Origin of the sequence: Promicromonospora iranensis (genome assembly GCF_028994775.1) — a bacterium.
In the GTDB taxonomy this organism is placed as follows: Bacteria; Actinomycetota; Actinomycetes; order Actinomycetales; family Cellulomonadaceae; genus Promicromonospora; species Promicromonospora iranensis_A.
Genome location: NZ_JAJQMN010000005.1, coordinates 336,837 through 393,619, shown reverse-complemented (window position 1 = coordinate 393,619; position 56,783 = coordinate 336,837). Strand labels below are relative to the sequence as shown.

General features: G+C 72.2%; 51 protein-coding genes. 26 read left to right on the top strand and 25 right to left on the bottom strand.

The window, feature by feature from the left end; translation table 11 throughout:
* Window positions 1–85: 85 nt before the first annotated feature.
* The gene (locus LUU90_RS11700; RefSeq protein ID WP_275003600.1) at window positions 86–1,156 is read right to left on the bottom strand and encodes a glycosyltransferase family 2 protein; all 1,071 of its coding nucleotides are present in this window, start codon (window positions 1,154–1,156) and stop codon (window positions 86–88) included.
* A 329-nt stretch (window positions 1,157–1,485) separates the two neighbouring features.
* Window positions 1,486–2,508 carry a UDP-glucose 4-epimerase GalE gene (gene galE, locus LUU90_RS11695; RefSeq protein ID WP_275003599.1) on the bottom strand — a complete coding sequence of 341 codons (1,023 nt, stop codon included), beginning with the start codon at window positions 2,506–2,508 and terminating at the stop codon, window positions 1,486–1,488.
* 95 nt (window positions 2,509–2,603) lie between these two features.
* Here galE and LUU90_RS11690 point away from each other — a divergent pair, with 95 nt between their 5' ends.
* Window positions 2,604–3,308, top strand: a complete 705-nt coding sequence (locus tag LUU90_RS11690) for a LysE family translocator (protein ID WP_275003598.1) — start codon at window positions 2,604–2,606, stop codon at window positions 3,306–3,308.
* 32 nt (window positions 3,309–3,340) lie between these two features.
* Here the strand turns inward: LUU90_RS11690 and LUU90_RS11685 are convergent, their stop codons facing one another.
* Window positions 3,341–4,228, bottom strand: a complete 888-nt coding sequence (locus tag LUU90_RS11685) for a winged helix-turn-helix transcriptional regulator (RefSeq protein WP_275003597.1) — start codon at window positions 4,226–4,228, stop codon at window positions 3,341–3,343.
* 115 nt (window positions 4,229–4,343) lie between these two features.
* Here LUU90_RS11685 and LUU90_RS11680 point away from each other — a divergent pair, with 115 nt between their 5' ends.
* The 4 genes from LUU90_RS11680 (at window position 4,344) to LUU90_RS11665 (ending at window position 8,896) form a co-directional block, all read left to right on the top strand.
* Window positions 4,344–5,603, top strand: a complete 1,260-nt coding sequence (locus tag LUU90_RS11680) for an MFS transporter (RefSeq protein ID WP_275003596.1) — start codon at window positions 4,344–4,346, stop codon at window positions 5,601–5,603.
* Window positions 5,604–5,634: 31 nt separating this feature from the next.
* Window positions 5,635–7,098, top strand: coding sequence for a tyrosine-type recombinase/integrase (locus LUU90_RS11675; protein WP_275003595.1), 1,464 nt, complete (start codon window positions 5,635–5,637; stop codon window positions 7,096–7,098).
* Between the two features lie 146 nt (window positions 7,099–7,244).
* Complete coding sequence (locus LUU90_RS11670; RefSeq protein ID WP_275003594.1) at window positions 7,245–7,661, top strand: YciI family protein; 417 nt, start codon at window positions 7,245–7,247, stop codon at window positions 7,659–7,661.
* 14 nt (window positions 7,662–7,675) lie between these two features.
* Window positions 7,676–8,896, top strand: coding sequence for an RNA polymerase sigma factor (locus tag LUU90_RS11665; RefSeq protein WP_275003593.1), 1,221 nt, complete (start codon window positions 7,676–7,678; stop codon window positions 8,894–8,896).
* On the opposite strand, the gene LUU90_RS11660 is transcribed toward LUU90_RS11665, so the two are convergent.
* On the bottom strand, window positions 8,887–9,951 hold the full coding sequence (locus tag LUU90_RS11660; protein WP_275003592.1) for a hypothetical protein: 1,065 nt from the start codon (window positions 9,949–9,951) through the stop codon (window positions 8,887–8,889). The two genes, LUU90_RS11665 and LUU90_RS11660, sit on opposite strands and share 10 nt — an antisense overlap.
* Window positions 9,952–10,087: 136 nt before the next feature.
* Here LUU90_RS11660 and LUU90_RS11655 point away from each other — a divergent pair, with 136 nt between their 5' ends.
* Complete coding sequence (locus LUU90_RS11655; protein WP_275003591.1) at window positions 10,088–11,062, top strand: phosphotransferase family protein; 975 nt, start codon at window positions 10,088–10,090, stop codon at window positions 11,060–11,062.
* On the opposite strand, the gene LUU90_RS11650 is transcribed toward LUU90_RS11655, so the two are convergent.
* Entirely contained in the window at window positions 11,059–11,808 is a 750-nt protein-coding gene (locus tag LUU90_RS11650; RefSeq protein WP_275003590.1) for a TioE family transcriptional regulator, read from the bottom strand. The two genes, LUU90_RS11655 and LUU90_RS11650, sit on opposite strands and share 4 nt — an antisense overlap.
* 58 nt (window positions 11,809–11,866) lie before the next feature.
* On the opposite strand from LUU90_RS11650, the gene LUU90_RS11645 reads away from it, so the two are divergent.
* The 5 genes from LUU90_RS11645 to LUU90_RS11625 all read left to right on the top strand — a co-directional run bounded on the left by LUU90_RS11645 (window position 11,867) and on the right by LUU90_RS11625 (window position 18,176).
* A complete protein-coding gene (locus tag LUU90_RS11645; protein WP_275003589.1) occupies window positions 11,867–13,072 on the top strand; it encodes an erythromycin esterase family protein in 1,206 nt (401 codons plus the stop codon).
* Window positions 13,073–13,332: 260 nt separating this feature from the next.
* Entirely contained in the window at window positions 13,333–14,289 is a 957-nt protein-coding gene (locus tag LUU90_RS11640) for a DNA-binding protein (RefSeq protein WP_275003588.1), read from the top strand.
* A 67-nt stretch (window positions 14,290–14,356) separates the two neighbouring features.
* The gene (locus tag LUU90_RS11635) at window positions 14,357–14,773 is read left to right on the top strand and encodes a VOC family protein (protein ID WP_275003587.1); all 417 of its coding nucleotides are present in this window, start codon (window positions 14,357–14,359) and stop codon (window positions 14,771–14,773) included.
* A gap of 59 nt (window positions 14,774–14,832) precedes the next feature.
* Window positions 14,833–16,881, top strand: coding sequence for an alpha/beta fold hydrolase (locus LUU90_RS11630; RefSeq protein ID WP_275003586.1), 2,049 nt, complete (start codon window positions 14,833–14,835; stop codon window positions 16,879–16,881).
* Window positions 16,878–18,176, top strand: coding sequence for a CehA/McbA family metallohydrolase (locus LUU90_RS11625; protein ID WP_275003585.1), 1,299 nt, complete (start codon window positions 16,878–16,880; stop codon window positions 18,174–18,176). The genes LUU90_RS11630 and LUU90_RS11625 overlap by 4 nt, the downstream gene beginning before the upstream one ends.
* Here LUU90_RS11625 and LUU90_RS11620 read toward each other — a convergent pair.
* From LUU90_RS11620 to LUU90_RS11595, 6 genes are all read right to left on the bottom strand, one after another.
* The gene (locus LUU90_RS11620; protein ID WP_275003584.1) at window positions 18,166–19,683 is read right to left on the bottom strand and encodes an MFS transporter; all 1,518 of its coding nucleotides are present in this window, start codon (window positions 19,681–19,683) and stop codon (window positions 18,166–18,168) included. The genes LUU90_RS11625 and LUU90_RS11620 overlap by 11 nt on opposite strands.
* Before the next feature lie 14 nt (window positions 19,684–19,697).
* Window positions 19,698–20,504, bottom strand: a complete 807-nt coding sequence (locus LUU90_RS11615; protein WP_275003583.1) for a ChbG/HpnK family deacetylase — start codon at window positions 20,502–20,504, stop codon at window positions 19,698–19,700.
* A gap of 46 nt (window positions 20,505–20,550) precedes the next feature.
* Window positions 20,551–21,117 carry a hypothetical protein gene (locus tag LUU90_RS11610; RefSeq protein WP_275003582.1) on the bottom strand — a complete coding sequence of 189 codons (567 nt, stop codon included), beginning with the start codon at window positions 21,115–21,117 and terminating at the stop codon, window positions 20,551–20,553.
* A gap of 328 nt (window positions 21,118–21,445) precedes the next feature.
* Complete coding sequence (locus tag LUU90_RS11605) at window positions 21,446–22,240, bottom strand: hypothetical protein (RefSeq protein ID WP_275003581.1); 795 nt, start codon at window positions 22,238–22,240, stop codon at window positions 21,446–21,448.
* Window positions 22,241–22,383: 143 nt separating this feature from the next.
* The gene (locus tag LUU90_RS11600) at window positions 22,384–23,058 is read right to left on the bottom strand and encodes an FMN reductase (RefSeq protein WP_275003580.1); all 675 of its coding nucleotides are present in this window, start codon (window positions 23,056–23,058) and stop codon (window positions 22,384–22,386) included.
* The gene (locus LUU90_RS11595) at window positions 23,055–24,212 is read right to left on the bottom strand and encodes an LLM class flavin-dependent oxidoreductase (RefSeq protein WP_275003579.1); all 1,158 of its coding nucleotides are present in this window, start codon (window positions 24,210–24,212) and stop codon (window positions 23,055–23,057) included. Before LUU90_RS11595 ends, LUU90_RS11600 begins: the two co-directional genes overlap by 4 nt.
* 324 nt (window positions 24,213–24,536) lie before the next feature.
* Between LUU90_RS11595 and LUU90_RS11590 the strand changes: the two genes are divergently transcribed.
* On the top strand, window positions 24,537–24,881 hold the full coding sequence (locus LUU90_RS11590) for an RNA polymerase-binding protein RbpA (RefSeq protein ID WP_026365682.1): 345 nt from the start codon (window positions 24,537–24,539) through the stop codon (window positions 24,879–24,881).
* A 147-nt stretch (window positions 24,882–25,028) separates the two neighbouring features.
* Here the strand turns inward: LUU90_RS11590 and lnt are convergent, their stop codons facing one another.
* From lnt to LUU90_RS11550, 8 genes are all read right to left on the bottom strand, one after another.
* Window positions 25,029–26,783 carry an apolipoprotein N-acyltransferase gene (lnt, locus tag LUU90_RS11585; RefSeq protein ID WP_275003578.1) on the bottom strand — a complete coding sequence of 585 codons (1,755 nt, stop codon included), beginning with the start codon at window positions 26,781–26,783 and terminating at the stop codon, window positions 25,029–25,031.
* 135 nt (window positions 26,784–26,918) lie between these two features.
* Window positions 26,919–28,700 (bottom strand): amidohydrolase, encoded by a 1,782-nt coding sequence (locus LUU90_RS11580; RefSeq protein ID WP_275003577.1) that lies wholly within the window; start codon window positions 28,698–28,700, stop codon window positions 26,919–26,921.
* A gap of 102 nt (window positions 28,701–28,802) precedes the next feature.
* On the bottom strand, window positions 28,803–31,781 hold the full coding sequence (locus LUU90_RS11575; protein WP_275003576.1) for a DEAD/DEAH box helicase: 2,979 nt from the start codon (window positions 31,779–31,781) through the stop codon (window positions 28,803–28,805).
* Window positions 31,782–31,947: 166 nt separating this feature from the next.
* Window positions 31,948–32,688, bottom strand: coding sequence for a twin-arginine translocase subunit TatC (tatC, locus tag LUU90_RS11570; RefSeq protein ID WP_275003575.1), 741 nt, complete (start codon window positions 32,686–32,688; stop codon window positions 31,948–31,950).
* Between the two features lie 37 nt (window positions 32,689–32,725).
* On the bottom strand, window positions 32,726–33,028 hold the full coding sequence (gene tatA / locus LUU90_RS11565) for a Sec-independent protein translocase subunit TatA (protein WP_275003574.1): 303 nt from the start codon (window positions 33,026–33,028) through the stop codon (window positions 32,726–32,728).
* Between the two features lie 170 nt (window positions 33,029–33,198).
* A complete protein-coding gene (locus tag LUU90_RS11560; protein ID WP_275003573.1) occupies window positions 33,199–33,531 on the bottom strand; it encodes a hypothetical protein in 333 nt (110 codons plus the stop codon).
* An 11-nt stretch (window positions 33,532–33,542) separates the two neighbouring features.
* Window positions 33,543–34,595, bottom strand: coding sequence for a helix-turn-helix transcriptional regulator (locus tag LUU90_RS11555; protein ID WP_275003572.1), 1,053 nt, complete (start codon window positions 34,593–34,595; stop codon window positions 33,543–33,545).
* Entirely contained in the window at window positions 34,588–35,700 is a 1,113-nt protein-coding gene (locus LUU90_RS11550; RefSeq protein ID WP_275003571.1) for a helix-turn-helix transcriptional regulator, read from the bottom strand. Before LUU90_RS11550 ends, LUU90_RS11555 begins: the two co-directional genes overlap by 8 nt.
* A 34-nt stretch (window positions 35,701–35,734) precedes the next feature.
* On the opposite strand from LUU90_RS11550, the gene LUU90_RS11545 reads away from it, so the two are divergent.
* The 7 genes from LUU90_RS11545 (at window position 35,735) to LUU90_RS11515 (ending at window position 41,836) form a co-directional block, all read left to right on the top strand.
* A complete protein-coding gene (locus LUU90_RS11545) occupies window positions 35,735–36,952 on the top strand; it encodes a DUF3866 family protein (protein ID WP_275003570.1) in 1,218 nt (405 codons plus the stop codon).
* Entirely contained in the window at window positions 36,949–37,737 is a 789-nt protein-coding gene (locus tag LUU90_RS11540; RefSeq protein WP_275003569.1) for a DUF4129 domain-containing protein, read from the top strand. Before LUU90_RS11545 ends, LUU90_RS11540 begins: the two co-directional genes overlap by 4 nt.
* Window positions 37,734–38,243, top strand: a complete 510-nt coding sequence (locus tag LUU90_RS11535) for a hypothetical protein (RefSeq protein WP_275003568.1) — start codon at window positions 37,734–37,736, stop codon at window positions 38,241–38,243. The genes LUU90_RS11540 and LUU90_RS11535 overlap by 4 nt, the downstream gene beginning before the upstream one ends.
* The gene (locus LUU90_RS11530; RefSeq protein ID WP_275003567.1) at window positions 38,236–39,252 is read left to right on the top strand and encodes an AAA family ATPase; all 1,017 of its coding nucleotides are present in this window, start codon (window positions 38,236–38,238) and stop codon (window positions 39,250–39,252) included. The genes LUU90_RS11535 and LUU90_RS11530 overlap by 8 nt, the downstream gene beginning before the upstream one ends.
* Entirely contained in the window at window positions 39,249–40,652 is a 1,404-nt protein-coding gene (locus LUU90_RS11525) for a DUF58 domain-containing protein (protein ID WP_275003566.1), read from the top strand. Before LUU90_RS11530 ends, LUU90_RS11525 begins: the two co-directional genes overlap by 4 nt.
* The gene (locus LUU90_RS11520) at window positions 40,649–41,257 is read left to right on the top strand and encodes a hypothetical protein (RefSeq protein ID WP_275003565.1); all 609 of its coding nucleotides are present in this window, start codon (window positions 40,649–40,651) and stop codon (window positions 41,255–41,257) included. Before LUU90_RS11525 ends, LUU90_RS11520 begins: the two co-directional genes overlap by 4 nt.
* A 66-nt stretch (window positions 41,258–41,323) precedes the next feature.
* A complete protein-coding gene (locus LUU90_RS11515) occupies window positions 41,324–41,836 on the top strand; it encodes a Dps family protein (protein WP_275003564.1) in 513 nt (170 codons plus the stop codon).
* Window positions 41,837–41,946: 110 nt separating this feature from the next.
* On the opposite strand, the gene thpD is transcribed toward LUU90_RS11515, so the two are convergent.
* The 4 genes from thpD to ectA all read right to left on the bottom strand — a co-directional run bounded on the left by thpD (window position 41,947) and on the right by ectA (window position 45,326).
* Window positions 41,947–42,870, bottom strand: coding sequence for an ectoine hydroxylase (gene thpD, locus LUU90_RS11510; RefSeq protein WP_275003563.1), 924 nt, complete (start codon window positions 42,868–42,870; stop codon window positions 41,947–41,949).
* Window positions 42,867–43,268: an ectoine synthase gene (locus LUU90_RS11505; RefSeq protein WP_275003562.1), complete on the bottom strand. Its 402-nt coding sequence runs from the start codon at window positions 43,266–43,268 to the stop codon at window positions 42,867–42,869. The genes thpD and LUU90_RS11505 overlap by 4 nt, the downstream gene beginning before the upstream one ends.
* Before the next feature lie 121 nt (window positions 43,269–43,389).
* Entirely contained in the window at window positions 43,390–44,673 is a 1,284-nt protein-coding gene (gene ectB, locus LUU90_RS11500) for a diaminobutyrate--2-oxoglutarate transaminase (RefSeq protein ID WP_275003561.1), read from the bottom strand.
* Between the two features lie 134 nt (window positions 44,674–44,807).
* Window positions 44,808–45,326, bottom strand: a complete 519-nt coding sequence (ectA, locus tag LUU90_RS11495) for a diaminobutyrate acetyltransferase (protein WP_275003560.1) — start codon at window positions 45,324–45,326, stop codon at window positions 44,808–44,810.
* A gap of 220 nt (window positions 45,327–45,546) precedes the next feature.
* Here ectA and LUU90_RS11490 point away from each other — a divergent pair, with 220 nt between their 5' ends.
* Complete coding sequence (locus LUU90_RS11490; RefSeq protein WP_275003559.1) at window positions 45,547–46,179, top strand: GNAT family N-acetyltransferase; 633 nt, start codon at window positions 45,547–45,549, stop codon at window positions 46,177–46,179.
* 85 nt (window positions 46,180–46,264) lie between these two features.
* Here the strand turns inward: LUU90_RS11490 and LUU90_RS11485 are convergent, their stop codons facing one another.
* Window positions 46,265–46,870, bottom strand: a complete 606-nt coding sequence (locus tag LUU90_RS11485) for a tyrosine-type recombinase/integrase (protein WP_275003558.1) — start codon at window positions 46,868–46,870, stop codon at window positions 46,265–46,267.
* A 154-nt stretch (window positions 46,871–47,024) separates the two neighbouring features.
* On the opposite strand from LUU90_RS11485, the gene LUU90_RS11480 reads away from it, so the two are divergent.
* The 6 genes from LUU90_RS11480 (at window position 47,025) to LUU90_RS11455 (ending at window position 55,089) form a co-directional block, all read left to right on the top strand.
* Window positions 47,025–47,705 carry an IMPACT family protein gene (locus tag LUU90_RS11480; protein WP_275003557.1) on the top strand — a complete coding sequence of 227 codons (681 nt, stop codon included), beginning with the start codon at window positions 47,025–47,027 and terminating at the stop codon, window positions 47,703–47,705.
* A 187-nt stretch (window positions 47,706–47,892) separates the two neighbouring features.
* Window positions 47,893–49,293, top strand: coding sequence for an ABC transporter substrate-binding protein (locus LUU90_RS11475; RefSeq protein ID WP_275003556.1), 1,401 nt, complete (start codon window positions 47,893–47,895; stop codon window positions 49,291–49,293).
* Window positions 49,290–50,270 (top strand): carbohydrate ABC transporter permease, encoded by a 981-nt coding sequence (locus tag LUU90_RS11470; protein WP_275003555.1) that lies wholly within the window; start codon window positions 49,290–49,292, stop codon window positions 50,268–50,270. The genes LUU90_RS11475 and LUU90_RS11470 overlap by 4 nt, the downstream gene beginning before the upstream one ends.
* Window positions 50,271–50,291: 21 nt before the next feature.
* Window positions 50,292–51,176, top strand: a complete 885-nt coding sequence (locus LUU90_RS11465; protein ID WP_275003554.1) for a carbohydrate ABC transporter permease — start codon at window positions 50,292–50,294, stop codon at window positions 51,174–51,176.
* Window positions 51,173–52,690, top strand: coding sequence for a Gfo/Idh/MocA family protein (locus tag LUU90_RS11460; RefSeq protein WP_275003553.1), 1,518 nt, complete (start codon window positions 51,173–51,175; stop codon window positions 52,688–52,690). Before LUU90_RS11465 ends, LUU90_RS11460 begins: the two co-directional genes overlap by 4 nt.
* Window positions 52,687–55,089, top strand: a complete 2,403-nt coding sequence (locus LUU90_RS11455; RefSeq protein WP_275003552.1) for an alpha-N-acetylglucosaminidase TIM-barrel domain-containing protein — start codon at window positions 52,687–52,689, stop codon at window positions 55,087–55,089. The genes LUU90_RS11460 and LUU90_RS11455 overlap by 4 nt, the downstream gene beginning before the upstream one ends.
* 253 nt (window positions 55,090–55,342) lie before the next feature.
* On the opposite strand, the gene LUU90_RS11450 is transcribed toward LUU90_RS11455, so the two are convergent.
* A complete protein-coding gene (locus LUU90_RS11450; protein WP_275003551.1) occupies window positions 55,343–56,776 on the bottom strand; it encodes a UTP--glucose-1-phosphate uridylyltransferase in 1,434 nt (477 codons plus the stop codon).
* Between the last annotated feature and the right edge of the window lie 7 nt (window positions 56,777–56,783).

Below are 56,783 nucleotides of genomic sequence, written 5' to 3'. Positions count from 1 at the left end.
CCACAGCAGGTTCTCCGGTCCGGTGGCGGCCAGGGCTGCCGCGCCCCCACCTCCGAGTGTGCTCAGTGCTGCTCCGTTATACATGTCACCATCTCCTTTCTCGGTTCGTTGCAGAGTCCAGGTATGCCTTTCCATGGCACACCTGAAGAAATATGTCGAACGGCAGCTCGTAAAGGGTGGCTGCCATCATCTGTCTGGCCATTCCTCGGTCTCGCAGAGTGATGATGCGTTCTACGACAAAAACGCCGGTCAGTGCCATCCAGAACGGCTGGATGTTGAGTGTCCCCAGCGCAACGAGTGACCAGATGATCGTCACGAGGTACGCCACGGTCACCAGGATTCCGAGCATGGTCACCAGCTGTCGGGCCCAGTAGGGCGCGGTGACACGGGTGAGTCCGTACTGGACACAGTTCTCGATCGCACCGCGCTTCCAGCGGAGGCGTTGGTTCCAGAGCTCCCGCCAGGTCGGCATCACCTCCGTCGTCAGGGTGCACCCCTTGGGTGACAGGATCTTGTAGCCGAGGTGCATCAGGGCGAACGAGATCTCGTTGTCCTCCGTCAGCACCGTGGTGTCGTAGATGCCGCCGCGCCCGTCGCCGACGGGGATCTCGTGCGACATCCTCGCGGAGGACACATGCCGCAGCGTCGAGGCGCGGAACACCGCAGCGGTGCCGGTCACGACCAGGCACTTCCCCTTGAGGCGTCGCACGTCCCGGGCGTATCGCGCGTACTCGTTGCGCTGCAGATGACCGATGAACCCTCCGCCGTCCTGTCCACGAAACACGCCCCCGACGGCACCGAGCCGCTCGTCCGCGGCGAGGTGCGAGAGCGCGCTCTCGATGAACCCGGGGTCCAGCACGCTGTCGGCGTCCTGGACCAGCACGAAGTCGTCGTCCTGAAGTCGGGGAAGCACCGCGGACAGGGCCTGGTTGAGGGCTCCGGCCTTCTTGTACTCGTTCCCGACCGTCTCCGTGACGTCGGCGCCGGCTCCCTCGGCGAGGTCGGCCGTGTCGTCGCTCGAGTTGTCGGAGACGACAATGATCTCGTCGGGCAGCCGCGTCTGGCGGCTCAGTGCCGTGACGGTCTCGGTAATTCCTTCCGACTCATTGTGTGCCGGGATCAGGACCACGACGCGGTGACCGGTCGAAATACTCACCGAGGCATTGGCGACCACGGCCGAATCGTGCGCGGCACCGTATTCGCCGGAACGCTTCTCGGAGCGTTGTCTCTCCGCCATGGCGCTGCCTCTCGTGAGTGTCTGAATGACCACTTCCAGCGTGTGGTCCAGAACTCAACGCTCAGCAGAAGATCCTCAAGGAGTCCTCAAGATCGCCCTTCGGGATCTTGAGGTTCTTGAGGATCTTGAGGTTCTGCAGATAAAGCTGTCGATCGCTTTTACGGCCGAGAGATATTCATGACACCGGAACGAGCCGCAGCGGCACCGCAGCGGCTCGTTCCGGTCGTCTCCCCGCGGAGAGACCCGGGTCAGGCGTCCGGGAATCCCTGGGGGTTCTTGGACTGCCAGCGCCAGGTGTCGGCGCACATGTCGTCGATCGTCTTCGTCGCGCGCCAGCCCAGCTCCGTGTTGGCCCGCGACGGGTCGGCCCAGAACGCGGGCAGGTCACCGGCACGGCGCGGCCCGATCTCGTAGGGCAGCTCGCGGCCGACCGCCCGCTCGAACGCCTTCAGCAGCTCCAGCACCGACGTGCCGGTCCCCGTGCCCAGGTTGAACGCACGCGCCGGCTCGGCCATGTCGTCCAGGTGCTCCAGCGCCGCCACGTGCCCGGCCGCGAGGTCGGTGACGTGCAGGTAGTCACGCTCCGCGGTGCCGTCCGCCGTCGGGTAGTCGTTGCCGAACACGGTGAGCTTGTCCCGACGCCCCACGGCCACCTGCGCGATGAACGGCATCAGGTTGTTCGGGACGCCCTGCGGGTCCTCGCCGATCTCGCCGCTCTCGTGCGCACCCACCGGGTTGAAGTAACGCAGCAGCGCCACCTTCCAGCCCTCGGAGATCTGCGCGATGTCCGACAGGACCCGCTCGATCATCACCTTTGTCTGCCCGTACGGCGACGACGAGGACAGGTACTCGTAGTCCTCCCGGTACGGCACCGGAGCCTTCTCGCCGTACACGGTGGCCGACGACGAGAACACCAGCTTCGTCACGCCGTACTTCATCATCGACGTCGCCAGCGCGAACGTGGAGTCCAGGTTGTTGCGGTAGTACTCCAGCGGCTTCGACACCGACTCCCCCACCGCCTTGTACCCGGCGAAGTGGATCACGGCGTCGATCTGCTCGTGCGCGAAGAGCGCCTCGGTCTTGTCGACGTCGGTCAGGTTGAACGCATGGATCGGGATCGACCGGCCGGCGAGCGCCTCCAGGCGCCCTTGCACCGAGGGCTTCGAGTTGGAGAAGTCGTCGACCACCAGGACGTCGTGACCAGCGGCTACCAGGGCGAGCACGGTGTGCGAGCCGATGTAGCCGGCTCCACCCGAGACGAGAACGCGCATGGTCTCAAACTACCGGGTGGCCGCTGCCCGTTGACCACTCCTGTCGTCACCGTCCCGTCGTCACCATCCCGGTCGGCAGCGGTAGCCTCCCGCGCATGACTGTGCCCGAGGCCATGCTCCTGTTCGCCCTTGTCGCGATCCCCCTGACGATCATGCCCGGCCTGGACAGCGCGCTCGTGCTGCGCACCGCCGTCGTCCACGGCAACCGGCACGCCTACGCGACGGCCCTCGGCATCAACGCGGGCGTCCTCGCCTGGGGCGTGGCCGCCGCCGTCGGCGCGACGGCCGTGCTCGCGGCCTCCGAGACCGCCTACCGTGCGCTCACGCTGGCCGGTGCCGCCTACCTCGTGTGGCTCGGCGCTCGCATGCTGTGGTCGAGCTTCCGCCCGGGCCGCTACGACGCGCTGCCCGCCGCCGCCCTGCGGCGCGAGGCGCGGTCCGGCGCCGACATCCCTGGTGACGACCAGGCCGCGTCGCGGTCCGCGTGGCGCTCGTTCGCGGTAGGTGCCACGACGAACCTGCTCAACCCGAAGGTGGGCGTCTTCTACCTCGCGACCATCCCTCAGTTCCTGCCCGACGACGTGCCGCACCTACTCATGGGCCTGCTGCTCGCGATCGAGCACGACGTCCTCGGGTTCGTGTGGCTGGCTCTGCTGATCAACGTAGCCGCTCTGGCGAAGCGTTGGCTGTCCGGGCGCGCGATCGCGCGGGTCACCGACCGGGTGACGGGGGTGGTGCTGCTCGCGTTCGGTGGACGGCTCGGGTGGAACGTCCTGACCGGACAGGCTCGCGTGATCTGACGACGCGAGGCGATAGCCGGCCCTGGCCGTACTCAGCCGCGCCGGGCCGGGGTGCTCTCGGACACGAGTGCGGCGAGCATCTCCTCGACGGAACCTGCCGGATCCGTCACTGGTGACTGCACGCGGCGCACCGTGCCGTCGGGCGCGATCAGCAGCGTGGTCCGTTTGAGCCGGTCCGTGCCGCCGGCTCGGAACACCGGCAGGCGCAGGGCGGACGCGGCCAGGCCGTCCTGGTCGGAGGCCAGCCGGTAGGGGAGCTCGGCGTGCGCGGCGAAGGCGGCGAGCTGGTCGGGCCGCTGCGTGGAGACCCCGAGCACGCGCGCGCCGGCGTCGGCGAGTGCCGCGCTGCTGGCGGCGTAGGTACGGCACTCGAGCGTGCAGCCGCGCGTACCGGGTATGTCGCCCCAGCCGTCGGGGTAGCCGTTCGTCTCGGGGGCGTAGGCGCCGGGGAAGAAGAACAGCACGGTCCACCGGTCGGGGTCGGCGAGGGTGACCGTGCTCCCGTCGTGCGCCGTCAGCGCCACGTCCGGCACGCCCGTACCGAGCAGGCCGTGCACGCGGCGTGCCTCGGCGTCACCAACGGCCCCTGAGACGGTGCCGTCGCCCATCACGAAGCGTGTCCCCCACTCCTGCAACGCGACGAGCACCGGGACGAGGCCCTCGCCGCGCCGGGTGAGCCGGTAGTCGAACCGGGGTGGGTGCTCGGAGTACTGCACCCGCTCCAGGACCCCGTCCTCGACCAGCCGGCCCAGCCGCTCCGTCAGGGCGCGTCTGCTGAGCCCGAGCTCGTGCGTGAACGCCTCGAAGCGTGAGACGCCGGCGGCCGCCTCACGCACGATCAGCAGGCTCTGCCAGTCGCCCACGATGCCGAGCGACTGCGCGATGCCGCAGTCGGCGTCAGCCAGGTCTTCCTTGCGCATGCGGTCATCCTCTCGTACGCCGGTGCTCCGCCGCGTTGCTCCCGCGCCCCGTCGTCTGCCACTCTACCGCCAGTCAGTTCCAGTCTGGAACTGACTATTCCCGTGGAGGCACACCATGACGACGACGGCCCCGACCGCGACCCGCAGCTTCTGGACCTACTGGGCGGCCACGACCACCAGCAACATGGGTTCGGCGGTCACCACGATCGCCCTGCCCCTGACCGCCGTGCTCGTGCTCGACGCCGGACCGTTCGAGACCGGCCTCCTGGCCGCGGCCTCCTACCTGGCCTGGACAGTCATCGGGCTACCGGCCGGCGCCATCGTGCAGCGCTGGCCGCTGCGCGCCACCCAGGTCGTCACCGACCTCGTGCGGGCCGCGGCGATCCTGTCCGTCCCGCTGACGTGGTGGGCCGGACACCTGACCCTGGCGCAGCTGTTCCTGGTGGCCTTGACGCTGAACTTCGCCGAGGTGATCTTCTTCAGCGCCAACACGACGTTCATCACCTCCGTGGTGCCCCGCGACCAGCTCACCGGCCGCAACTCCCTCATGTCAGGGACCCACGCCGTCACCGAGCTCGGCGGCCCTTCGCTCGGCGGGCTGGTGGTCCAGCTCGCCGGCGCCGTGCCCGCACTGCTGCTCGACGCGGTGTCCTACGTCGCCTCCGCCGCCCTGCTGCGCACCCTGCCCGAACGGAGCCAGCCGGGCGCGGACGATCCGACACCCGTGCACCGCAGGATCGCCGAGGGCTGGCGGTTCGTCACCGCGCACCCCGTCATGGCGCCGTGCACCTGGTGGGCATGCGTCGTCAACACCGTCTGCGGCGCGCAGCACGCCCTCTTCGCGATCTACCTGGTCCGAGAGCTGCACGCGCCGGCAGCCGTCGTCGGGCTGCTGCTGGCGACGAGTGGGCTCGGCGCACTGCTCGCCGCCGGCGCCACACCCTGGCTCGTCCGGCGCGTCGGCTCCGCCCGAGTCGTGCTGCACGTGGGGTTCCTCGGATTCGCGGGAGCGCTGCTCCTGCCCGCAGGTACCGGCCACTGGGGCTGGGCCTGCTTCGCTGTCGGCAACGCCGTCTTCGCGGCCAGCGTGGTCCCAGGCAGTGTGGTCACCCGGACCTACCGGCAGGTGGCGAGCCCGCCCGAGCTCCTGTCCCGCGTCATGGGCACCGTGCGGTTCGTGTCCTGGGGCTGTATCCCGCTCGGCGGCCTGCTGGCCGGTGCGCTCGCCGAGGCCGCGGGAACCCGCGCCGTGCTCCTGGGCTCCGCCTTCGTGCTGCTCGCCGCCCCCGCGATCCTCATGGCCGGTCCCGTCCGACGGCTGCGGAACCTGGAGGACCACGACCTGGACGACCACACGGCAGCGCGGCAGCCGTGACCGCACCGGACGCCGCCACTACGCTTCCCCTGTGGCCTACACCGAGCAGCGCACCGACTCCCAGGGCCGCACCGGCTACGTCGGCCGCTTCCGGGTCGACGGACGCCTGCGCAGCACCCGCCGCTTCACCGTCAAGCGGGAGGCGCTCGCGGAGGCGCGGCGCCAGGAGGAGGCCGGCAAGCACGCCGAGTGGGTGGACCCCGCCGCGGGCCGGGCCACGGTCGCCGAGTGGTTCACGATCTGGCAGGAGTCTCGCGTCGATCGAGCGCCCCGCACCCTCGAGGCGGAGCGCGAGCGCTTCCGCTCCCTGGTCGCCCCCGCGTTCGGCGACCGGCCGCTGCGGCAGGTCAGCCATGAGGACGTCGCGCGCTGGGCCGCCACCATGACCTCCCCCACCACCGGGCAGACCGCCTCACCGGCCCGGCGCAGGGACGCCGCGCGCCTGCTGGTGGCCCTGCTCGACGCCGCCGTCGACGCCCGGCGCCTGCGCACCAACCCCGCACGGACGCCGTCGGGCAAGGTGCCCGCCCTACCGCGCGCGCCGAAGACCAAGCCGCACCGCTACCTCTCCCACGAGCAGCTGCGCCGGGTGGCGGACGCCGCCCGGTCGCCCCAGACCCGTACGCTCGTCCTGCTGACCGCCCTGACCGGGCTGCGGTGGGGCGAGGTCAGTGCCCTCACGGTGGGCGACGTCGACCCGCTGCGCCGCCGCGTGCACGTCACCAAGGCGTACACCCGCCTCGACGACGGCACCCTCCTGCTCGGCGACACCAAGACCCACGCCCGGCGCGAGGTCCCCCTGCCCGCGACCCTCGTCGAGGCCGTCGCCGCACAGGCCGCCGGCCGGGCGCCCACCGACCTGCTGTTCACCGGGACGCGCGGCGGTCCACTGCGCCGGGAGAGCTTCGACCGGTCGGCGTTCCGGCCCGCGGTCCTGGCGGCCGGGCGCGCCGTCCGCACGCTGCGTGAGGCCCTGGACCTGCCGGTCTCCGGGCTGTACGACGACGGCGTGGCCGCCGCGGTCCGACGCGCTCAGTCCGCCGGCGGGCTGGAGCCCACCGGCGTCTGCCACCCGGCGACCTGGACCCTCGTGGTCGCCGCCGACCGGGCACGCCGGGACGGGCACACGGACGGCACGACGCGCGGCGAGAAGGTGAGCCGCACCAGGCTGCTCACGGCGCTGTCGAACACGACTCTCGGGCCTGGTGCGGAGGACTTCGACACGCTCACCCTGCACGACCTGCGCCACACCGCCGCGTCGCTCGCCATCTCCGGCGGGGCCACGGTCAAGGCGGTGCAGCGCATGCTGGGGCACGAGTCGCCGGTGCTCACGCTCTCGACGTACGCGGGCCTGTTCGAGGACGACCTCGACGCGTTGGGCGACACGATGAGCGCGGCGTTCCAGGCGACCGCCGTCGTGCCCGAAACGCGCGCGGACACGGGCACCCCGGACGTCACCCCGATCGGGGTGGCGCGGGCACGGGCGGCCGGCTGACCTGGCACCGTTCTCGTGAACAGTTCCCGCGCATCCGGGATGCTGATGTCGAGAACACGCGGACGGCTCCGTCCCAGGGTCGAGGGCGCCCACCGCGCCCCCGACCGCACGGGTCCGGCGACGGGCCCATGACCAGGGAGAGAACCATGGCGAAGTACCTGCTGCTCAAGCACTACCGGCACAACGGCCCCAAGCCCGTGCCCGGTACCGAGGTGATGATGGACCAGTGGACGCCCGAGGAGATCACGGCGCACATCGATTACATGAGCCAGTTCGCCGAGAGGCTGAGGGAACGTGGCGAGTTCGTCAGCGAGGGCGCGCTCTCGCCGGAGGGCACGTTCGTCCGGTACGACGGCGAGGGCCGTCCGCCGGTGACGGACGGCCCGTTCGCGGAGACCAAGGACCTCATCGCGGGCTTCATGATCATCGACGTCGAGTCCCAGGAGCGGGCCTACGAGGCCGCCGCGGAGCTCTCCGCGGCGCCCGGCCAGGGCGGGCGTCCGATCTACGAGTGGCTCGAGGTGCGGCCGTTCTTCGCCGAGCTGCAGGGCACGACCGAGTAGATCAGGACACCAGCATGCACGAGGACCAGGTGAACGAGCTGATCCGTACGCTGGCGCCGCAGGTCCTGGGCGTCCTCGTCCGTCGCGGAGCAGACTTCGCGACGGCCGAGGACGCCGTGCAGGAGGCGCTGATCGAGGCGGTGCGCCACTGGCCCGACAGCCCTCCGGACGAGCCGAAGGCGTGGCTCCTGCGGGTCGCCGGCCGCAAGCTGATCGACGCGCAGCGCGCCGAGGCGGCCCGACGACGGCGCGAGGAACGGGTCCACGACGAACCCCCGCCCGGGCCCACCGAACAGGCGGACGACACGCTGCTCCTGCTGAGCCGGTGCTGCCATCCGGCCCTCAGCCCGGCGTCCGCCATCGCGCTGACGCTCCGGGCCGTCGGCGGGCTCACGACCGCGCAGATCGGGCGCGCCTTCATGGTGCCCGAGTCCACCATGGCGCAACGCATCTCCCGCGCCAAGCGCACGATCACCGGTGAGCGGTTCGACACGCCGGGTGACGTCCGCGCGGTGCTGCACGTTCTGTACCTGATCTTCAACGAGGGGTTCACCGGCGAGATCTCCCTCGCCGACGAGGCGATCCGGCTGACGCGCCAGCTCGCCGCGGCGACCACGCCACGCGCCGGCACGGAGACCGCAGGTGCCAGGTCTGTCTCCCCGGAGCCCGCAGGCTCAGGGGATCCGGAGATCGCCGGCCTGCTCGCCCTGATGCTGCTGCACCACGCCCGGCGGGACGCCCGGTACACCGCCTCGAACGAGCTGGTGCCCCTGGACGAGCAGGACCGCTCGCGGTGGGACACGTCGATGATCAGCGAGGGTGTCGAGGTCCTGCAGGCGGCGCTCGCCCGCGACGTGCTGGGGCAGTACCAGGCGCAGGCTGCGATCGCCGCGCTCCACGACGACGCACCCACCGCCGAGGAGACCGACTGGCCGCAGATCCTCGAGTGGTACGACGAGCTGACCCGGCTCACGGACAGCCCCGTCGTCGCGCTCAACCGCGCGGTCGCCGTCGGCCAGGTGGACGGTCCGCGAGCGGGTCTCGCCGTCCTGGCCGACCTCGACCCCAAGCTCGCGCGGTGGGACGCCGTGGCGGCCCACCTGTACGAGCGCGCCGGCGACGTCGCCCTGGCGATCGAGCACTACACGACGGCTGCGGGCCGGGCCACGAGCCTGCCGGAGCACACCCACCTCATCAAGCAGGCGGCACGGCTGCGGGCGGCTGCTCAGGCCTGAACGGGTTGCTGAGCGGATGCCCGACCGGATGCCCGACCGGCGACCGTCCCCGGCCGGTGCCGACGGCAGGTCTGCCGGGTCGCCCGCAGGTACAGGGCGGTGAGCGGGGCGAGGGACAGCCCCCACACGATGAAGCCGACATAGACCAGGGTGAAGATCCAGGGTGCGATCTCGCCGCCCGACGCCGGGGGCGCGACCACCATCATCACCACGCCGACCACGCTGACGGGCAGCAGCATGAGGGAGCCGATCGTCCCGAACGTCGCGCTGACCAGGTGCAGCACCTTCTGCCCGGCGGTCCTTGGCATGACGCCGGCGCCCATCACCACCGAGACGAAGACGGCCAAGGCACCCAGCAGCACCGTGTCGCCGTACCCGGGAGTGGCGAGCGTGACGCCGTCGAACGAGTCGCCGACCGCACCGATCCGGGAGCCGAGGCCCCAGGCGAGCTTCAGCGCGGTGTACGGCAGGGCTGCCGCGACGGCGACGACCGCCAGCCAGCGCAGTGCCCGCCGGGTCCGGACGCCGACGGCGGGTGGCTCGGCGTCCAGCCGCCCGCACCACGCGCACCGTCCGAGACGCACCCGGTGCTGCACCACTGCCCAGAGAGCCAGCAGGATCCCGGTGGCGGTGACCGCCAGGTGTGTGGCCACGGCGGCCCACGGGATCTCCGTCTCGAAGCCGCCCTCGGCCCCGGTCACCTGGCTGAGGGCGGTGACCACGAGCATCAGCACGGAGTGCGGGACGGCGGGCAGGCTCGCGCTCAGCATCCCGGCCCCCGTCACGGCGGCCACGGTCGTGCGCCGGCGCGAGGCAGGCCGTCCGGTGGGCAGCGTGAGTACCGCCGTGACAAGTGCCAGCACGGCGGCGAACCAGCGCGGCGCGACGGGGACCTCGACAGGGTCGGGGACGTCGGCGAGCCCGATGGCGGCCAGGGCGCCGCCGGCCAGGAGGCAGGCAGCGGGCAGAGCCCAGCGCAGCAGCGCGGACGTCGGCGGGTTCTCGGTCTGGTCCCGCGCCGGGGCGTGCTGGTGGAGGCTCGATCTCATGTCCATGTCAGCGAGCCTGACGCGCGGCCCACGTATGTTGCTCCCGTGCGCGGGGGAATCCGGTCCCCCGCGCGGGGGAGATCGTGCTGAGCCGTACCATGCTGTGCATGTGCTGCGCTCCCGCCGTCGCGACCGTGAGCCGATGACCCGCGAGCCGATGAACCAGGAGACCCGCCCCGAAGAGCTGCCGGCCGAGGTCCTGCGCGACGTGGCCAAGGTGGTCGGCGCGGAGGTCACTCATCTCGACCGCTTACCCGGAGGCGTCAACGGGGGTGCCGTGCGCGTCCAGCTGGACGGAAGGGCAGACGCGGTGCTCAAGGTGGCGCCCCGGGCACACCGCGGGCATCTGGACGAGACGTTGCGAGCTCAGCGCGTGGTCGAGCACATGCGTGGGCGCGGCTATCCCACTCCGGCCTGGCTCGGGGTGGGGGCCACCGCCGCTCACGTATGGCACCTCATGGACCTCGTCGACGCGGCTCCCGCCGCAGAGCTGACGCCGTCCCTCGTCGAGCAGCTGATGGAGATCATCGAGCTCCAGGCCGGCCAGGCCTCGGAGCCCTACGACCACTGGTCGTACGCCTGGCGGGTCGCCACCGGTCGGGAATCGGCCGTCGGCGGGCCGGACCCCGACGAGACACCGGAGCAGGCGCTCCTCCGCCAGTCCGTGGCGAGGCTCCCGGGGTACTCCTGTGACGTGTCGGCCCTGGTCGAGCGCCTGCGGCTCATGTGTGCCGACATCCCGCCGCCACCGGAGGCGCCGGACATGGTCCATGCCGATCTCGCGACCCCCGGCAACATCCTGGTCCGTGACGGAGCGGTGGTGGCGGTCGTGGACATCGGGAACGCGGGGAGCGGCACGCGGGCGACCGATCTCACCAACCTCCTGTGGTACGCCTTCCGGGACCCGCTGCTGGACGACGTCCGAGGGCGGCTGTGGACGAGGATCCTCGACCTGGTCGGCTGGGAAGGGGCGGCGGTGCTCGTAGCGGCGCACATCCTCCACATGCTCGAGATCCCCGTCCGTGACGGGCGGCACGATGCCGTTCCTGAGGTGGTCAGGCGCGGTGATCGCGCCCTCGACGAGCTGAACGCGCTTCGCCCGGGCGCACACATCTAGGAGACTCGGCCCTGGTCCCGGGCGCGGAGGTACATCTCCAGCGCGCCGGCGCCGGCCAGCATCGCCCGTCCGCGGGCCGCCAACCTGCCGTGCCAGTCGCGCAGCGTGGCCTCGAGGGGTTCCACTCCCCCGGCCGAGCGCACCTGAGCGATCAGCGGGGCGATCTGCTCCAGCAGGTAGCCGCCACGCCGGAGCTGGTGGGCGAGCTTCGCGTCGCGCACGGCCGCCTCGTCGTAGACGCGGTAGCCCGTCTGTGCGTCCCGGCGCGGACGCACGATCCCGGCACGCTCCCAGGCCCGCAGCGTCGCGGGCCGGATGCCGAGCTTCGCTGCGAGCGGCCCGATGAACGTGTCGGCGGGCGCGGACCTGCGGGGCGCGGACCCAGGATCGGGTGCGGGTTCGAGGCCGCGGAGCGCTGCCTCCACCGCATGGAGGGTGCGGCGGTCCTCGAGGAGCTGGGCGTGGCTCTCGTCGATGAGGCGGTAGGCGTCGGCCTCGGCGTCGTCGTGCAGTGCCCGCATGATCGCTGTCGCCGTCTGGTGGCCGTGGCCGGGTATCAGGGCGAGGAACGCGCGCAGGGCGCGCGCATGCGTCGTGCCGTACACGCGGTAGCCGTGCGGTGTCCGTGCCGCTGCCGGGAGGATGCCCGCGTCCTCGTAGTTCCGGACCGCCTGGGTGGACAGACCGTGCTCGCGCGCCAGATCGACCGGTCGTAGCCGCGTCCTGGTTTGAGGCTCTGGATCCATCTGTGCACCCATCTCAACAGCAAGTTTCAACCGGGCCTTCAACGATACCTTTGAGGGAATGGCGACAGGCATCCAGGAGATCAGGTATCCCGTCGACTCCGCGGCGGTCATGCGACTGCTGCCCACCCGGCCGCGCATTCTCGGGCTGGGTGAGCCGACCCACGGCGAGGAGACCCTGCTCGCGGTGCGCAACGAGCTGTTCCAGCAGCTCGTCGAGCAGGAGGGCTATCGGACGATCGCCCTCGAGAGCAGCTGTCTGGCGGGCCTGCTCGTGGACGACTACGTCGCCACGGGCGAGGGTGACCTCGACGAGGTCATGACGCACGGCTTCAGTCACGAGTGGGGCGCGTTCCCCGGCAACCGCGAGCTGGTGCGCTGGATGCGCGGCTACAACGAGGGCCGGCCGGCGTCCGACCGGCTCCGGTTCGCCGGCATCGACGGACCGCTGGAGATCACGGGTGCGGCAAGCCCCCGGGAGGCTCTCCTCGGGCTGCACGGCTACCTGGCGGCCCGGGTGGACAAGGATCTGCTCCCCTGCACCGGCGACGTCCTCGAGAGCTTGATCGGCGCCGACGACCGGTGGACCGAGCCCGCCGCGATGATGGATCCGAGCCGGTCCGTCGGGCAGTCCGCCGAGGCCAGGGAGCTGCGGCTGCTCGCCGGCGACCTCGTGGCACTGCTCGGCGCGCGGGCGCCCCAGCTGGTCGCGGAGTCCTCAACCACGGACTGGGAGCGGGCACGGTTGTACGGGCGCACCGCTACCGGGCTGCTGCGGTACCACTTCTGGATGGCCGACCCGGGTCCGGGCCGCATGACCTGGCTGCTCGGGGTGCGGGACGCGATGATGGCGGCCAACCTGCTCGCGGCCGCCGAGCGGGGCACGGTGCTGGTGAACGCCCACAACAGCCACCTGCAGCGGGGCCTGAGCACCATGCGCATGTGGGACCATCCGAGGCTGGAGTGGTGGGGCGCCGGGGCTCTTGTCGACGCCGAGCTCGGTGCGCAGTATGCGGTCGTGGCCACGGCGGTCGGCACCATCCGACACCAGGGGGTCGACACGCCGCCGTCGGACACCGTCGAAGGCATGCTGTACGCACTCCCCGGAGATCACCACCTCGTCGACGCCGGACGGCTGGCGTGCGCACTCGGGGAAGCCCGGCCGGAGGCCCGTGTGTCCCCCTGGTTCGGTTACGCCCCGCTCGACCCGGCACACCTCGCACGCACTGACGGCATCGTCTTCGTCAAGGATGCGGAGCAGCCGTAGCGGGGGGGTGTCGCGCGGCGTCGGCCGTCGTGGCTGGCGGCGTCACCAGCGCTCACTATCTGCTCACTGACGGAATGAGTAGTGCTACTCAGAGGCGGTCGGATCGGCGATATCTAGCGGCTCAGCCGGTGTGAAAGCAGTCGTGCGCACCCGCTTCAGGAAAGCGGGTGCGTACTTTGTGGGAGGCGAGTAGGAGTAGTATTGCCAAACTACTCGTACTACTACGGGTGGGCGCTACGGACGAATGATCGGGGAACGACGTGCGGGACAGGGAACGGGTCTTCCAGGCTGCCGAGGCACTGACTGCCGACGGCGTGGCGGTCACGGTGACGAACGTGCGCGAGCGCGCCGGCTGCTCCAACGCCGCGGCGACGAAGTACCTGCGGGAGTGGCGGGACACGAAGGCCGCGGAGGACGAGGCTCGTCAGGCGCTCCCTGACCTGCCCCCCGCGGTCACGGCGCTGGTGGACCGTGGGCTCGACGCCCTGTGGGGCGCTGCGGTCGAGGTGGCGCGCTCCGAGCACGAGGCGGCGGCCGCCGCACAGGACGAGGCCCTGACCGCCGTCGTCGGCGAGGCGGACGCCCTGGCCGCCCGTGTCGACGAGGCCGATGCGGAGCTCGCCCAGTTCCGTGCGGTCCTGGAGTCGGCCCGCGAGTACGCGCGGTCCGCCGAGGAGGAACGCGCCACCGCGGAGAAAGAGCGGGCGGACGCCGTGGCGGCATCCGCCCGGCTGGAGGGTGACCTGTCCACCGTGCGTCAGGCGCTCGACGCCGCGCGGGACGAGCTCGTGCGGGAGCGGTCCGCGACGGTGGCTGCCGAACGCGCCCGGTCCGACGCCGAGGCCGCCCGTGCGCAGGCGGAGGGCGCCGCCGTAGGACTGCGGGAGTCGCTGGCCGATGTTCGCGCGGCGCTCGAGGCCGCCCGGTCCGACGCCGCCCAGGCTCACCGGGATCGTGGGGCGGCAGAGGCCGCCCGCTCGGCCGCGGAAGCGTCGGTCGCCCGGCTCGAGGGCGAGCTCTCGGCGTCCCGGGAGGCGCTGGAGTCGGCGCGCGGGCAGGCCGCCGAGGCCGAGCAGGCCCGGATGGCGGCCATCGCCGCCCAGTCACGGGCCGAGGGCACGGCCGCGGGGCTGCGGGAGGCGCTGGAGTCGGCGGCTGCCGGTGCACGTGCGGGCTCCTCGGACGCCGGGGAGCACGCAGAGGTGTCGAGCCGCTGAGCGCTCGACCACCAGCCGGTTGCCGGCCGCGCGCCGCGGTGTCAGTGGCAGGTGCTGTGATGGCCTGATGAACCTTCGCGGATTTGCCACCATCAGCTACTGGGCCGACGACGTCGCGGCGGCCGCCGCCTGGTACACGCAGCTGCTCGGCGTCGAGCCGTACTTCGAGCGGTCCGGGCCGGACGGTGTGCTCGCCTACGCGGAGTTCCGGATCGGTGACAAGCAGGCCGAGCTCGGGATCGTGAGCCGCGCCTACGCACCGCCGGGCTTCCCCGCGGAGCCAGGCGGTGCGGTCATGTACTGGCACGTCGACGACCTGGAGGGCACGCTGGTGCGGCTCCATGAGCTGGGCGCCACCGAGTACCAGCCCGTCACGCCCCGTGAGGCGGGGTTCGTCACCGCGTCCGTCGTGGACCCGTTCGGGAACGTCCTCGGCGTCATGTACAACCCGCACTACATGGAGCAGCACCCGGCCGCCGGCTGACCACCCGCGACCGGACCAACCCCGGGACAACCGCGGCGCACTGCCGCTAGGTTGCCTGCGTGACTTCCGCACCGCCGACCTCCACGCCAGAGATCATCAACGCCCTGCTGGACCTGACCGCCTGGGCCGTCTTCGACGTCGACCCGGAGGGCCGTATCCTCGCCGGGAACGACGAGTCAGGCAGCATGCAGCTCGTCGAGATCGCACCGGACGGCAGCCGGACACAGCTCACCGCGCTGCCGTCCCGCTGCTCCGGCCGCTACGTCCCCGGCACGCGTCGCGTGGTGGTGCAGCACGACAACGGCGGCGACGAGAAGACCCAGCTCAGCCTGCTCGACCTGGCGCCCTGGGACGCATCGGCCGCCGCCCTGCCCGCCGGGCCGTCCCTGCCCGAGTCCAGGCCCGCGGCCGCCGCCCTCCCCAAGCACCTGCCCGCGACGCTGGAGACGCTCGCACCCCTGGTGCACGACCCCGAGCACAAGCACGACCTCGCCGACATCTCGGCCGACTCCGTGGTGTTCCTGACCAACCGTCGCGACGGCGTCGACTTCGACCTCGTCGTCCACGACCTGGCGACCGGCACCGAGACCACCCTGTATGACGGCGGCGGGTACCTCGCGGCCGCGGTCGCCTCCCATGACCGCCGCTCCGTGGCGATCACGGTGCTCAGCAGCCAGCCCCGGTCCACGCAGATCCTCCTCGCACGGGACGCCGGCACGGGAGACGGCGCAGCCCCGCGGACCATCGCTCTCACCGCACCCGACGAGCACGCCCACCACTCGCAGGTCGCCTGGACCGCCGACGACACCGGCCTCGTCATGGCGTCGGACCACGACCGGGAGTTCGCCGCCGTCGTCCGGGTGCGCCCCGCCACCCCCGGCACCCCCACCGGACCCAGCACACCGACCAACCCCAGCCACACCGACTGGCAGACGCTCGTCGAGGCCGACGACCACGACCTCGAGGTGGTCCTCTCCCCCGACGGCACAGCGATGGTCGTCGGCCACCACCAGGACGGCGTCACCACCCTCGCCGTGCACGAACCCGACGGCACCCACCGCTGCGACGTCACCCTGCCCGACGCCGGAGTCCCCACCGTCGTCTGGGCACCGGACTCCTCACGCTTCGCCGTGCACCTCACCACCTCCGGCGACCCCGGCTCCGTCCACCTCGTCGACGCCGCCACCGGCGCCGCCACCACAGTGGTCGACGGACGCGCCCAGATCCCCGCCGGCCTACCCGTCTCGCTGCCCACCGTGCACCGCGTCCCCACCCCGGACGGCGAACAGGTGCCCTGCTTCGTGCACCGCCCCGTGCCCGGCCCCACCACCCCAGGCACGCACACCGCCCTCACCGGCGCCTCCGTGCTCGTCATCCACGGCGGCCCCGAGGGCGAGGCCACCCGCCTCTTCTCCCCCGTCATCCAGGCACTCGCCGCCACCGGCTTCACCGTCCTCGTCCCCAACGTCCGCGGCTCCGCCGGCTACGGCAAACGCTGGGTCAGCCTCGACGACGTCCACAAGCGCCTCGACTCCGTCGCCGACCTCGCCGCCCTGCGCGCCTGGCTCCCCGAGCTCGGCCTCGACCCCGAACGCAGCGCCCTCTGGGGCGGCTCCTACGGCGGCTACATGGTCCTGGCCGGCACCACCATGCAACCCGACCTGTGGGCCGCCGGCGTCGACATCGTCGGTATGTCGTCCCTCGTCACCTTCCTCGAGAACACCTCCGAGTACCGCCGCGCCGCCCGCGAACGCGAGTACGGCAGCCTCGAGCACGACCGCGACTTCCTCGCCACCGCCTCCCCCATCACCTACCTCCACCAGCTCCGCGCACCACTCTTCGTCATCCACGGCGCCAACGACCCCCGCGTCCCGCTCTCCGAGGCCGAACAGATCGCCGCGGCGCTCGCGGACCGCGGTGTCCGGCACGAGCTGCGGGTGTACGACGACGAGGGGCACGGGCTCGCCAAGCGCGCGAACCGCAAGGACGCCTATCCGGCGGCGATCGAGTTCCTCACCGAGATCTTGGGCCGTACCGAGACCGGCAGCACCGAGAACTTCAGCACCGAGAACTTCAGCAGCACAGGGATCGCGGGAGACGACGAATGACCCGCGAGGAGCGCCGCCTGCGGCTGTCGATCGACGACCAGATCGAGAATCGGTACCTCGAGGTGCCGTTCGAGATACCCACCGGACGCGCTCCCCGCGCCCTGGAGGTCACCCTCGCGTACGACAAGGACGCCGCGGTGATCGACCTGGGCTGCCGTGACCCGGAACGCTGGCGCGGATGGTCGGGCGGCGCCCGGTCCCGCTTCGCGATCACGCCGGACGCCGCGACCCCCGGGTACGAACCCGGTGAGCTCGTCCCGGGCCGGTGGGCGGTGGTCCTCGGTCTGCACGGGATGCCTGCCGAGCCCGTCGACGTCACCGTCACGATCACCACGGGGGTGGACGCCGGCGGGGTCGAGGACGAGCCGCCCGCCCCGCCCCCGCCGTCGGGCACCGGGAGCGGACCGGGGCGTACCCGGCTGGGGCGGGACCTGCCCGCGCCGGACGGCCTGACCTGGTACGCGGGCGACCTGCACGCCCACACCACGCACTCGGACGGGACACTGAGCATCGCCCAGCTCACGGCCGCCGCCGCGGGCCGGGGCCTGGACTTCCTCGCCGTGACCGACCACAACACCGTCTCGCACCACGCGCACCTGCCGGACGTGGGCACCGCGTACGACACGTGTCTCCTGCCCGGGCAGGAGGTGACGACGCACGCCGGCCACGCCAACGCGTTCGGCGACATCGGCTGGGTGGACTTCCGGCGCCCGGCGGCGCAGTGGCTGTCGGACGTCGAGGAGCGGGGCGGGATCCTGTCCGTGAACCACCCGATCCAGGACGACTGCGCGTGGCTGTACCCGGTGCGGACCGGGTTCCTCGAGCTCTGGCACATCTCGTGGTTCCTGGACCTGACGGCTACCGGACCGTGGGCCTACCTGCGCGGCTTCGACGGGTCAGGCACCGATGGCACGGAGAGCGCCCCGGCCAACCGGCCCGTGTTCCTGGGCGGCAGCGACTTCCACACGCCCGACCAGGGCTTCCCGCCCGGCACGCCCACCACCTGGGTCGCCGCCGAGGACCGCACGCCCGAGGCGATCCTTGACGCCGTCCGCCACGGGAGAACCGCCATCAGCCGCTTCCCAGGTCCGGGCGAACCCGCTCTGGTGCGCGTGGGCGACGACCTGGTCGCCGTCGACGCGGACGGCACGACCCTGGTCGAGGGCGTACCGTCCGGCGGCACCGACCGCAGGCGGCGCGTCCGTGGGGACCGCGTGACGTTCTCCGCGCCGCCCGAGCGCGGGCCGTACCGGCTGGAGGCGGCCGACCGGACGCTGCTCGCGATCAGCGCGTGACCGGTCCGGTGCCGGACCCGGCGGTCGGACCAGGACGCGGACCTGGATCCGGATCCGTGTCGGGATCTGTGTCCGGACCTGCATCCGGACCTGCATCCGGACCTGTGTCCGGACCGTACGGCGAGCCCGCCTCCTGCGGCGCCGCGGGAAGCCTGATGAACCGCGAGACGGCCGTGCCGACCAGGAGCAGCGCGAACGGGTACAGGGACAGGTAGACACGGAACGCCTGCCCGGGGTCCGGGCCGGGGTCGGCGCCCGAGCGGTAGCCGAACCAGAGCGCGAGCGACGCCAGCGCCGCGGCCGTCACCAGGCCGTTGAGCCGGCCCAGCACGCCGAACGCCGCCAGGAAGAGCCCGCTGCGGTGGGTGCCGTGGCGGGCGGCGTCGGCGTCGAGCACGCGGGCGATGACCAGGTCGTTCGTGGCGAGCACGCCGGAGTAGCCGACGGCGACGGCGAGCCCGGCGAGGATCCCCGTGACCAGGTCCGTCGCGAAGTACATCGGCACGAACCCGACGGCTGCGACCGGTAGCGCGAGCCGCCACGTCCACGCGGCGCCCTTGCGCCGCACGACGGCGGCCCACACGCTCAGCATCCCGATCGCCACGAGGATCACGACCAGCTGCAGGATGCTCGCGTCCAGCGCCGAACCGCCCAGCGTGTGGTGCACGTAGAGCTGCAGACCGCCCAGGACCAGCGCCATCGCCGACCCGTAGCAGGCGTTGACGACGCCGACGGTCCAGAACTGGGACGTCGACAGGATCTGTCCGACCGACCGGAAGAACAGCGGTTTGGGCTCCGCGTCGAGTGCCGGGTCCTCGCGGACCCCGAACGCCGTCCACAGGATCACCGCGGCCGCGACCACCGCGAAGATCACCGCGAGGCGCCCGTACCCGACGGTCGACCCCTCGGTGCCCAGCACGTTCCGCGCCAGGACAGGCGTCAGTGCCAGCGCGATCACCAGCGCGATGAGCTGGGCTCCCTGCCGCACGGCGTTCGCCGTCGCGCGGCGCCGCTCGTGCGTGAACAGCTCGGGCAGCAGCGCGCCGTAGCTGGCGTTGATCAGCGAGTCGGCCATCTCGGTGGTGATGGCGAACACCGCGAACCACACGGCGAGCCCCACCGCGGAGTCGGCCACCGGTCCGGGCACCGAGAACAGGGCGATCGTCGTGCAGGCCAGCACCAGCGCACCGGTCACCAGATACGGCCGACGCCGCCCCCAGCGCGAGCGTGTGCGGTCCGACAGGTGCCCGAAGACGGGGTTGTCCAGCGCGTCGAGCACCCCGTACACCGCATAGACGGTCGCGTAGACGACGGCGTCCAGGCCGAGCAGCTCGACGTACACGTAGAGCATCGAGCCCTTGACGAGGTTGATCGGCAGCGAGGTGCCGAACATGCCGACGCCGTAGCGCATCGGTGACGTGCTCGGGTGCGCCGGCGTGTCCGTGCGTGATGACGTTGCCGGGGGCTCGCTCGCCGGCGCGCCCGGTGCCGCATGCTCGGCGTCCACGTCGGCGAGCCTACTCACCACCTGCCGACGAGGTCGATGCCCTGCCGCTCGATCTCGCGGGTGAAGACCGGATCACCGAGCAGCCGCAGCTCCCAGGTCCGCTTGCGCCACCACCCCGCCGACAGCTCCCGCAGACGTGCCGTGTCCGGCGCCGGGTGCAGGAAGATCTCGCTCGTCCCCTCGGGCAGCCGGTCCAGGAGGCGCAGGTAGCGGTCTCGCAGGGTCGCGTAGTCCCGTGCCTCGGCGTCGCCGCCGCGGTGGGTGGCGATGACCCGTGGCAGGCGCACCCCTGCGTCGTCCGCCGCCGCTACCGCGCTCGCGTGCCGCGCCCGCACGTCGGGCGTCGTGAGCAGCGGGTCGTCGTCCCCGTACAGCTCCAGGCCGCGAGGGAGGCGGAACGCCAGGCCACGCCGGGCGCACACCGAGATCGCCTCGCCCAGGTAGGAGCGCCCCGACAGCCCGTAGAGCGTGCCCTGGTGGGAGTCCAGGCGGTCCGGTGGGGGTGAGCCGACGGCGGCCGTGGCCCGAGCCAGTGCGTCGATCTGGGCGGTGACCCGGTCGACGACGTCGTCGAAGCCGCCGGGCGGCGCAGGGTTCGGGAGCACCACGTGCACACCGGGCGCGACGTCCGGCGCGGCGCGGGCGACGAGCTCGACGGCCCGGAGGGCGCCAGAGGCCTGCTCGCTGTCCTCGCCGTCGAGGTGTGCGGTGATGACGCCGACCGCCGTCAGCGGCGAGCCGGCCAGCAGGGCGGCGATCTCGCGGTCGGCGTCGGGGTCGGTGCCGGCGTCGTCAGCGGTGAGAACGAGACTGCGCGTCATGCATCCAGTCTGTCCGAGTCAGTCTGCCCCGGTCAGTCTGTCCCGGTCAGTCGCTGCCGATCACGCTCGTGCCGAGGGATTCCGCCGCCTTGCCCAGCTGCACCTCGAGGTCCCACGGCGTGGTCACGTGCGGGATCGCCGCGGGGACGCAGTGCAGCATCGCGGTGTGGAGGGTCAGGCTGGTCCCCAGCGTGTCGGCCCGCCAGACGCCCGGCCCGACCACCTCGAACTCGCCCGCCTCCGTGCGATGCAGGACGACCACGTACTCCCGGCCGGCCCGCAGGACGGCGGGCAGCCCGCCTCCGGCCGGGGACGACGCGGACCCGACCTGGGTCACCGCGAGGCTCGCGTTCTTCGCCACGGCACCCAGCAGCACCTTGCGCAGCTGAAGCTCGGTGCGGGTGTAGGGCACGCCGTCGACGACGTCGACCGCCGCGTCACCGGCCTCCACCAGGGCGACGACGTCGGCGTCGGCGACCAGCTGCTCGACGGTCCCGTAGTCCTCGGGCGCCGGGAAGTCGGCGGCCCCCGCATCGGCCATGCAGCCGCCGAGGAGCGCGAACGTGCCTATCGCACTGATCATGCTGAGGACGGCCCTCGCCTGCGGTCGCATCGCCGCTCCGTCCTCCTGGTCGCCAGGCTGCCTCGTTCGGTGCCCCACTGAGAGAGAGGGCAGGACGTGACGTCTGGTGCGTTCGGCGCACGAGCCCCATGTCGTGTGCTCGTCCGTGCCACGAATGTTCCTCGGCCGCCTGAAGGTAGGGCAAGGGCCGGCGAGGGCGAACCATGGCCGACCGGGCCGGCGAGTTTGCCGCGATGCGGAATTCCTGCGCGCCGCAAGGCGCGGTGGATCCAGGCACCGGCGCCCGGGTGGAGGGCGTCCGAGGACAGGGCGGGCGGCCGCAGAGCGTCCGGTCGGATGCCGAGCGGGTCGAGCTCGGTCAGGCGGCGTGCGCGCTGCCGATCGCGCGCACGAGGCCCGACGTGGAGATCGAGCCCTTGCGGTAGCGCTCCACCGCGGCGACGAGCGCCTCGCTGACGTCGCGCGGTACGCGCGCGGACCGCGCCACGGGGTGCCAGATCTCGCGCTCGAACACGGCTGTCCGCTTCGCCGGTCCGCGGTACAGGCGCCCGGCGAGTCCCGGAGGCGCGGGGACCGGCCCCGGGCCGGGAGGTGGCGGTGGCACGGCACCCTGGGCCGCGGCAGGAGGCTGCGGTACGGGGGCGTGGACGGGCGGTCCCGCCGTCGGCGCCGGAATGGGGGGCTGATGTGCGGCCGGCACGAGGGTACCGGGCTGCTGCGGCGACGGATAGCTCGCGAGCCGTGACGCCCGGTAGCGGGCGCCCGGGTTCCAGCGCAGGCTCGGCACGACGGGCTTGGTCGGCCGCACGCCGGTGGTCTCGCGGCGGGGCGCAGGCGCGTCGGGCAGCTCGGCGGTGTCCGTGACCGCATCCGTGACCGCACCCGCCGCCGGGGCAGCCATGGCGGGCTCGTCAGCACGGGCGGAACCGCGAGATTCGGAACCAGGGTCAGCGGTGGGCGGGGGCGGTGGAACCGGAGCGGTGGCCGCAGCAGTCGCAGCGGTGGCCGCTACCTGTTCCGCGTGTGCCTTCCGGAGGGCCGCCACGATGCGGGCGACACGTCCGGTGTCGGCGTCCAGGTAGTGCGCGTGGGAGCTCTGCGGGCTGTCAGCGCTCGAACCGTCCGAGGCCTGACTCTCCGTACCGTCCGCCATGACTGCTCCCTCACCCGTCGTCCCGCCATCGTGCGGCCACGACCAGCGCCGACCGCTGTCCCATATGTTCCCTGCCCGGCCCGGGGCGTGCAAGCCCCGGGCGTGACTCGCCGACCAGGGCTTCTGCCCCGTCCGGCCCGGGCTCAGTCCCCGCCGAGCATGTCCAGGAAGCTCGGGGTGCTCGAGAACGGGTCGGCCGGCTTGGCGTGCTCACCGCGTGCGAACACGAGGGCGGCCAGGGAACGGCCGGCTCGTTCGATCCGCTGCGGCAGGGATCCGCCCCCGTCACCGTGCCCGTTGCCCGCGGCTTGTGCCCAGTCGTCGGTGGCGGCGAACACCGAGGTGGTGACGACGTCGGCCCGGAGGTAGGTGAACAGCGGGCGCAGCGAGTACTCGAGCGCGAGCGAGTGGCGGGGTGTGCCGCCGGTCGCGCCGAGCAGGACGGGCATGCCGGTGAGGGCTTCCTTGTCGAGGATGTCGACGAAGGACTTGAACAGCCCTGAGTAGGTGGTGGTGAACAGCGGGGTGACGGCGATGACGGCGTCCGCCCGGGTGATCGTCTCGATGGCGTCGGCGAGGTCACCGGTGGGGAACCCGGTGAGCATGGCGTCGATGATCGCGTGCCCGTGGTCGCGCAGCTCGATCACCTCGACGGTCACGTCGTGGCCGAGCGCCTCCAGCTCGCGCACGGTGGCACCGGCGAGCCGGTCGGCCAGCAGGCGGGTCGAGGAGGGCTGTCCCAGCCCGGCGTGCACGACGGCGATCGTGCGCTCGGTGGTGGTGCGCTCCGTGGTGGTGCGCTCGGTGGAGTCGGTCATGACAGCACTTCCTCTGCGCGCTTGCCGGTGTACTCGTCCCCGCCGTCACCGACGTGCGTGGCGCCGGCCTTGCCCTTGGCCTGGGCGGCGGCGACGCGTTCGGTGTGGGTGGGCGGGTTGGCGGGCACGTCGGCGGGGCGCTTGGTCTCGGCGATCTTGCGCAGCTCGGGCACGACGTCCGACGCCAGCAGGTCGATCTGTTCCAGCACGGTCTTCAGCGGCAGGCCGGCGTGGTCGATCAGGAACAGCTGACGCTGGTAGTAGCCGACGTCGTCGATGAAGGACCCGTACCGGTCGATGACCTGCTGGGGTGAGCCGACGGTCAGCGGCGTGTCCCGGGTGAAGTCCTCCATGGACGGGCCGTGCCCGTAGACGGGCGCGTTGTCGAAGTAGGGGCGGAACTCGTCCCACGCGGCCTGGCTGTTCTTCCGGATGAACGCCTGCCCGCCCAGGCCCACGATCGCCTGGTCGGCGCGGCCGTGGCCGTAGTGCTCGAACCGTTGCCGGTAGAACGCGATCATCTGCTTGGTGTGGCTGATGGGCCAGAAGATGTTGTTGTGCAGGAACCCGTCACCGTAGTAGGCGGCCTGCTCGGCGATCTCGGGGCTGCGGATCGAGCCGTGCCACACGAACGGCGGCACACCGTCCAGCGGGCGCGGGGTGGCGGTGAAGCCCTGCAGCGGGGTGCGGAACTTGCCCTCCCAGTCCACGACGTCCTCGGTCCAGAGCCTGCGCACCAGGGCGTAGTTCTCGATCGCGAGCGGGATGCCCTGCCGGATGTCCTGCCCGAACCACGGGTACACCGGGCCGGTGTTGCCGCGGCCCATCATCAGGTCCATGCGACCGTCCGAGATGACCTGCAGCATCGCGTACTCCTCCGCGATCCGTACCGGGTCGTTCGTGGTGATCAGGGTGGTCGCGGTGGACAGGGTGATGTTCTTGGTGACGCCGGCCAGGTAGCCGAGCATCGTCGTGGGGCTGGAGGCCACGAACGGCGGGTTGTGGTGCTCACCCGTGGCGAACACGTCCAGGCCGGCCTCGTCCGCGTGCTTGGCGATGGTGAGCATCGCCCGGACGCGTTCGGTGTCGTCCGGGGTGTGCCCCGTCGTCGGGTCCGTCGTCACGTCGCTGACACTGAAGATCCCGAACTGCATGATGCCGCGCTCCCCATGATCGTGTTCCTGCTGAAGCTCTTCTTGTCGAGCTATCCATGCAGATGCATGAACACTGCTCACAACCTGCTGCTAGTGTCGATTGTTCCCACCGGGTCCGCTCTCACCTGCCGCTACACACGTGAGATCGCGCACATCCACGCCCAGTTTGCCCGGAGTGCGCTTGCGAGCGCACATCTGACGCGTAGCCTGATCAGACGGCTGGAACATAGACGGCTGGAACGGCTGGAACATCGCAGAGGGTCCCCGCGTTGGCACTACGGACCTTTTTCCGCCACCTATCCCGACAACCCTCTGGAGGACATCGTGCCCGACCGGTCCCTGCGCGGTATGAGCATCGGTAGTAAGAGCATGGAGTCCGACGAGGGCGTGGACTTCGCCCCTCGGTTCCAGGCCTACTACGACTGCCCCAACGGCCACACCATCATCCTGCCCTTCGCCACCGACGCGGACGTACCCCCGATCTGGGAGTGCCGCTGCGGCGAGGAGGCCCTGCTGCGCGACGCAGAGAAGCCGGAGCCCAAGGCGACAAAGCCCCAGCGCACCCACTGGGACATGCTGCTGGAGCGCCGCACGGTCAAGGAGCTCGAGGACCTGCTCGACGAGCGCCTCGAGCTGCTGCGAGCAGGCAAGCTCCGCCGCTCCGCCTGACAGCCCGCACCGACGGTCCCCGTGACCGTCAGCAGCGACTGACAGCGAGAGAAAGACCGTCGGGTCCGGGCCATGTGGCCCGGACCCGACGGTCTTTCTCTGCGCCGGCTGGTTTCTGTGGCCGCTGGTCGTACCGAACGGCTCGGGCTACCGGCTCCGGCTCTCGGCGCCATCCACCACAGGCGCGGCCTGCGCACGCACCCGCCTGCGCGTACCCAACCCGCCCACGACACCCGTCACCACGAGGACCACCGCGAGACCACCGACCACCCAGCCCGGCCAGTACCCCAGAGCCACGGCCGGCGTGATCGAGGACCGCAACGGCAGGTTCGCCACGAACTCGTCATCCGTGAACAGCCCCGTCCGGCGCACGACCGTGCCGTCCGGCGTGATCACACCCGACACCCCCACCGTCGAGATCTGCACCGCAGCCCGACCCGTCGTCATCGCCTGCATCCGCGACATCGCCAGCTGCTGCGTCGACTCCGCCGTGAACCCGAACGACGCGTTGTTCGTCGGGATCACCAGCACCTGCGCACCCTTCAGGACCGCGTCCCGGATGATCTCGTCGTACGCCACCTCGAAACAGATGATCGTGCCCATCCGGTAGTCACCCTGGCCGAGGCGGCTCGGCACGTCCACGTACGGCGGGTTCACCCCCGGAATCATGTCCGTCGTCACCCGGTCCACCTGGTCCGACAGCAGCCGCAGGAAAGGCCGCATCGGGATGTACTCACCGAACGGCGCCGGATGCTGCTTCGCATACCGGCCGATCACGCCGTCGCCCGCCTGCCACAGCAACGACACGTTGTACCGCCCACCCGACTCCGGGAACTCCTGCGCCCCCACCAGGATCGGCGCCCCCACGGCAGCCGCCGCCTCGTCCAGCCCTCGCGCGACATCCGGCGTCGTCTGCGGGTCCAGGTCGCTCCCGTTCTCCGGCCACAGCACCACGTCCAGCTCGCCCGCGTAGTCCTCGGCCAGCGTGTACGTACCCTCCAGGTGGTTGTTCAGCACCTCGGCCCGGTTCGCGAACGCACCAAGGCCCGGCTCCCCCACGTTGCCCTGGACCGCGCCCGCCCACAGCGTTCCGTCCTCGGCCAGATCACTTCCCGCGTCGTACACCTCGTTGCCCTCCGGCGTCTCGACGGCGCCGGCGCTCGCGGACGTGGCCAGCGGCAGCACCAGCGGCACGACGGCGACCGCGACCGCCAGGGCGAGGGCCGCAGCGGCGCGGCGTGCCTCGCGTCCGGGTGTGGAGTGCCGGGGGCCGCCGCCCGCCGGTGCGACGGCGTCGCCGTTCGCCCGGGTGTCGCTGTTCGACCGGAGGGTGCGGAGCTGGGCCGCGCGGACGAGACCGGCCACGGCCAGGGCCAGCAGCACGCCGGCGAACGCGACCAGCAGGCTCACCGCGACGGTGCCACCGAGCCAGGCGGCGCGCCCGGTCGGGGCGTCGACCATCGCCCAGGCGAGGCGGCCCCAGGGGAACCCGCCGAACGGGATCTCGGCGCGCCACTGCTCCACCGCCACGAACAGGACGGCGAACGCGGCGGCGAGCCGCCATCCGCGGCGGCGCAGGAACCGTGCCCGGCGTACCCAGGTCCATCCGGCGCCGAACACGGCGAGGAACAGGGCCTCGACCGCCGACATGGCGATCCATGGCGCGGCCTCGGTCGACTCGTGCGCCCACCACAGGTGGGGCAGGAAGAAGGTGAGGCCGAACAGGAACCCGACGAGGAAGTTCCACCAGGCACCGTCACGGCCGAGCGCCCAGTACAGGACGGCGACGGCGACGAAGGCGGCGGGCCACACTCCGGCGTCGGGGAACGCGGACCAGAGGAGGAGGCCACCGGCCACCGCGAGGAACAGGGACAGCAGCCGGGACGGCTCAGGCAGGCGCACGACCGCAGCCTACCGGCGCGAACCGGGCCTCCCGCGCCACCTCCGCTCGCCCCGGGTCGTGGGCGTGATCATTGCGTCCCTGTCGGGCAGGTTTGTCGCAGCGGTCGCGCTCACGACCACGTGGGGTCGGGGGTTTCAGAACGTGTCGTGCAGGATGACGCCGTCACGCATCGTGTGGAGGCACTCGGGCTCGACGGCGTCGGGTGACAGGTCGGGCAGCAGGGGTGTGCCGGCGCGGGCCTCCTCGCTCCAGGAGCTGAGGCGGCCGGGCGCCGCCTGCACGCCGAGCTGTTCGGCGCGCCAGACGGCCAGGTGCGCGGGCGCGCCGACCCGCAGCTGCCCGGCGCCGGTGTGGTCGAGCCCGGCCAGGCGCCAGCCGCCGCGGGTGTGGGCCCGGAACGCGGCGCCCGCGGAGATGCGCTGGTCGGGGTCCTCGTGGCTGGTGGCCGCGCGCACGCCCTGCCAGGGGTCCACGGGGGTGACCGGGGTGTCGGACCCGAAGGCGAGCGGTACGCCGGCCTGGGCGAGGTCGGCGAACGGCATGAGCGAGCCGGCGCGCATGGCGCCGAGGCGGGAGGCGTAGACGCCCTTGCTGCCGCCGAAGGCCGAGTCGAACGCCGGCTGGACCGACAGCCCGACGCCCTGCACGAGCAGCGCGGCGAGCGTGGTCGCGTCCACGAACAGTCCGTGCTCGATGCGGTGGTGACCGGCGCGTACGGTGCTCTCGCCGGTCAGCTGGGCGGCGATCTGGAGCCCGAGCACCATCGTGTCCATGGCGCGGTCCCCGATGACGTGGAACGCGCCCTGGACGCCCGCGCCCTGCACGGCGGCCAGGTGGTGGGCGATCTGCTCGGCGGACAGGTACAGGTTGCCGGTCCACGGGGTGCCGTCGGCGTTGGTGAGGGCGCCGGCGAAGGAACCGGACGACGGGTCCAGAGGCAGGTCGGAGTACGGGCTGCGCAGGGCGGCGGTACGGGAGCCGATGGAGCCGTCCACGTTGAGGTCGCCACCGATCCCGGTGAGGAACGGCAGCTCGGCGAGCAGCGCGCGGGCCTCGTCGACGGTGGTGCACAGCTCGCCGCGGTAGGCGGCGAGGTGGGGCAGGGCGGGCACGGCCGGGTCGGCGACGGCCTCCGCGATCACGGAGTGCGTCGTCATGGCGTACAGCTCGGCGAGGCCGGCCCGGGTGTCGAGGTGCGCGCCGCTCATCTCGTGCACGGACACGACGCCACGTGCGGCCCATGCGGCGAGAGTCTCGCGGTAGAGGCGGGTGCGCCGTTCGGGCGACAGCGCGTGGGCGACGTCGCGCACCGTGTGGTGCAGGTCGGCGGTGACCAGGCCGGTGTCGGCGGGGGCGTCGGACCAGCCGGAGCCGGACAGTCCCATGCCGGTCCAGGCGGGGTCGCGCTCGATGCCGGCGCGGGCGGCCATCGTGGTGGAGACGACGGCGGAGTGCACGTCGACGCGGGCGGCGTACACGGGGCGGCCACCGCAGGCGTCGTCGAGCTCCTGCCGGGTGAACGTGCGCTGCTCCGGCCAGGCCTGCTCGTCCCAGCCGAAGGCCAGCAGCACCTGGTCTCCGGACGGGTCAGCGGCCGCGAGCCGCCGGGCGCCCTCGTGGAGTACGGCCAGCGCGTCGGCGAGGGAGTGCACTCCCCCGGCGGGCGTGAGGTCCACCGCGTCGCTCGACAGACCCGTCTCCAGCACGTGGGCGTGCGCGTCGACGAAGCCGGGTGTCACCAGGGCGCCGTCGAGGTCGATGACCCGGTCGGCGCGCGCCGCGAGGCCGGCTGCGGTGTCGTCGGCACCGAGCCACGCCACCACGCCGTCGTCGACGAGGATCGCCTCGGCGAAGGGGTCCGCCGAGGAATGGATGACACCGTTGCGGTACAGGATGGATCGGACAGGCTGGCTCACGTGGGAACTGTATGCGATCCCCTGGCCCGGCGCCGCTGCCGGGGCGCCGCTGTCAGGGCACAGCGGTCAGGGCACAGCGGTCAGGCACGGCGGCCGGGCGGGTCAGAGGCTCGAGTACGCGACCACTCCTCGCAGCACCGCGTCCTGGGCCTTGCGCGCGGTGGTGCGCAGCTTGTCCGACGGTGCGGCACCGCCGAGCTGGTCGAGCACGTCGATGACCTGCTTGCACCAGCGCACGAAGTCGCCGGCGGCGAGGTCGGAGCCGCGCAGCACGCTGTCCAGCCCCTTGCCGGACGCCCACCGGTACATCGCGCCGACCAGGCCGAGGTCGAGCGGACCGGTGGCCTCGATGCCGTGCGCCTCCTCGAGGTCGTCGACCTCGGACCACACGCGCTGCGTGTCGTCCAGGACGCCCGCGAGGCGTCCGGTCGGGCCGCCGGGGATGTAGGGGTCGGGGGCGTCGTCGCGGCGCCCCTGGTACACCACCGTCGAGACGACGGCGGCCAGGCCTGCCGCGTCGAGCCCGTCCCACACGCCGCGGCGCAGGCACTCGGCGAGCAGCAGGTCGTTCTCCGCGTACAGGCGGCGCAACCAGCGGCCGTCGTCGGTCACGCGGGTCCTGCCAGGACCCTGTACCGCGCCGTCGGGCGCTCCTGCGTCTCGTCCCGCGCCGTCCGGCCCGGTCCGCTGCAGGTAGCCGAGGGTGAGCAGCACGTCGAGGGTGCGGTCGAAGGTGCGGGCGATCGACCCGGTGCGGCCCTCGACGCGCCGCACGAGCTGGTCGTGCTCCCGCTTGAGCTTGTTCCAGCGCTCGGCCCAGCGGGCGTGGTCGTCACGCTCGGGGCAGGCGTGGCACGGGTGGGCCTTGAGCGCCTTGCGCAGCCGGGCGAGCTCGGCGTCGGTCGAGGCGTCGGAGCGGCGTCCGGCCAGGGACTTGCCGCCGCGTGCGGCGCTCCCTGCCCGCCGGCCGGCGGGGGTGCTGGTGGAGTGGGCCGAGGGGACGTCGTCGGCCAGGGCGCCCAGCGCGTTGCGCATGGACGAGACGAGGTCGCGGCGGGCGTCGGGCTTGCGGGGGTTGAACGCCTTGGGGATCTTGACGGTGGTGACGGTCTCGAGGCCGGCGGGCGCGTCGGCGAGGGTCAGCTTCTTGACCTGGCGTTCCTGGGTGAGCACGGTGGGGCGAGGCCCGTCGAACCCGCCGGGCTCGCCCGGGTCGAGCACGAGGACGTACCCGCGTCGTCGCCCGGTCGGCACCTCGACGACGTCGCCGCGGCGCAGCCGCTCCAGGGAGGCTACGATCTCGGCCCGTTCGGCGCCGGAGGCGGCGCGGGACAGCTCCTTCTCGCGGTCCTTGATGGCGCGGCGCAGGTCCATGTACTGGCCGAAGTCGCCTTCGGTGCAGGACATGGCCTTGGCGTACCCGTCGAGGGCCTCGGCGTGAGCCTGGGCCTGCTTGGCGAGGCCGACGACGCCGCGGTCGGCCTGGAACTGCGCGAAGGAGGTCTCCAGGACCTCGCGGGCGCGGTCGCGGCCCACCTGGGCGACGAGGTTGACGGCCATGTTGTACGTGGGCCGGAAGCTGGACTTGAGCGGGTACAGGCGCTTGGACGCGAGGCCGGCCAGCGCCACGGGGTCCAGGGCAGGGTGGTCGACGACGACGGCGTGGCCCTCGATGTCGATGCCGCGGCGGCCGGCGCGGCCCGTGAGCTGCGTGAACTCGCCGGGGGTGACGGGGACGTGGCTGGTGCCGTCCCACTTGACGAGCTTGTCCAGGACGACGGACCGGGCGGGCATGTTGATGCCGAGCGCGAGGGTCTCGGTGGCGAACACGACCTTGACGAGACCGCGCGAGAACAGGTCCTCGACGGTCTCCTTGAACACGGGGAGCATGCCTGCGTGGTGGGCTGCGACACCGCGGGCCAGGGCCTGGGACCAGGACCAGTAGCCGAGCACGTCGAGGTCCTCGGGCGGGATGGCGGCGGTGCGCTCCTCCACGACGGACCGGATGGTCGCTTCCTCCTGGGGGCTGGTCAGCCGCAGCCCGGCCTTGAGGCACTGGTCGACGGCGGCCTCGCAGCCGGCGCGGGAGAACACGAAGTAGATCGCGGGCAGCAGGGCGTCGGCGTTCAGGGCGTCGATGACGATGAACCGCGGCGGGGTGCGCCGGCTCGGGCCGATGCCTCCTGCGCTGTCGTCGCTGCGGCGCCCGCCCGCGCCGCGGTATCCGCGGTCCCCGCGACCGCGGCCGGCGCCGCGTCCGCGCCGTCCGCCGTAGTCGCCGGGGCGGTTGCCGCCGCGCCCGGACCGGAACGCGGCGGACAGGTCGGGGTTGATGGGCGGGCTGGTGCCGGGGTCGGTCGGGTCGACGTGCCCGGCGTACAGGTCCAGGAGGCGCGGCTTGCCTCGCGGCTCGGGCGAGGACATCAGGACGTGCTGCCACAGCGGCACGGGCCGCCGTTCGGAGACGACGACGGCGGTGTCGCCCCGCACCATCTCGAGCCAGTCGCCGAACTCCTCCGCGTTGGACACGGTCGCGCTGAGGGAGACGAGCTGCACGTCGTCGGAGAGGTGGATGATGACCTCTTCCCACACGGGGCCGCGGAACCGGTCGGCGAGGTAGTGCACCTCGTCCATGACGACGTAGGCCAGCCCGTCGAGGGTCGAGGAGCCCGCGTAGAGCATGTTGCGCAGCACCTCGGTGGTCATGACCACCACGGGCGCGTCGCCGTTGATGGTGGTGTCACCGGTGAGCAGGCCGACGTTGTCGGGCCCGTACCGGCGCACGAGGTCGGCGTACTTCTGGTTGGAGAGCGCCTTGATGGGGGTCGTGTAGAACGCCTTGCGGCCCGAGGCGAGCGCCAGGTGCACGGCGAACTCGCCCACGACGGTCTTGCCTGCCCCGGTGGGGGCCGCCACGAGCACGGCGCGGCCTTGTTCGAGGGCCTCGCAGGCCTGCACCTGGAAGTCGTCGAGCTCGAACCCGATGACCTCCCGGAACCGGGTCAGCTCGGGGTGCTCGGCCGCTGAACGGCTCTGTGACCGGAAGGCCGTGTACCGCTCGGCGGGGCTCAGGTCGCTCATGGGCACAGCCTACGGTCACTCTCCGACAGCCCGGGTGCGACAGGCCCACGCCCGCTCACCACGACCTCCGCTCATGAGGTGAACGTGACTGTGCACGTGACAGTGCGCGCTCGTGGCGGCGCCCGGCCCTCGCCCTGTGCGGGGCGGGGGCCGGGCGGAGGGCCGGTCAGATCTCGGCGGCCGCGAGCCGTTTCTCGACCCGTCGGTCGTGCAGCACCGACACGCCGACGGCGCCGAAGTACAGCACGCAGATCGGCAGCGCGACCAGGATCATCGTCAGGGCGTCCGGCGTAGGGGTCACGATCGCGGCGAACGTGAACGCGATGAGGATGGCCCACCGCCAGCCGGCGAGCAGCGCCTTGGCGGACATCAGTCCCGCGAAGTTCAGGCCCACCAGGAGCACCGGTGACACGAACGCGACACCGAACGCCAGCAGCAGCCGCATCACCAGGTCCAGGTACATCTGGGCGTCGGTGAAGTTCGTGGCGTTGTCCGGCAGGAACCCCGTGAGGATCTGCACGGCGTGCGGGATGACGATCCACGCCATGTAGGCCCCGCCGAGGAACAGCGGCACGGACGCGCCGACGAACCCGTACGCGTAGTACTTCTCCCGCTTGTTCAGCCCTGGGGTGACGAACGCCCAGACCTGGAACAGCCACCACGGGCACGACAGGAACACGGCCAGGAACAGCGCGGCCCTGATCCGCAGATCCAGCGCCGACGCCGGCCCCGTGAAGTTCAGCGTGACGTCGTTGCCGGTGACGTCCGCGGCGTACTGCAGCGGCCGCTGCAGCATGACCAGCAGCGGGTCGTACAGGAACCATCCCGCGATCGCTCCGAGCACCAGCCCCGCCGCGATCAGGACAAAGCGCTTCCGGAGCTCGAGAAGGTGCTCGAGCAGAGGCATACGGCCGTCGGACGGCCGCCTCGTACGTGCCACCGGTTCAGGCCTTGGGGATGTCGCGGTCCCTGTTGTTGATCAAGCCCGGTACCGAGTCGGTACCAGAGCTCGCGCCCGGTCCCGTCGTCGAGCTGGGGCCCGTGGTGGTGGTGCCGCCCGGCGCGTCGTCGGCCGTGTTGCTGTTCGCGTTCCCGGAACCGTCCTCGCGCAGGTCCCTGACCTCCTTCTTGAAGATCTTCATCGACTGGCCCACGCTCTTGGCCAGGCCCGGCAGGCGGGAGGACCCGAAGAGCAGCAGGACGACGACGAGCAGGACGATCCAGTGCCACGGCTGCATTGCGCCCATGGTGACTCCTTACGGTGCGGTGCTGTTACGCGGTGCGGTGCGGATATGACCGATCCTACGCGGACGTGGGGGGCACAAAGGTAGCCCTCCGGTGGACGGAAGGTGGTCCGCCCCGTGAACGACCGCGGGAGCCGCGCAGTTCCGGGCCTGCGCGACGACGGAGGACCGGCTCAGTCGTTGAAGTGCTTCCACTTCTGCCACGTCACCACGTGCCGCGCCCGGCGTGCGTCCTTGCGCCCGGCCCGGGCGGCGCGCTGCGCGTTGACACGCTGGTAGTGGATCGTCACGTCGTCGAACAGGCTCGGGCCGGCGTGCTGTGTGCTCGCCGCCTCCCGTGCCCGGTCGGACAGTTCCTGCAACCGGTCGCTCGACTCGCCGATCCGGCGCGACGCTCGCCCCAGCTCTTCCATCAGGCCCTCTGCCGACCGCCAGAGATAACGGGCCAGAAAGAACGCTCCGACGAGGCTGCCCAGGATCAGCAGGGTCCACACCCAGAACCACATGGTCGCCAAGCCTAGTGCCGATTCGGCGATGTGGCTGCGTCTCGCGTCTGTGGATCTGTCACCTGCCCGGACGCAGACCCGGGCCGATGCCCTGCGTCGTACAGGGCGAGGGCCTCCGCGGCGGCCCCTGCCACGTCGTCGGCCAGGGCCGCGGGGGCGACGGAGCGCACGTACGGGGCGAGCTGGATCAGGGTGCTGCGCAGCCAGCCGGGGTTGGTGACACGCAGCGTGACCTCGAAGTCGCCGTCGGGCAGGTTGCGGACCGACTCGACGGGGACCTCCTCGGCGAACCAGCGCGCCCGGGGCGCGAACCGGATGGTCGCCAGCGGTGAGGACCCGCCGGCGAACAGGGCGGCGAAGTCGATCTCGGCCGCCCGCTCCCCCACCCCGGGGTGGTCCTGCACGGGTACGTCGGTCTCGGTGGCCTCCAGGATGCGGTCGACCCGGAAGGTGCGCGGCGCTGCGGCGCGGTAGCACCAGGCGGCGAGGTAGGCGTACTCGTCCTGCGTGTGCAGGCGCACGGGGTCCACGTCCCGTTCGCTGACGACGTCGGAGGAGGTCACGTACCGGATCCGGAGCCGGTGGCGCGTGGTCAGGGCCGAGGAGATCGCCGAGACGACCTGCCGGTCGCCGCCCGGTGCGAGACGCACGTCGACGGCGTTCGCGGCCTCGCCGGTGGCATCGGTGAGCTTGCGCAGTGCCGACTCGACGACGGCGGACCGCGCCGGGTCCGCCTGGACCGCACCGGTGGCCTTCATGGCCCGCAACGCCGCGACCAGCGCCACCGCCTCCCGGGTGCCGAGCCGCAGCGGCCTGGTCATGCCGCGCGCCTCGGTCAGGTGCACCACGCCGCGGTCGATGGACGCGGCGTCGAAGTCGATGAGGTCGTCGGGCCAGTACCCGGGGGTGCCCGAGACCCAGAGCGCGTCGACGTCCTTCTGGATCTGCGCGGGCGTGGTCCCGAACCTCCGGGCCAGGTCGGCCACGGACACCGGTCCGGCGCCGTCGAGGTAGGCGACGATGCCCAGCAGGCGCAGGAGCCTGTCGTCCGCGCGCTCAGCCACGGGGCGCCCCCGCCTGCGCGCCGGTCCCGAAGCCCAGCGCCGCCGCGGCGGTGAGCCGGCGCAGCGTCTCGGCCCGGACCGCTTCGGGCTCGAGCACGACGAGCGCGGCCCCGTACCCGGCGGCCTCCGACGCCATGCCGGACAGGGACCGGTAGGGCACCTCGAGGATGTCCCAGCCGGCCTGATCGCCGGCACGGCCACCCGCCGACGCGTCGGACAGGTCGGGCAGGCGCTCGCTGTAGGCCTCGCGTTCGCCGTCGGGCACGGGTTTGGCACGGGCGCGCAGCGCTCCGGCACGTTCGGGGCGGACGGCGACCACCGCCTGCCGGATCTCACCGTGCGCCTTGCCGAGCATGACGTCGGTCTCGAAGTCGGGGATGTCGTAGGCGCCGGCGGGGCCGGTGATGCGCACGCGGGACTCGATGCGGGACATGCGGAACACGCGAGGGGCCTGCCGGTCGCGGTCGAAGCACATGAGGTACCAGCCCCCGTCGCGGGCAGCGATGCGCCACGGTTCGACGTGCCGGGTCAGGACCGCCCCGTTGTACGCGGCGCGGTAGCTGAACGTGACCGCACGGCGGGCCTCGATCGCCTCCATGAGGGGCCCGTAGGCGTCGCCCACGGCGCGTACGGACGGCGCGAGGCCGGCCAGGGCGTCCGCGGACGGGTCTCCGGCCCCGGCAGCGCGCAGCTTGACCATCGCGCGGTTGATGTCGGTCTGCAGGGTCTTGTCCTGCCAGAACTGGGCGGCGAGCGACAGCACACCGAGCTCGGCGGGGGTGAGGTCGATCGACGGCAGGGCGTAGGCGTCCTGGTCGATCCGGTAACCCAGCTCGTCGGTGTGCCCCCCGGTCCCGACCGTCACGACGGGGATGCCCAGGGCCCGCAGCATGTCCTTGTCCCGCTCGAACATCCGCTCGAACGCCTCGTCGCTGGGCGCGTCGGCGTACCCGGCCACGGCGGTGCGGACCTGTTGCTTGGTCATCGCCGCATTCGTGTTCACGAGGGCGATGACGAGGTTCAGGAGCCGCTCGGCGGGGTTCAGGCCGGGTGCCTGGGCGGAGGGCGGCGCGGACTGCGCGCTGGGAGGCGGATCGATGGGCATCAGGACAACCGTAGCGTTCGGTAGCCTCCACCCTGTGATGACGTGGCGGATCGGGACCGTGATTTCCACAGGCAGGTCGTGGCGGGGGGCGTGCGAGCTCGAGGTGGCGCTGGACCGGCCCCTGCCGGGACGCGACGCCCAGGCAGGTGAGGCAGGCGGCACGGTGCGCGCGCTCGCGTACACCGACCTGGTCGGGGAGCCCGGGCCGGGCGACTCCGTGCTGCTCAACGTGTCCGCGCTCGCCCGCGGCCTCGGCACCGGCGGGTACGCCCTGGTGGTCGGGCCCGCCGCGGCCGGCACCCGCCTCCCACCCGACCCCGCCCCCGGTCCCGGACACCTCGTCAAGGCCCGCTACACCCCCCTGCAGACCATGGTGCTCGGCGTCGACGAGCAGGAGTCGCCGCACCACGCGACCCTGGCCGACGCCGACAGCCTCGACGGCATGCCGGTCGTCGTCGCGGACCTGCACTCCGCGCTGCCCGCCGTCGTCGCCGGCCTGCGGCACGCCGCGGCCCTCACCACTACGGGCACCAATGCCGCCGGCCTGAAGATCGCCTACGTCATGACCGACGGCGGCGCACTGCCCGCCGCGTTCTCCCGCACCGTCGCCGCCCTGCGCGACGCCGGCTGGCTGGAAACCTGCGTCACCGTCGGCCAGGCCTTCGGCGGCGACCTCGAGGCCGTCACCGTGCACACCGGCCTCCTGGCAGCCCGCCACGTCGCCGGGTGCGACGTCGCCGTCGTCACCCAGGGACCCGGCAACCTCGGCACCGGGACCCGCTGGGGCTACTCCGGCGTCGCCGCCGGCGAAGCCGTCAACGCCGCCGCCACCCTCCACGGCCGCCCCGTCGCATCCCTGCGCGTGTCCGGCGCCGACCCCCGCGACCGCCACCTCGGCATCTCCCACCACTCCCTGACCGCCTACACCAGGGTCGCCCTCGCCCCCGCCGACATCCCCGTCCCCGTCCCCGCCGCCGAGCTGGAGAACCTGCCCACCTGGGGCACCCCGCTCACCCACCGCATCCGCGCGCAGGCACAGACGCTCGCCACCCCCGGCGGGACCGGCACCACCGCGCACACCCTCGTCGACGTCCCCACCGACACCACCCTCCTCGACACCCTGCGCACCGCGCCCGGCGGACTACGCACCATGGGCCGCGACCTCGACGCCGACCCCGCGTCCTTCGTCGCCGCAGCCGCCGCAGGCATCCACGCCCACCGGCTCACCCAGCCCGACACCCAGCCCGCATGAGACCCACCACCCGCCTGACCATCACCGCCCTCCTCATCACCGTCGTGGTGCTCGGCGCCGCCACCGCCACCCCCTGGCGCTTCAACCCGCCCCACCTGCCCACCCCGGAGCTCTCCATGCCCGCCCAGCCACCACCGAGCCCCGACACCAGCCGAAGCCCCATGGACCAGCCCGTCGACGCCGGCGCCGAGAACCCCTGGATCGGACTCGTCATCGCCATCCTCATCGGACTCCTGGTCCTCGCCCTCCTCACCGCCGTCGCCCGCAGACTCCTCGCCCTCCGCCGGCAACGCACCGACATCACACCCGACAACCTCACCGGCGGCACCGCCACCGGCAATCCCGGCGACGCCGTCGACCTCCCCGAGCTCCAGGACGCCGTCACCCGCGCCCTCGCCCACCTCGACGGGCACGCCCGCCCCCGCGACGCCGTCGTCGCCGCCTGGGTAGCCCTCGAAGAAGCCGCAGCCCGCGCAGGCGCCCACCGCGACCCCGCCCAGACCCCCACCGAGTTCGCCGGCACCGTCCTCGCCGCCACCCCCGCACCACCCCCCGCCGTCGCCCGCCTACGCACCCTCTACCAACGCGCCCGCTTCACCGACCGGCCCATCGACCGCACCGCCGTCGCACAAGCCCGCGAGGCGCTCGCGGACATCGCCCGCAGCCTCGACATCGACGAGCCCACGCCGGACACCGACGGGGACCTCACGCAGCGTCCCGCCGAACGCCCGGCGCCCGGTTCCGGGCCGGGCGCCGGACCCGGGACCGGACGAGGCCCCGCATGAGGTCCGGCATGAGGTACTGGAACTGGCGGCGCGTCGCCGCCATCACCGTCGTGACAGCCCTGGCCGCCACCGGGCTGGCCTACTGGAACGTCATCGACCCGGCACACGCCTTCGCCGCCACCGCGCTCGCCTGCGCGCTGGGCATCCTGTGGTCAGCCACCGACGCCACCACCGACGACCCCGAATGGCCCCGACCCCCCGTCGAGGCCCGCGCCGGCGGACGCCACGACGTGTCCGACCTCGGCTGGTCCGTCTTCGGCCGCGACGGCTACGTCACCGACCGCATCGTCCGCCGCATCCGCGCCCTCGCCGCCGACCGGCTCCGCGCACACGGCGTCGACCCCTCCGACCCCGCCGCCGAGCCCGACGCCGAACGGCTCCTCGGCGCTCGCGTCCTGCGCCAGCTCAAGTCCAGGCAACCCCCCACGGCGCGCACCGTCCAGACCTGGCTCGACGCGATAGAACGCCTCGGTGCCGCACCCACCACCGAGGAGAACCGTGCCTGACCGCACCACCCCGCAGACCAGCCCGGCGACGACCCCGGTCACCAGCCCCCTGCCCGTCGCCGACGTCGCAGCGCTCGGCGAACGAGTCCTCGCCGAGGTCGGGACCGCCGTCGTCGGCATGCGCGACGCGCTCGAGACAGCCCTCGCCACCATCCTCGCCGGAGGACACGTCCTCTTCGAGGACGTACCCGGCCTCGGCAAGACCCTCGCCGCGCGCTCGCTGGCCGCCGCCCTCGGCCTCGACTTCGCCCGCCTCCAGTGCACCCCGGACCTGCTGCCCGCGGACATCACCGGATCGTCCGTCTTCGACCCCGCCACCCGTACCTTCGAGTTCCGCCCCGGACCTGTCTTCACCGGCCTCTTCCTCGCCGACGAGATCAACCGCACCGCCCCGAAGACCCAGTCGGCGCTCCTCGAGGCCATGGCCGAACGACAGGTCTCCATCGAAGGGACCAGCCGCCCCCTGCCCAACCCCTTCCACGTGCTGGCCACCTCCAACCCCGTCGAGTACGAGGGCACCTACCCCCTGCCCGAGGCCCAGCTCGACCGCTTCATGGTCCGCCTCGCCGTCGGCTACCCCGACCGCACCCAGGAGACCGAGGTCCTCACCCGGCGCCTGGCCCGCAAGCAGGAAGCCACCACCGTCAACCAGGTCGTCGACCCCGCCACCGTCCGCGCCATGCAGGCCGGGACGGAACAGGTCACCGTCGACCCCGACGTCGTCCGCTACTGCGTCGACCTCACCGCCGCCACCCGCGGCCACCAGGCCCTCGAGGTCGGCGCCTCCCCCCGCGGCTCACAGAACCTCGTCCTCCTCGCCCGCGCCATCGCCGTCCTCGACGGACGCGACTACGTCCTCCCCGAGGACGTCAAGCGCGTCGCCGTCCCCGTCCTCGCCCACCGCATCACCCTCACCCCCACCGCCTGGGCGTCGGCCACCCGGCCCGAGACCATCGTCGCCGACCTCCTGCACACCGTCCCCACCCCCGCCACGGTCCCCACCCGATGACCGTCGGCGGCATCATCGTCGCCCGCGGACGAACATCCCAGGGCGCACCAGCAGGCAGCCACCACGGCTGGCGACCCACCTCCGCGTACACCGCCGCCATCGCCACCGGCATCCTCCTGCTCACCACCAGCCTCCTCGCCGGCCGCGCCGACATCGCCCTCATCGGCATACCCAGCCTCCTCGCCGCCACCTGGGCGCACACCACCCGCCCCACCACACCCCTGCGCGCCACCCTCCACGAACCACCCGGCACCACCACCCCCGGCGAGCTCACCGCCACGCTCCACCTCACCACCGCACCCGGCACCACCCCGGACCCCCGCGCCCACCACCCCGCCGACATCGCCCACCTCCGCATCACCGCCACCGGACACCGCGACACCCACCTCGCACTCGCCGCACGGACCACACCCAGGGACGCCGGACGCCAGATCCCGCTCCGCCTCTCGACCGTCCGCACCGGCCCCCAGGAGACGTTCACCGTCGACCTGCGCGGATCCCGGCACCGCACCTGGGAGGAAGAGCCCACCCAGGTCCGCGGCGCGACCCGCCTCGTCCTCCCCGGCGCCGCCCCGCTCGGCAGACTCCCCCTGCCCCGACGACTCCGCGGCCTCACCGGACCACACTCCTCCCGCCGACTCGGCGACGGCGCAGAGCTCCGCGACATCCACGCCTTCACCCCCGGCGACCGCCTCCGCCGGATCGACTGGCGCACCACCGCCCGCCGCTCCCCCGAGCTCGACACCCTCTACGTCCGCCGCACCTACGCCACCGCCGAAGCCACCGCCGTGCTCGTCGTCGACTCCCGCGACGAGGTAGGACCCGACATCCGCACCTGGCGCGGCTACGGCACCATCCGCGTCGACGAGCCCACATCGCTCGACCTCGCCCGCCACGCCGCAGCCTCCGTCGCCACCGCCCTCGTCGACGCAGGCGACCGCGTCGGCCTCGAAGACCTCGCCCGCCGACGCCGCCCCCTGCCACCCGCAGCCGGACGACGCCACCTCCGCCGCCTCATCCACGGCCTCGCACTGGCCCACCCGAAAGACGCCGCCTCCCTGCACCGCGTACGCCCACCACAGCTCCCGGCCGACGCCATCGTCTACCTCTTCACCACCCTGCTCGACGACGAACCACTGCACCTCGTCCGCACCTGGCGCACCACCGGCCACCCCGTCGTCGTCATCGACACCCTCCCCGACATCCACCACGTCCTCGAACGACACCTCGCCATCGCCTGGCGCATCGCCCGCCTCGAACGCGAGAACCGCATCGCCACCCTCGACGGCGAACACGTCCCCGTCATCAGCTGGGCCGGCTCCCGACGCGACCAGGCCACCGTCCGCTTCGAAGCCCTCGCCCGCGCAGACCAACGCCACGTACCCGGACGCGTCCCATGACCCCCAGCCCCCTCACCACCCTCGCCCGCCGCATCACGCTCCACCTCGCCGACCCCGCACGCAGACCCCTGCCCACGATCACCGTCGAGACCGGACCCACCCTCCGCGGCTGGACCTTCCGCGCCGCCCTCCTCGCCCTCGTCCCGCTCCTGCTCTTCACCGCCGCGGCACGCACACCCGAGATCCCCCACGGCGTCACCCTCACCATCGCCGCCCTCGCCACCGGCCTCCTGGTCGTCCACCCCACCCCCACCACAGCAGGCGGCACCATCGCCGTCGCCGCAGTGCTTTTCTGGGGCTTCACCACCGAACCCTTCGACCCCTGGGCCCTGGTCCTCGCCCTCCTCGCCTACCTCATCGCCCGCACCACCTGGTGGGCCGCCCACGTACCACCCCGAGGACACGCCGAGATCGCAGCACTCCTCTCCGACTGGCGACGCGACCTCACCGTCCTCGCCGCCACCGCCCTCCTCGGCGCCCTCGCGATGCTCGCCTCCGGAACCACCATCCAGGGCGCCATCCTGCTCGCGGCGCTCGCCGTGGTCGGCCTCGTGCTCGTCGCACTGGCGACCGACGGCTCCTCGCGTGACGATGGACGGAGCTGACGACCCAGGTCGTCCGAGGAGCGGCCGCACGAGCGGCCCGAAGCATCGCCGGAAGAGAGGACCGACATGTCCCCGAAGCTGCCCCGCTACACCGTCCCGTCCCTGACACCCGAGGAGGGGGCCAAGGTCGCGGAGATCCTCCAGGAGCGGCTGCACGCGCTGAACGACCTGCACCTCACCCTCAAGCACGTGCACTGGAACGTGGTGGGACCGCACTTCATCGGCGTCCACGAGATGCTCGACCCGCAGGTCGACGCCGTGCGCGCGATGGTCGACCAGATCGCCGAGCGCATCGCCACCCTCGGCAGCGTGCCGGTGGGTACGCCCGGTGCTCTCGTCGCCGCCCGCAGCTGGGAGGACTACAAGCTGGGCCGGGCCCCCGCGATCGAGCACCTGGCGGCGCTCGACGACGTCTACGACTCGGTGATCACGTTCCACCGCAAGGCCGCCGACGACACCGCCGGCGTCGACGACGTGACGAACGACCTGCTCATCGGCCACCTGCACGAGCTCGAGCAGTTCCACTGGTTCGTCCGTGCGCACCTGGAGTCGGCGTCCGGGGCGATCCCCGAGACGTGATCCCGGCCGGCGCCACGACGACACGGCACACCCAGCACGGCTCATGACGGAAGCCCCAGGTCAACCGGTGACCTGGGGCTTCCGTGCGGGCGAGCCCTGTGCGTCCGGAGTCAGCCGACCGGAGTGAAGTCCCGGGTCCCGAGGAAGGTCGGGCGGGGCGCATCCGCCGCGAACGGCTCGACCGCCGTGTTCTCCACGCTGTTGTAGACGAGGAAGATGTTCGACCTCGGGTACGGCGAGATGTTGCCGTTCGAGCCGTGCATGCAGTTGCAGTCGAACATGATCGCGCTGCCGGCCTTGCCCGCGAGCACGTCGATGCCGTGCTCGTCGGCCATCCGCGTGAGGATGTCCTCGTCAGGGGTGCCGGCGTTCTGCATCACCAGGGACGACTTGTAGTTGTCGTTCGGCGTCCGGCCGGTGCAGGACACGTACGTCTTGTGCGTCCCCGGCATGATCATCAGCGGACCGTTGAACGAGTAGTTGTCGGTCAGCGAGATCGAGATGCTGACCGTCCGCATCCGCGGCAGGCCGTCCTCGGCGTGCCAGGTCTCGAAGTCCGAGTGCCAGGCGAAGTCGCCCCCGCCGAAACCGGGCTTCAGGTTCACGCGGCTCTGGTGGATGTACACGTCCGAGCCGAGGATCTGACGCGCCCTGCCCACCACCCGCGGGTCGTTCGCGATGCGCGCGAAGACGTCGCTCGACCTGTGCACCTCGAAGATCGTGCGCACCTGCTGCGACGTGCCCTCGATGATCGTGCGCTCGTCCGCGCGGACCACCGGGTCGGTGGACAGCCGCTGGAGCTCCGCCCGGAACTCCTCGACCTCCGACGGCGTCACCAGGTCCTCGAGCACGAGGTACCCGTCCCGGTCGAAGCCGTCCAGGAGCTCCTGCTCCATCGGGCCGTCGGCCGCGCTGCCCCAGACCACCTTGTCCTGGCGCGGGATCTCGGATGCCGGTCCCTCCACCCGCGTGGGGTACAGGTCGTCCGGCTGGGTGACGGTCTCCTGGGTCGTGCTGATCGCGTCCGTCGTCATACAGCGGCCTCCTCTTCCTTGATCAACGGGTACACGCCGTTCTCGTCATGCACCTCCCGCCCCGTGACCGGCGGGTTGAAGGTGCAGATCAGCCGCAGGTCCGTCGTGGGACGCATCGTGTGCTTCTCGTTGCCGTCGAGCAGGTACATCGTGCCGTCCGAGATCTCGTGGATCTCGCCGGTCTCGCGGTTCTCGAGCAGCCCGGTACCGCCGACGCAGTACACGGCCTCGAAGTGGTTGGCGTACCACATCTCCGTCTCGGTGCCGGCGTACATGGTGGTCTCGTGGAACGAGAAACCGACGCCCTCCTTGGCGAGCACGAGCCTGCGGCTGCGCCAGTTCTCCGACCTGACATCGCGGTCGGTACCGTCGAGATCGGCCAGTCGAGTGACTATCACCTGGTGTTCCTTTCCTCGGGGGCTGTTCCCGCCCTGGGGTTCCGGGCCCGCGCGAAGGCGGCCCGGCGTCGCGACGGCCCCGGGTGGCAGGGATCTGCACCGCGGGGCCGTCGCGGCGGCTCTACTTCGCGGACGCGAGGTTCGCGACGGGTGCGCCGAGCACCTCGTCGGCCGCGGCCGCGATGATGTCCACGCCGGACCGCAGCTCGTCGGACGTGATCGTCAGGGCCGGCATGGTCTTGAGCACCTCGTCCTCGGGGCCGGACGTCTCGACCAGCAGGCCGCGCTCGTACGACGCGGCGGCGATCCTGGACGCGGCGGAGGGGTCCGGGAACTTGATGCCCGCGAGGAAGCCGCGCCCCTTGACGACGGCGCCCTCGTACCCGCCGGCGATCCGCGCCAGGCCGTCGTGCAGCTCGTCGCCGCGCTCCTTGACCGTCTGCGAGAACGTGTCGTCGGACCAGAACTCGTTCAGCGCCGCGGTACCCGTGACGAACGACGTGTTCTGACCGCGGAACGTGCCGTTGTGCTCGCCCGGCTCCCACTGGTCCAGGTCGGGCCGGATCAGCGTGAGCGCCATCGACAGCCCGAAGCCGGAGATCGACTTCGAGAGGCAGACGATGTCCGGGGTGATCCCGGCCTCCTCGAAGCTGAAGAAGTCACCGGTGCGGCCGCAGCCGGCCTGCACGTCGTCGAGGATCAGCAGGATCTCGTGCGCGCGGCAGAGCTCGGACAGGGCGCGCAGCCACTCGGGCCGCGCGGCGCTGAGACCGCCCTCGCCCTGGACGGACTCCACGATGATCGCGGCGGGCTTGTCGACGCCGGACCCGCTGTCGCTGAGCACGCGTTCGAGCCACAGGAAGTCCTCCGTGGCGCCGGAGAAGTAGTCGTCGTACGGGATCTTCGAGCTGTTCGTGAGCGGCAGGCCGGCGCCGTTGCGCTTCATGGAGTTCCCCGTCACCGACAGGGCGCCCAGCGTCATGCCGTGGAACGCGTTGGTGAACGAGAGGATGTGCTGGCGACCGGTGACCTTGCGGGCCAGCTTGAGCGCGCTCTCGACGGAGTTCGTCCCGGTCGGGCCAGGGAACATGACCTTGTAGTCCAGGCCGCGCGGCGCCAGGATCCGGTCCCGGAACGTCGTGAGGAACTCGCGTTTGGGTGCGGTGTGCATGTCGAGCGAGTGCACGATCCCGCCGCTTCGCAGGTAGTCGATCAGCGCCTCGAGCAGTACCGGGTGGTTGTGCCCGTAGTTGAGCGCACCAGCCCCGGCGAAGAAGTCGAGGTAGCTTCGGCCGTCCTCGGCCTGCAGCGTGCTGCCGGCGGCGGTCGTGAACGTCGTGGGCCAGTTCCGGCAGTAGCTGCGGACCTGGGACTCGAGCTCGTCGAAGATGCTGTTCGAGGGCATGCCTGTAGGCATAGCGGTGTTCGGGCGCATGGCTCCTTCCACGGTCCGGTCCCGTTGACCGGACTCGGCTGTGGTAGATCGGTTCTTCTGCGGTCTTCTGGGGTTTGATTCTTCGGGGATCGACCTGGACGAGGTCAGGAGAGCGGGCCGATGCGGAACACCAGCTCCGCGTCGTGGCCGTCCGGGAACGCTTCCGCGGGGAAGACGGTCCGCACGTCGACGGGCGCACCCTGTGCCGACGCGAAGGACATGAACAGGGCGATCGACGCCGTGTTGTCCGAGGTGATGGTCGTCTCCACGTGGGTGCACTCGGGGTGCCGCTCGGCGAGGTGCGCGAGCATCCGGGAGGCCAGCCGCTGTCCACGGTAGGCGTGGTCCACGGCTACCTGCCAGACCATCAGGGTGGTCGGCTCGTCGGGCCGGATGTAGCCCGTGACGAACCCACCGGGTTCGCCGTCGACGCTCACGATCACCGAGGTCCGGGCGAAGTCTCGCGCCCAGAGGAGATACGCGTAGGACGAGTTCAGGTCCAGCGTCTTGGAGTCGCGCGCGAGGCGCCACATCGCTGCTCCGTCTGCGACGGTGGGCTCCCTCAACGCCACCGTGGTCTCGGTCGGATGGATGTGCTTGAGTTCCTCTTCGAGGTTCTGCATGACAAAACGACCGTAACGAACTTGCGCGACGATTGCACATTGCGATCCTGTGACGATCCCGTTACTGGCATCCTCGCGGGGCAAATACGCAGTAACGGCGGAGGGTCGGATCTGCCACTGACCAGCGCCAACATGCGGCTCGTACGGGGTCCGGCAACGAGCGCGCCGACGTCATGTCACAGCACGGTCACAGTCTGGGACGGCAAGCTAGTGTGCCGGTGTGACCGAGCCATTCATCCGCCCCTACCGCGCCGACGACCGTGCCGACGTCGCGGACATCTGCGTCCGCACCGCCGCGGCCGGCGGTGACGCACGAGGCATCTATTCGTCCGACCTGCTCATGCCCGACGTCTACGCGCTGCCCTACGTGGAGCACTCCCCCGACCTCGCGTGGGTGGTCGAGCACGAGGGCCGTGCGGCCGGGTACATCATCGGCGTCGCCGACACCCAGGCTTTCGTCGAGTGGTGGGCACGGGAGTGGACGCCGGGCTTCGCCGCCCGGCACCCAGCGCCCGGCCCGGCGACCGGGCGCAACCCCGCCTACACCGAGGCCCAGCTGCTGCACGACGGCACCGACCCGGAGCGCATGGTCCGGGGGCTGCGGCACGGCGAGCTCACGACCCACCCGGCCCACCTGCACATCGACCTGCTGCCCGTGCTCCAGCGGCGAGGCCTCGGCTCGCGTCTCATCGACACGCTCCGTGGCGCCCTCGCCGAGCGTGGCGTGCCGGGCGTGCACCTGGGCTACGCGGCCGAGAACACCGCCGCCCGGCTGTTCTACGACCGGTACGGGTTCACAGAGCTGCCGTCGTCGACCCCGCAGTCCCCGCTCCTGGGCATCCCCACAACCTGACCGTTGAGTGCTGGATATCTGCGCTCTCGATGCTCCCGGAAGCGCAAATATCCAGCACTCAACGAGGCGGGTGGGTGAGGCTGGGTCAGTCCTCCATCGACGCCTCCACCCACGCCCGCCGCACCTGCTCGAACCGGGTCGGCAGCGGTGGGCGCAGCGCGCCGTAGCGCGCGTTGGTCCGATGCACGAACCGCCGCCACGACAGCACCAGTCCCTGCCGCGTGATCGGCAGGCCGGACGCGACCGTGGTGCCGTTGTCGTGCGTGTGGTGCACCGTGAGCAGCAGCGCCCTCGGTACCGAGCCCTCCAGCTCGGCCGCCAGCTCCTCGCGCACGACCATCCAGTGCCTCAGGAGCACCACCAGATCGGCCGGCAACAGGTGGCGCCGCGGCGTGCGGTGCTTGCCGTGCCGCACCAGCACGCTGCCCTCCGTCGCCCGCGCCCGTGCGGGACCGAGGTCGATGTCCTCGACACGCACCCGCAGCAGGTCGCCGTACCGTGCGCCCGTCGCACGCACCAGGCCGGTGATCACCGCGAGCCGCACCGCCTCCGGCTTCGCGCCCGGTCGCATCGCCTCGGTGGAGAGCTCGCGCCAGACCCATTCGGCCTCTTCGAGGCTCACGGGCGGCCGCGGGTAGCGGGCGAGCTCCCCGCTCCGTGCTTCTGGCGACGTGGCGTCGGTACTGGTCATGGCTGTCAATCTACGCTTGGCACACTATTAATCAAGGGTAGTTTCTCGCGTGTCGGCGATCCGGTGAGATCCGCTCGGCGCTGCTCGGCACGGTGCGGGTCTCGGCAGGAGCCGGGCCGGCTCCACCCCTGGCACCGCCACGTACGCTCGTCCGGTGGACCTCCCCAGCACCATCGCACGGCCCGTCGACCACGAGGTGGTCATCAAGAAATCCCGGTTCCTGGCCCACCTCTCCCCTGCCGCCGACGTCGCGGAGGCCGACGCCGTCGTCGCGCGCCGGCGCAAGGAGCTGTGGGACGCCCGCCACCACTGCGTGGCCATGGTGCTCGGGACGCACGCCGACGGCGCGAGCCAGACAGCCCGCTCCTCCGACGACGGCGAGCCGAGCGGCACGGCCGGCGTCCCCATGCTGGAGGTGCTGCGCCACCGCGACGTCACGGACCTGGTCGCCGTCGTCACCCGCTACTTCGGCGGGGTGAAGCTCGGGGCCGGCGGGCTCGTCCGGGCCTACTCGGGAGCGGTGGCCGCCGCGCTCGACGTCGCGTCCGCCGCCGGGGCGATGCTCCGCCGTGAGCTGCTGTACGAGGTCGAGGTGCCCGTTCCCCACGGGGATGCCGGGCGGATCGACAACGTGCTGCGCGACTGGGCGTCGTCCCACGGCTCCGTGATGGAACCGCCCGCCTACGACGCCGTCGCGCACCTGCGGCTGCTGGTGCCCAAACAGCAGCTGGACGCCCTGTTCGCCGACCTCGCCGCCGCCTCTGCCGGTGCCCTCTCCCCCGTCGTCGGCGACGCCCGGGTGGTCGACGTGCCGGTGCCGGCCACCCGTCGCTGACGACCCCGACACACTGCGCCCCGTGTCGTGTGTCGCGTGCAGTGTGTCGGGGTCACTCGTTTGGAGCCCCGCAGCGGACCCGGTCGGCGGCGAGCACGGGTCCTCCCGCGCGTCAGCCTTGACTGACCCGGCGTGCGGGTGAAGTCTCTGGGACACCCGCACCGGCACCAGCACCGAAGAGGGACCAATGCACCGTCGCATCCGCTCGTCCGCCGTCGTCGTCGCACTGACCGCCGTCGCCACCCTCCTCGCCGCCTGCGGCCCGAGTGCCGAGCAGGAGGGGCAGGCCGAATCCATCACCTTCTGGACGCCACAGTCCACACCGGAGCGTGTGGCCGCGCAGGAAGCGGTCGCCGAACGGTTCACCGAGGAGACCGGCATCGCGGTCGACGTCGTCCCGCTCGCGGCGGCCGACCAGGACCAGGCGCTGGTCACGGGCGCCGCGTCGGGCGAGGTGCCCGATGTCGTCCTCGCCGGCGCCTCGCAGATCACGTCCTGGCAGTCCCAGGGGCTGCTCGACACCGACGTCGTGCAGGAAGCGATGGACACGCTGGACCCCGCCACCTTCAACGAGAACGCGCTCAGCGCGGTCACCGTCCAGGAGGACGGCGCTGAGACGATCGCCGCCGTGCCGAGCGACGGCTGGGTGCATCTCATCGCCTACCGCACCGACCTGCTCGAGGAGGCCGGTGCCGAGGTGCCGACCACCGTCGCCGAGCTCGCCGAGGCCGCGACCACCGTCAAGGACGAGCTCGGCATCACGGGCATCGCGCTCGGCACCCAGTCGGGCACCGCCTCGGGCACGGAGGGCATCGAGTCGATCTTCCAGTCGGCGGGCTGCGAGCTCGTGACGAGCGGCGAGGTCACCATCGACTCGCCCGAGTGCACGGAGGCGGCCGGGTTCTTCAAGGAGCTGCGCGACTCGTCGGTCGCCGGCGACTACGACGTCGAGTCCGCACGGGCCGCGTACATGGCGGGAGACGCCGCGATGCTGCTCTTCTCCACGCACATCCTCGACGAGCTGGCGAATCTTGACGAGGCGGTGCCGCCGTCGTGCAAGGAGTGCGCCGACGACCCGGCGTTCCTCGCTGAGAGCTCAGGCTTCATCACGGTGCTGGAACCGCCCGCCGGCTCGGCGCAGGAGCCCGCGCAGTTCGGCGCCACCCTCGCCTACGCGGTCCCGGCGCGCGCGGACACCGACGAGGCGCGTCAGTACATCGAGTTCGTCATGGGCGAGGGGTACGCCGACACGCTCGCCGTCGCCACGGAGGGCCGCCTCCCGCTGCGCACGGGGACCCCCGCGAGCCCGACCGAATACCTCGACGCGTGGGGCGGTCTGGGCTTCGGGCCGAAGGTCGAGTCCTCGGTCGGAGAGGTGTACGGCGACGACCTGGTCACCGCGATGGGCGAGGGCATGGCCGCCGTCTCCCGCTGGGGCCAGGGCACGCCCGACGCCACCCTCGCCGGCCTGGTCGCCACGCAGGGCACCCTCGCGCAGCAGCTCGACCCGTTGTACCGGGGATCTGACCCCGCGGAGGTGACCCAGCAGATGGCCGCCGACGTGACGGCGCTGCAGCAGGACCTGTGACGGCCGGTCCGACGCAGGTTCGTCCCGGAAGGGCCCGCCGAGCGGCGGTCACCCGTCCGACGACGGCGGCCCAGCGCGCGAACCGCTCGGGGTGGCTGCTCGTCTCGCCGTCGCTGGCGGTGGTCGCCCTGGTCGTCCTGCTGCCGTTCGTCCTGGTGGTGGTGTTCGGGTTCTCCGAGATCCGGCTCGTCGACATCCCGTTCCTCGGGACCGAGCCCGTGGAGTGGACGCTGGACAACTTCCGCCAGGCCGCGGCGTCGCAGGCGTTCTGGGGCGCGCTCTGGACCACCGTGCTCTACGCGGGCCTGACGGCGGTGGGGTCGCTGGCCGTGGGCCTCGTGCTCGCGCTCGCGCTGCGACGGCCGTTCGCCGGGCGCGGCCTGGTGCGCGCCCTGCTGCTCGTGCCGTACGTGCTGCCGGTGGTCGCCGCCGCCACGATCTGGAAGACGGCGCTCAACCCGCAGTACGGCGTGGTCAACGCGTTCGGCCGTGCGTACCTCGGCTGGGACACGCCCGTGGGCTTCCTCAGCACCACCTCTGCGGAGGTCTGGGGCATCCCGGTGCCGGTCGCGCTGCTCGTGGTCGTGCTGTTCGACATCTGGAAGTCGGCGCCGCTCGCGTTCCTGTTCCTCACCGCGCGGCTCCAGTCGGTACCCGGTGAGATCGAGGAGGCCGCGGCGCTCGACGGTGCGAACCGTCGGCAGGTCCTGCGGTTCATCCTGCTTCCGCAGCTGCGAGCGGTGGCCCTGCTGCTCCTGCTCCTGCGCTTCATCTGGTCGTTCCAGACCTTCGACGACGTCTACCTGCTCACCGAGGGCGCCGGGAGCACGCAAGTCATGGCCATCCAGGTGTACACCGAGCTCGTCACCAAGGCCGACATCGGCAGCGCCGCCGCGTTCGGGCTGCTCATGAGCCTCATCCTGTGTGTGCTCCTCGCGGGGTACGTGCTGCTGTCCCGGCGGACCGACGAATCATGAGGGAAGCATGAGGGGAGAGTCATGACGCGGCTGAGGAGCGGACCGCAGCGGGGAGCCATGGGCGGTGTCCGGTCCACGCGGGCGTCGCGGGCCGGCCGCGCCGTGGTGGTCGCCGTCGCGCTCCTGTGGTCGCTGGGGCCGGTGGTGTACGGCGTCGTGCTGTCCGTACGGCCGTACGCGGAGGTGACCCGCGACCCGCTCGGGCTGCCGACCGAGCTGGACCTGTCGGCCTTCGCCACGGCGATGCGGGACGAGGCCGACGGCGGGTTCGGACTCGGCCGGTTCGTGCTCAACTCGCTGGGCGTCGCCGTGGGGACCGTCATCCTGAGCATCCTGGTCTGCGTGCTCGGCGCCTACGCGGCCGCCCGCGTGCGGTACCGCGGCCGGGCCGTCACCAACGGCATCATCCTGGCGGTCTATCTGTTCCCCGGGATCGTCCTGGCGGTCCCGAAGTTCGTCATCCTGTCCCGGCTCGGCCTGACGAGCACCCTGGTGGGGCTGCTGATCGTCTACGTCGCGGCCACGGTTCCGGTCGCCCTGTACATGATGCGGAACTTCTTCCTCGCGCTGCCGCAGAGCGTCGAGGAGGCGGCGATCATGGACGGCTGCTCGCTCGGGCAGCTGCTGGTCCGGGTGGTGCTGCCCATCGCGATCCCCGGGGTGGTGGCCACCGCCATCTACGTGTTCATGATCGCCTGGAACGAGTACTTCTACGCCCTGCTGTTCCTGGTGCAGCACCGCGGCCTCTGGACGGCGCCGCTCGGGATCGCACAGCTCGGAGACTTCCAGGTGCCCGTCACGGTGCTCCTGGCCGGCTCGATAGCGGTGACGGTCCCCGTGGTGATCGTCTTCTTCCTCGCGCAGCGATACATCGTGTCGGGCCTGGTGCAGGGAGCGGAACGATGACCGGAACGACGACGACGCCCGTCCGCCTGGCCGTCCTCGGCGCCGGCGGGCGCGGCGCCGACGCCTACGGCCGCTGGGTCCGGGCGCATCCGGACCGCGCCCGGATCGTTGCCGTCGCCGACCCCGACCACGCCCGGCTGGATGCCCTGGCCGGCACAACGGCCGCCCGGTACCCCGGCTGGGAGGACCTGGTCGCGGACCTCGGCCGACTGCGGCCCGACGCCGTGATCGTCGCGCTCCCCGACGCCCTCCACGTCGCCGCCGCCACCGCGGTCGCCGGGGCCGGGCTGCCGATGCTGCTGGAGAAGCCCGCCGCGCCGTCGCTGACCGACCTCGCCGAGCTGGCGCGCGTGGTGCGGCGGACGGACGCCCGCATCGCCGTCGGGCACGTGCTGCGGTTCGCGCCGTTCTGGCGTGCCGTGCGGGCCGTCGTCGAGGCGGGCGCACTCGGCGACCTCGCGACGATCGAGGTACGCGAGAACATCGGGTTCTGGCACTTCGCGCACTCGTTCGTGCGGGGCAACTGGCGCAACACCGCCGAGTCGAGCCCGATGGTGCTCGCCAAGACCTGCCACGACCTCGACCTGATCCGCTGGCTCGCCGGCGCGGCTCCCCGGACGGTGGTGAGCGAGGGATCGTTGCTGCACTTCCGCCCCGAGAACGCGCCCGTCGGCGCCCCGGCCCGCTGCACCGACGGCTGTCCGGCCGCCGCGGACTGCCCCTTCTTCGCGCCGCGCTACTACCTGGACGCCCTGCGCGACCACACGGGCCATCCGGTCACGATGCTCGGCGACGACCTGTCCCCCGCCGGCCGCCTCGCCGCCCTGCGACGAGGGCCGTACGGACGCTGCGTCTATCACTCGGACAACGACGTGGCCGACCACCAGCAGACGCTCCTGCGGTTCCCGTCCGGCCTGACCGCCACGCTCACGGCCAGCGCGTTCACCGCCGAGAACACGCGGCACCTGGCGATCACCGGGACGCGTGGGCAGTTGCACGGGCACATGGAGTCGGGCGAGATCCGCGTCGACCTGTTCTCGCCGTCCGGCCGGCTGCCGGAAGCCGTGCCCGGCGCGAGGCTGGTCGAGTCCGGCACGGACGGGCCGCTCGGCCATGCCACCCACACGCTCCTGGCCCAGCCGGTCCCGGACCCGGGCTCAGGCCTCGTACCCGGCGCGGCGGACGGCGCCACACCCGGTGCCACACCCGGTGCCATGGCCGACGGCGGACCGAGCGGTCGCGGCGGTCATGCCGGCGGCGACGACGGCCTCATGGACGCGTTCTGCCGGGCGGTGGCCGACGACGCCGTCGGCCGGGGCGAGCTGTCGTTCGCCACGGCGCTGGACAGCCACCTCATGGCGTTCGCCGCGGAGGAGTCGCGGGCGGGGGCGGGCGTGGTGGACTTCGGGTCGTGGTCCGGTGCGGCGCTGAGCTTCCTGGGCCGTAGTTCCAGCCGGGGCAGCGTCGGACCGGGCAGCTTGGGACCGGGCAGCGTCGGAGGGGGTGCGCGGTGAGCGCGTGGGCCGACGCCGTGCGCGGCGTCGCCGAGCGGGCGGGCCTGGACCCGCGGCAGATCACCGTCGAGCCCATGCCAGAGTTCGCGCTGCACGCCGCACCGCACGACACAGCGGACTACCGGGCCGAGGACGGCCGGCTGACGATCCGGGCGACCAGCCCGGTCGCCGCGTCGGTCGCGCTGGCCCGGTACGTCCGCGAGACGCTCGGGACACGGCTGACCTGGCAGCGGCCCCGCGTGAACGGTGGCGTGCGCGCGCTGCCCGATGCGTCACGCGCCGTCGTCTCGTCGCCGCACGAGATCCGGTACTACCTGAACGTCGTGACCTTCGGGTACTCGACGCCGTTCTGGGGCTGGGACCGCTGGGAGCGCGAGATCGACTGGATGGCCCTGCACGGTGTCACGCACCCGCTCATGCTGGTGGCACACGAGGCGGTGCTGGCCGAGACGTTCCGCCGGGCCGGGCTGTCCGACGCCGAGACCGCCGAGTGGCTGGGCGGCGCGGCGCACTTCCCCTGGACGTTCATGGGCGGCATGCACTCGTTCGGCGGACCGCTCCCTGCCCGGTGGGCCGAGCGGCGCGTCGACCTGGCCCGGCGGGTCCTGGCCCGGATGCGCGAGCTCGGCATGACGCCGGTGCTCCCCGCGTTCGGCGGACACGTCCCGCCGGCTCTCGCGGGGCCCGGCCCGGACGACGTCCACTCCACGGCCGAACACCCCGCCGGCGAGATCGAGTGGCAGGGCTGGCGGATTCCCCTCCTGCACCCCGAGTCGTCGCGGTTCCAGGAGCTGTTCGCGACGTCCGCGCAGGTCCAGCGGGAGCTGCTCGGCCCGGGATCCGGGTACTACGCCGTCGACCCGTACATCGAGTCGGTGCCGCCGTCGGACGACGTCGGGTACCTGCGCGCCGCCGGCCGCGGCACCTACCGTGCCCTGGCCGCCGCGGACCCCGGCGCCGTCTGGGTGCTCCAGGGCTGGCCCTTCCACTACAAGGGCGCGTTCTGGACGCCCGACCGTGTGGCCGCCTACCTGCGCGACGTCCCTGCCGACCGCACGCTCGTCCTGGACCTCTGGGGCGAGCACGCGCCCCTGCACACCGCCCTCCTGGCCGACGGTGCCCCGCTCGCCGGGCGCCCCTGGGTCTGGTGCGCGCTGCACAACTTCGGGGGCCGGCCGGCACTGTTCGGCGACCTGCGCGGCCTGGTCCGGGACGTGCGCGCCCTGCCCGACGGCGTCCCGCACCTGCGCGGCATCGGCCTCGCCCCCGAGGCCATCGAGAACAACGAGGTCTTCTACGAGCTCGCGACCGACCTCGCGTGGGACGACGCGCCACGCTCCCCCGACGACCTCGACGGCTGGCTCGAACAGTTCGTCCTGGACCGGTACGGCTTGTCGGACCGGCATCCTGCTCCGGGCGGCCCATCAGGGCTGGATGGTGAGCAGCGCGCGAACCTGGCACGGCTGGCGCTACGCGCTTGGCACACTATTTATTCGACACTCTATGCGGACGGCCGCACCCGCTCCATCCCGACGCCCGTCATCGCTCGCCCCTGGACCGCGGGGCTCCCGTTCCCCGCCCAGCGCAGCGCGGGCGAGGCCATCAGCGGCGGGACCACGGCGGGCGGTGGGGCGGATGCGGGCGTCGGGACGACGCCGGACGACGGCGCGGCCGCGGAGACCGAGCCGCCCACGCCGTCGTCCAACGTGGATGCCGAGAATGATCCCGCGATCGCCGCCGCACTCCCCCGGCTGGCCGAGGCGGTGCGGGAACTCACGGAGGTCCGCGACAACCTGGCAGGCACGACGGCGGGCGCGAGAGCGGGGACGGCACCGGGCACGAGGTCGGAGAGGACGCCAAGCACCGGGTCCGGCCCCGTACCTGACGCTGCTCGGGAGGTGCTGAGCGCCGACATCGCCGAGCTCACCGGTCACGTCCTCGCGCAGGGTACGCGGGTGCACGTGCGCGACATCCTGGCGGCGGCGCGGGCGGGCGACCCGGACGGCGTCCGCGCCCACATGAGCAGACTGCGCGCGGACCTGCAGGAGCTCGACGACCTGGCCGGTGCCCGCCCCGAGACCCGGGTCGCCACCTGGATCGACGCCGCCCGCGCCTGGGGCGACACGACCGCCGAGCGGGACGCCATGGAACGCGAGGCGCGGAGCATCGTCAGCGTCTGGGGCGGGCAGCACAACGGCCTGCACGACTACTCGGGCAGGCACTGGCAGGGCCTGGTCCGGGACCTCTACCTACCGCGCTGGCAGGCCTGGGCGGACTGGCTGGCCGACGCCGCGGTGCGGGGTCCGGTCCCGCCGGACAGTGATCCCACCGCACTACGCGAACGCATCGTCGCCCTCGAGGAGACGTGGCGCGGCGCGCGGCAACCCGGCACCGCATGACCGGCGTGGCTCGGCAGCCGGCGCGGCCCGGCGGCCGGCAGAGGTCGGTGTGCCACGCGGCGCGGGGATCAGCGGTGGTAGGCGTGGTCGGCAAAAGGTCGGGTGGTCGGCAGAACGTCAGGTAGTCGGTATTCCGAGGTACCGACTACCTGACGTTCTGCCGACCACCCGACGTTCTACCGACCACGCTGGGCCCGGCGCGCCGCGCCGGCGACCACCGCCCGCACCCACGCACCCACGGCGCCCGCGCCCGTCAGATGCCGTCCGGACCCACCGTCGCGCCGTCGGGCACCGTGCCACCCTCGCCGGCGAGCTGCGCCTTGCCCTCGGCCCGCACGCCCGACCCGAAGGTCCAGTCGCCGCGGACGGTCAGGGAGTCGGCGTCCCGCAGCGACGGCGCACCCGCGGCGAACCGCTGGGTGAAGCCGTCGATGAGCTTGTAGTAGTCCTTGTCGAGGTCCACGAGCGGCGCGAGGGCCTGCGCCTCGAGCCGGTAGTCCGGCGTCAGGTCGTAGACGTCCGAGCGCAGCACGAGCAGGTCGTTGGTCGTCTTCACGGGCAGGAACCGCGACCGCTCCACCTCGATCGCCGTCGCGCCCTCGAAGACGGCGACCGCCGCGCCCATCGCGGACTCGATCTGCACCACCTTGGGCGACGACGGGTCGGAGGGGTCGACGGTCTTGTCGTTGCGGATCAGCGGCAGCTCCAGCACACCCGAGGTCCGCTCCAGCTCGGCGGCCAGCGCCTCGAGGTCGAACCAGAGGTTGTTCGTGTGGAAGAACGGGTGGCGCGTCGCGTCGAGGGAGACGGCGACGTCGTCGGGGTGGGTCTGCGCCGTCTCGCGCTGGACGATGCGGCCGTCGCTCTTGCGGACCACGAGCTGGCCGCCCTTGACGTCGGCCGGCGTCTTGCGGCAGAGCTCGGCGGCGTACGGGGCGCCGGACGCTGCGAACCAGCCGGCGATCGTGGCGTCCGGCGTGGCACCCAGGTTGTCGGAGTTGGAGACGCACATGTACCGGAAGCCGGCCTCCAGCAGCGCGACGACGACGCCCGACGCGTGCAGCGCCGGGTACAGGTCGCCGTGCCCGGGCGGGCACCACTCGAGGTCAGGGTCCTTCTCCCAGGTGACGGGCGTCAGGTCGTCGGCGAGGAGCTTGGGTTCGCGGTTCTGCAGGAAGTCGACGGGCAGCCCGTCGACCGCGATGTCCGGGTAGCGCTCCAGCGCCGCAAGGGAGTCCTCGCGCGTGCGGAAGGAGTTCATGAACAGCAGCGGGAGACGGGCTCCGGTGGCCTGCCGGGCCGCCCGGACCTGACCGACGATGATGTCGAGGAACGTGAGCATCTCGGGCTCACCGCCGACCGGACCCGCGCCGTCAGCCGCGCCCGGCGCGACCCGGACCGGCAGCAGCGACTTCGCCTGGTCCATGCCCATGGACGTGCCGAGCCCGCCGTTGAGCTTGAGCATCGCGGTCCTCGCCAAGGCGTCTGCCGCGGCGTCGTCGCTGATCGTCAGCTCCGCGCGGTTCGGGATGTCGACGAGCGGGTCGACGTCGTCCTCGCGGATCAGGCCGCTCTCACCCGACTGCAGCAGGTGGTAGAACCGCGTGAACGTCTCGATGGCGGCAGGTGCTACGCCGGCTTCGGTCATCTTGGTGCGGGCCTGCTCGAGCCCGGTGGGGTCCGTCATGAGGCCC

Excerpts from the sequence above, each read along its gene's own strand:
- galE (WP_275003599.1), bottom strand. The coding sequence starts at position 2,508 with ATGCGCGTTCTCGTCTCGGGTGGAGCCGGCTACATCGGCTCGCACACC.
- LUU90_RS11690 (WP_275003598.1), top strand. The coding sequence starts at position 2,604 with ATGACTGTGCCCGAGGCCATGCTCCTGTTCGCCCTTGTCGCGATCCCC.
- LUU90_RS11685 (WP_275003597.1), bottom strand. The coding sequence starts at position 4,228 with ATGCGCAAGGAAGACCTGGCTGACGCCGACTGCGGCATCGCGCAGTCG.
- LUU90_RS11680 (WP_275003596.1), top strand. The coding sequence starts at position 4,344 with ATGACGACGACGGCCCCGACCGCGACCCGCAGCTTCTGGACCTACTGG.
- LUU90_RS11670 (WP_275003594.1), top strand. The coding sequence starts at position 7,245 with ATGGCGAAGTACCTGCTGCTCAAGCACTACCGGCACAACGGCCCCAAG.
- LUU90_RS11665 (WP_275003593.1), top strand. The coding sequence starts at position 7,676 with ATGCACGAGGACCAGGTGAACGAGCTGATCCGTACGCTGGCGCCGCAG.
- LUU90_RS11660 (WP_275003592.1), bottom strand. The coding sequence starts at position 9,951 with ATGGACATGAGATCGAGCCTCCACCAGCACGCCCCGGCGCGGGACCAG.
- LUU90_RS11655 (WP_275003591.1), top strand. The coding sequence starts at position 10,088 with ATGACCCGCGAGCCGATGAACCAGGAGACCCGCCCCGAAGAGCTGCCG.
- LUU90_RS11650 (WP_275003590.1), bottom strand. The coding sequence starts at position 11,808 with ATGGATCCAGAGCCTCAAACCAGGACGCGGCTACGACCGGTCGATCTG.
- LUU90_RS11645 (WP_275003589.1), top strand. The coding sequence starts at position 11,867 with ATGGCGACAGGCATCCAGGAGATCAGGTATCCCGTCGACTCCGCGGCG.
- LUU90_RS11635 (WP_275003587.1), top strand. The coding sequence starts at position 14,357 with ATGAACCTTCGCGGATTTGCCACCATCAGCTACTGGGCCGACGACGTC.
- LUU90_RS11625 (WP_275003585.1), top strand. The coding sequence starts at position 16,878 with ATGACCCGCGAGGAGCGCCGCCTGCGGCTGTCGATCGACGACCAGATC.
- LUU90_RS11615 (WP_275003583.1), bottom strand. The coding sequence starts at position 20,504 with ATGACGCGCAGTCTCGTTCTCACCGCTGACGACGCCGGCACCGACCCC.
- LUU90_RS11610 (WP_275003582.1), bottom strand. The coding sequence starts at position 21,117 with ATGCGACCGCAGGCGAGGGCCGTCCTCAGCATGATCAGTGCGATAGGC.
- LUU90_RS11605 (WP_275003581.1), bottom strand. The coding sequence starts at position 22,240 with ATGGCGGACGGTACGGAGAGTCAGGCCTCGGACGGTTCGAGCGCTGAC.
- LUU90_RS11600 (WP_275003580.1), bottom strand. The coding sequence starts at position 23,058 with ATGACCGACTCCACCGAGCGCACCACCACGGAGCGCACCACCACCGAG.
- LUU90_RS11595 (WP_275003579.1), bottom strand. The coding sequence starts at position 24,212 with ATGCAGTTCGGGATCTTCAGTGTCAGCGACGTGACGACGGACCCGACG.
- LUU90_RS11575 (WP_275003576.1), bottom strand. The coding sequence starts at position 31,781 with ATGAGCGACCTGAGCCCCGCCGAGCGGTACACGGCCTTCCGGTCACAG.
- tatC (WP_275003575.1), bottom strand. The coding sequence starts at position 32,688 with ATGCCTCTGCTCGAGCACCTTCTCGAGCTCCGGAAGCGCTTTGTCCTG.
- tatA (WP_275003574.1), bottom strand. The coding sequence starts at position 33,028 with ATGGGCGCAATGCAGCCGTGGCACTGGATCGTCCTGCTCGTCGTCGTC.
- LUU90_RS11560 (WP_275003573.1), bottom strand. The coding sequence starts at position 33,531 with ATGTGGTTCTGGGTGTGGACCCTGCTGATCCTGGGCAGCCTCGTCGGA.
- LUU90_RS11550 (WP_275003571.1), bottom strand. The coding sequence starts at position 35,700 with ATGCCCATCGATCCGCCTCCCAGCGCGCAGTCCGCGCCGCCCTCCGCC.
- LUU90_RS11540 (WP_275003569.1), top strand. The coding sequence starts at position 36,949 with ATGAGACCCACCACCCGCCTGACCATCACCGCCCTCCTCATCACCGTC.
- LUU90_RS11535 (WP_275003568.1), top strand. The coding sequence starts at position 37,734 with ATGAGGTCCGGCATGAGGTACTGGAACTGGCGGCGCGTCGCCGCCATC.
- LUU90_RS11525 (WP_275003566.1), top strand. The coding sequence starts at position 39,249 with ATGACCGTCGGCGGCATCATCGTCGCCCGCGGACGAACATCCCAGGGC.
- LUU90_RS11520 (WP_275003565.1), top strand. The coding sequence starts at position 40,649 with ATGACCCCCAGCCCCCTCACCACCCTCGCCCGCCGCATCACGCTCCAC.
- LUU90_RS11515 (WP_275003564.1), top strand. The coding sequence starts at position 41,324 with ATGTCCCCGAAGCTGCCCCGCTACACCGTCCCGTCCCTGACACCCGAG.
- thpD (WP_275003563.1), bottom strand. The coding sequence starts at position 42,870 with ATGACGACGGACGCGATCAGCACGACCCAGGAGACCGTCACCCAGCCG.
- ectB (WP_275003561.1), bottom strand. The coding sequence starts at position 44,673 with ATGCCCTCGAACAGCATCTTCGACGAGCTCGAGTCCCAGGTCCGCAGC.
- ectA (WP_275003560.1), bottom strand. The coding sequence starts at position 45,326 with ATGCAGAACCTCGAAGAGGAACTCAAGCACATCCATCCGACCGAGACC.
- LUU90_RS11485 (WP_275003558.1), bottom strand. The coding sequence starts at position 46,870 with ATGACCAGTACCGACGCCACGTCGCCAGAAGCACGGAGCGGGGAGCTC.
- LUU90_RS11475 (WP_275003556.1), top strand. The coding sequence starts at position 47,893 with ATGCACCGTCGCATCCGCTCGTCCGCCGTCGTCGTCGCACTGACCGCC.
- LUU90_RS11465 (WP_275003554.1), top strand. The coding sequence starts at position 50,292 with ATGACGCGGCTGAGGAGCGGACCGCAGCGGGGAGCCATGGGCGGTGTC.
- LUU90_RS11460 (WP_275003553.1), top strand. The coding sequence starts at position 51,173 with ATGACCGGAACGACGACGACGCCCGTCCGCCTGGCCGTCCTCGGCGCC.
- LUU90_RS11450 (WP_275003551.1), bottom strand. The coding sequence starts at position 56,776 with ATGACGGACCCCACCGGGCTCGAGCAGGCCCGCACCAAGATGACCGAA.